Raw genomic sequence first — 46,867 nt, forward strand, 5'->3', positions numbered from 1 at the left:
TAACTGAGTATTTTACTAAAAAAGGGATACCTAAAAGTCTTCCTTCCGTGGACGACATACTTACAACCTCTCGGCAACAGAACATCTTAGAGCAAGCTGAGCACTACTTTTCTATAATTCCAGATCCAGCTTTAAGGAAAGAGAAACTATCGAACATGAAGAAATCTTGGGCGCAATACTGCCGAAGAAAAAAAAGAGCAAGAAAAGTGCATACTGTCTATGTTGATGACAAAACTCACACTTCTCTCAAGAAGGTTAAAAAGAAATATCGATTAGATAATTTAGGTCAAGCTGTAGAATCAATTATCGATGGAACGGCACTAAAAAGAGAGATTCGAAGGCTAGAAAGAGATAATGACTTACTGAATAAAAAGCTCGAAAGTTACGATTTGCTAAAGACGAAAAGCCGTCATAAAGAGGGACAATTAGAAGAAATGCGCAATAAAGTAAACTCACTTGAAGAGAGAAACTTAATATTGACGAAAGCGCTCGAACAGTTAACCAACTCTCTATAATCTAAGTTAATACGCACATAAAACTAGAATTCATGCAGTTCCTCGAACCATTAGGAAGGGTCTGCATCTTCGTTACACCTTGGACGAAAAATCAAGCCGATCTCGTCGCTGATAAAGGAACAATATTCTCAACTGTCAAAGCCTGAAGCTTATCGCCCCACGCCTGTAAAACGACTAGCTGCTCATCAAGGTAGTCATGGTGGTTATAAACTCTAAGCATACCCGGTAGCTGGTGGCCGACTGTCTTTTCTATTGCCACAATATCTAGCCCCATTTCACTACAACGGCTGATAAAGGTACGACGCAAATCATGGGGTGAAAAACGCTCTAGATCAGCTGGTAAATTACGTTTGATCAATGCCCGTACTGCCGCAGGCTCTTGGGTTTTATCTACAGTAAGTTGAGGCCAAACAAGCTTCCATTTACTTGGGACACTTTCACGCTGCTCTTGCAATAACTCAACAAGATAATCACTGAGCGGTACTTTGCGACTATCCGGACTTTTAGTATGTCGCTCTGCTGAACTGGCTGGTAGAGTCCAAACCTTGTTTTCCAGATCTAGCTCACCCCAACGCATTTCTAGAACAGCACTGATACGTTGACCACACCCCAGCAAAAAACGTATTAAACGGACGTTAGAAGGGGCTGTGCGCCACTCCCCTAAGCTAGTTAACAATATCTTCAACTCAGAAAAGCTAAGGTTTCGCTTTGTTACTTTAGAGCCCCCTCCAACATCCTTTGCTTTTAGTTGTGGTGCCGGATGAGAATCAATCATATTAAGAGCTAAGGCATGGTTAATCACTTGATTGATGACTTTATGGCAAGCACCGATAGCACCAGCCATACGCTTACCTTCTTTATCAACCTTCGCATCAAAAACCTTATTGAGATCATATATGCTTAAATCCACCAGTTTAGTATTACCGATAATTGGCTTTATATCTCTATTGTAAATGGTTCTCGACTGATCGCCTCGTAATTGCTTAGAAAGACGCTTCTCATCAAAACTCTCAAATGCATCGTTAAAGGTCTTTGCCTCATCTTGTGCGCGTTTTTCTTTATCAAGTTCAACCTTTGGGTTCTTGTTGTTCTCCAACCAACTCCGATAGCGGCCAGCTTCCACTCTTGCCTGCTCTAATGTCATCCCCTGCTCAGGTTTTGACTTCACATATCGCCCCATAGAAATTTTTTCGTGTTTCTTTCCAATCTGAAAACGAAATGTCCATGTCATTGTACCGGTAGGACGAACACGTATATTCAGCCCTTCAATTTTTTTATCTGGGATTAAGTACTCTTTATCTTGTGGCTTCAGAGCTTGTAGGGTGGCATTGCTGTTTATTCGTTTTGTCATTATAAGCAACTCTCTAAAATTCTGGGTACGGCATGGGGTACGGCGATGATGTGGTTTCTATTGTACTCATAAAGACGTCAATGGAAAATAAATAGAGAAAAATAACCATAAGACATTGATTTTTATAACATCAAAAAACATTAGCGGACCCCTATGGAATTATGTCACCATTTACCCACCACATGGAAGCGGGTGTGTTGCTAGAGCGAAAATAGTCGCACATAAAAAAACGAGCCATTTCGGCTCGTTTTTTGGTTTGGATGAGGAGGCGCTTAATCTTTGCGGCCAATAAAGCCCATTTTGTTGCCGATCCACAACATCAACAACAGCACCACGACAATCGAGAAGAAGTTGGAACCGGCATCTGGATACTGTGCTTTGACAAACGCCGAGTGACCAAAGGCGCCAACAAAGAAACACGCCAGCCCGACCAACGGAATATCTTCAGATACCGGGTTACGCAGGTACTCCTGATACAGAGCCTGAACCGACAGCACCAAGGCAATCACCGGAAAAATAGAAAAAGCAACATCGCTCATTGTCAGCCAGGACAACAACGCATCGCCACACATACCCGCGACCAGAGCCAGAACCAGCGTCTTGCGCTCTGAACCACGATTTACTGGGTTATTTTCATTCGACATTAATCTATCCCGCCTTTTAATCGGTTACGTTCACGTTCTTTGCGATACCAGAATGCCCCTTTGGCAATCATTCGCAATTGCATGATCAGACGTTCAGCCAGTTCTTCGCGTGAACGTCTGTCCAAATCCAATGCTTCAGCTCCGGAACTGAACACCATAGTGACGGACGCTTCAGCTTGTGTGAACGCTTCGTCCCTGCTCATACCGGTGCTGATAAGGTACTCCGTGAGCTCAGCAACGAAATGCTGAATCTCTCGGGCCACCGCCGCGCGGAATTCAAACGAGGTGCCGGACCGCTCACGCAACAATAAGCGAAACACGTTCGGGCTGCTCTCGATAAACTCCATAAAGGTTTCCACCGAAGTCCGTATCACACTGCCTTCTTTGACAATCCGTTGACGTGCTTGTCGCATCAACTGACGCAAAAGCAACCCGCCTTCGTCGACCATAGTCAGACCAAGCTCATCCATATCCTTGAAATGGCGATAAAAAGAGGTTGGGGCGATACCCGCCTCCCGGGCCACTTCCCGCAGACTCAGATTGGAAAAGCTGCGCTCGGCACTGAGCTGGCTGAATGCCGCATCGATCAGTGAACGACGCGTTTTTTCTTTCTGCTGAGCTCGGATTCCCATGGACTTCATATTTTCGTACTTCTCGGTTTCTCGGTGAGAGGGTTAATATAACGCGAAACACCGAGATGCATAACCCCATGATAGCCGCCATCGCGCGAGCAAGGTACACTCTGTTAACGCTCTGTTTCAATTGACTGACGGCGATTTGGAGAGCTGTCGCATGCGATACATGTATTTTCATTGCCACGGCGTGATCCCTTCGACTCTATGATGTGGCTCTCATTTACCAGACCACGGAATCAGTTAAAATCTCGCTACAGCAATGTTACGACACTATAACAAGGATTAAACTATGGCACAGACCAACCACTTTGATGTAATCGTAATTGGCAGTGGCCCCGGCGGTGAAGGGGCAGCAATGGGATTAACCAAAGCGGGGCTCAACGTTGCCATTATTGAAAAAGAGAGCAGTGTTGGTGGCGGTTGTACCCACTGGGGGACCATCCCGTCCAAAGCGCTTCGCCACGCGGTCAGCCGCATCATCGAGTTCAACAACAACCCTCTGTTTTGCAATAACAACACCAGCCTTCATTCGACCTTCTCCAGTATCTTAGGCCATGCGAAAACCGTCATCGACAAACAAACGCGTTTGCGCCAGGGCTTTTACGATCGTAACCAGTGCACACTGTTGTTCGGTACCGCGCAGTTCATCGATGCCCACACTGTGGCCGTAACCAAGTCCGACGCTACGATTGAACACTACACGGCAGATAAATTTGTGATTGCCACTGGCTCACGCCCGTACCAGCCAGACAATGTCGACTTCAATCATGAACGGGTTTACGACAGTGACTCTATCCTGAGCCTCAAACACGATCCGCGCCATATCATCATTTACGGTGCCGGGGTGATCGGCTGTGAATACGCTTCGATCTTCCGTGGCCTGGGGGTCAAAACCGACCTGATCAACACCCGTGACCGTTTGCTGTCGTTTCTGGACAATGAAGTGTCCGACGCTCTGTCGTACCACTTCTGGAATAACGGCGTAGTGATCCGCAACGATGAAACGTACTCACGCATCGAAGGCACCGAAGACGGCGTCATCGTCCATCTTCAGTCGGGCAAAAAGATGAAAGCCGACTGCCTGCTGTACGCCAACGGGCGCACGGGTAACACCGACAAACTGAATCTGGACGCAGTCGGTCTGGAAGCTGACTCACGCGGCCAGCTCAAGGTCAACAGCAACTATCAGACGCCAGTTGAGCATGTTTACGCGGTCGGTGATGTGATTGGTTACCCAAGCCTGGCCAGTGCCGCTTACGATCAGGGCCGCTTCGTGGCTCAGGCAATCACACAGGGTCAGGCTCAAGGGCACCTGATTGAGGACATTCCGACCGGGATCTACACCATCCCGGAAATCAGCTCCGTGGGTAAAACCGAGCAAGAGCTGACGGCAGCAAAAATCCCCTACGAAGTTGGCCGGTCCTCCTTCAAACACCTGGCGCGGGCGCAAATTTCCGGCAAGGATGTGGGCAGCCTGAAAATCCTCTTCCACCGCGAGACCAAAGAGATCCTCGGCATTCACTGCTTTGGTGAACGTGCAGCGGAAATCATCCACATCGGTCAGGCGATTATGGAGCAGAAAGGCGAAGCGAATACCATCGAATATTTCGTCAACACGACGTTCAACTACCCAACCATGGCTGAAGCCTACCGAGTGGCAGCTCTCAACGGCCTGAACCGATTGTTCTAATCAAAAAAACCGCAGCCCTGGCTGCGGTTTTTGGCTTTACAGAAACACGTCTCGGCGCCATTGCTGCCCCAGCAGCAGCGCCAACGTAATGCCCCGCACCGCCATGAAACTCAACATGGCGAACCACAACGCGTGGTTGCCCCACCCCGACCAGGCGTAGAACACCACGAAAAAGACACAAGTCGCGACAAACATACTGTTGCGCATCTCACGCCCTTTGGTCGCACCGATAAAGACCCCATCCAGCAAAAAGCACCACATGGCCACCAGTGGCATGGCGACCAGCCAGGGCAAATAGATCAGCGCCTGCTGATGAACCGAAGCGATGTCGGTGATCAAACCGATCATTTGTGATCCCGCCAAACCAAACAACAGCGTCAGAAGCAAGCAAATGATCAGGCTCCAGAAGCTGGTGCCGACCAGCGATTCATTCAGCTCACCGCGATCGCGTGCGCCGACCGCTTTCCCCACCAGAGCTTCCATCGCATAAGCAAAGCCATCCATGCCATACGAGATCATCATCAGGAAACTCATGAGTACGGCATTGGCGGCCACCACTTCATCACCAAAGCTGGCGCCCTGAAAGGTCATAAAACTGAAAGTCGCCTGCAAACACAAAGAACGTAAAAAGATGTCGCGGTTCAAGCGCACAAACCGGCCGATCCCCTGCATAGACTGCCCCACTAGCCCTCGTGGGGAAGGTAGCTGACGCGTGTGCCAGGTACGCCAAACACACCATAGGCCAAACAGCATGCCTGAGTAATCTGCCAGCACCGACGCCAGCGCCGCGCCTTCCACTTTCCAGCCCAGACCAATCACAAATAGCACGTCCAATGCAATGTTGGTGGCGTTGGTGATGATCACCATCCACATCGGCGCGCGAGCATTTTGCGTGCCGAGCAACCAACCCAGCAGCACAAAGTTGGCCAGTGCCGCCGGCGCACTCCAGGCCCGAATAGCGAAATACTGCTGACCGTAATGTTTGACCTCTCGACTGGCGTCACTAAAGGCAAACACCCACTCAGACAGCTGAGTGTGCAGCAGCAAAAACAGCAGCGCGAACGCCAGCGCCATCAGGAGTCCCTGGATCAGCACCAGGGCCAGTTTGTGTTTATCATCAGCCCCATAGGACTGGGCTGTGAGGCCGGTGGTGGACATGCGCAAAAAGCCCAGCAGCCAGAAGGTGACACTGATCATGGTACTGCCAAGCGCCACACCGCCTAAATACCAGGCGTGTTCGAGGTGGCCAATCACCGCCGCATCGACCAGACCCAGCAGCGGGACGGTAATATTGGACAACACCATCGGAATGGCGAGCAACAGCACTTGTTTGTGCATTGCCCGGTTGGATAACATCTGAAAAATCTGCACGCTTACACTCGTCTCACAAGAGGAGCACAAAGTGTAACCGGATCACCAACGAAGCTGAACCACCACAGGCGTTAATCGTTGTTTCAATGACGGAAAACGACGCAACCAGCGCTGCCACAGCTTCCAGCGACCACACTGCCCATCCAGCGGTGAGAAAGTTTTGACCCATTTCGCCCACGGCAGACAATTCATCACCGCCGCCGCCGCGTCCTGATAACCGTGTGCGTACTGACCCGATCCCATTTTCTGCCCCAGTGATTTCGATGCCAGATCACCAGCCAGAACCAGGCAGGCGGTGGCGGTGTCAAAATGGCAACCGAGCGCCTGGATGAATTTTGCCACTACAGGTTCATTGCCATCCAACAGCGCATGTTCGCACACGATCAGTACCGGCGCCTGCTCTGGGACTGGCAAAGTTTCCAACCAGCTAAGATCCAGCACGCTGCCATTGCGATGCAGATAACGTTCACTGGCGTGAAACAGCTTCTGCCGCCACAACAGGTGTTCGGTCACATCAAGTTCTATCCAGTGACAACGACCATTGTCGACGCGATAAAACCGGGTATCCAAACCGGCACCCACATTCACGATCCAGCCATCAGGATGACGTTCCAAAAAACGCTGAACCTGCAGATCACACAAGTGCGTCAGGGTTACGTGCAAGAGTTGTTTCTGATTGATATCACCCGACAGACATTCCGGGGCGAGCTGACACCGCTGACACGCCGTGGCAGCGATCGGATCGTAGACCAAACCGTTATCGACCAGACTCTCGCGGCTACGAAGCCACAACGGCTGGACCAGATTAACGGGGATCTGATAACGATGTTGCGATGCTTTACTTGAAGGGGGCATTATCATCTTCCTCATCATGCACTAAGGAAGATGATAATGAATATCATTTAATCTGACAAGTTATTGAGAACGAATCTCAACAATGTAGATCACATCCAGTCAGTATTGCGGATGATACCGACCGCGAGGCCTTCGATCGACAGGTGTTGGGCGGTCAGATCAACTTTAATCGGCTCAAATTCCTGGTTCTCGGCATGCAGCAGTACGGTCGACCCTTTACGTTCAAGGCGCTTAACCGTCACGTCATCATCCACACGCGCCACGACCACCTGACCATCTCGCACGTCCTGCGTTTTGTGTACCGCGAGCAGGTCGCCGTCCATAATCCCGATGTCTTTCATACTTTCGCCGTGAACGCGCAGCAGAAAGTCTGCCTGAGGCTTAAACATGGCCGGGTCAACCTGGTAGTGAGCTTCCACGTGCTCCTGCGCCAGGATCGGAGAGCCCGCGGCCACCTGGCCAATTAACGGCAGACCTTGGTCGTCGTTCGCCGTTTCAAGCAGGATGCGGATACCACGCGAGGCTCCAGGAATAATTTCTATCGCATTTTTACGCGCCAACGCTTTAAGGTGCTCTTCAGCAGCGTTCGCGGAACGGAACCCCAATTCACGTGCAATTTCAGCACGGGTCGGCGGCATTCCGGTTTCATCGATCTTGCTCTTAATCAGATCGAATACTTGTTGTTGGCGGGGCGTTAACGGCTTCATAAGTCACCTGTCTGTTTATACAGTTAACTGTGAGTATATCCAGTAATTGGTGAAATGAAAAGCCAATTGGTTGTTTTTTCGCTCTTTTCAATAACGGCAGCGTATTATGCTGCCGTCGAATGATCCTACCTGTAGCTCTCGCTGCATCAAGGCTTAAAAAAAGATTATCTGCAACCAGGTGTAACCGGTGATCAACATCGTTATCAGCACAGCTGCGGAACCCATGTCTTTGGCGCGACCGGCCAGTTCATGGTGCTCCGACCCAATGCGATCCACCACCGCCTCCACCGCGCTGTTCAACAGTTCCACCACCATCACCAGCAATACGGTTCCGATCAGCAGAACGCGCTCCACCCCGGTCACATCCAGCAGCAGCGCCGTAGGTATCATGATCACACTGAGCAGCACTTCTTCTCGAAATGCCGCTTCATTTTTAAACGCGGCTTTAATACCTTGATAGGAATACTTGGTTGCATTAACCAGACGTTTGAAACCTTGCGGGGCTTTCTGGGTCACTGTTTGTTCTCTCAAAAATAATTCGGCTGAATGATTTGGCGCAATTTTGACGTTTTCGTAGTCAATATCCATTAAAAGGTTCGACCAGTTCTGGTATCCTTGCGGCTCAAAAAATGAATGCTTGGGCGTCTTTCCAATCGTGATTCATACTCATGATGTACTGGATATGCGCTTATGCACAGTTGATCTATTGAGGCTAAGGACCTTTATGTCTTCCGGACACGCTATTTCTCGTTCTCTGCTGAAACTGCCGATGTCAGTTTTAGTCAAGGGAACGGCGATCCCTTCGAATCCTATCGAAGATCACGGCATTGATATTACCAAGCCTATTGTTTATGCACTACCTTTTCGCTCGGCGGTTGACCTGCTGACACTGCAAAAACACGCGATTGATCTCGGCCTGCCGGATCCACTGCAACCGCTGACCATCAACGGTAAGAGCTTCACCCGCTACGTATTCACCTCATCCCGTCCGACGCTGATGAAAAACGACTACGATGCCCCCAGTGAGTCGATCGCGCTATTTTCCGATCTGCTTGAACAGCATCAGCTGGACTCAGAACTGGATGTGCAAATCATTCCCGCTACCGTGTTGTGGGGACGCAAACCGGGTAAAGAAGAGAGCAGTCGCCCTTATCTGCAGGCCCTGAACGGCCCACAGAAAGCCAAAGCGGTGTTGCTCTCTGGCCGCGACTGTATGGTGCGTTTCAGCCCGGTGGTGTCGATTCGCTACATGGCCGACGCGCACGGCACCGATGCTTCCATCGCCCACAAACTGGCTCGCGTGGCACGCATCCATTTCTCGCGTCAAAAGCTGGCGGCATCCGGACCGGATCTGCCCAACCGTCAGGCGCTGTTCCGCCGCCTGATGAAATCCGCGGCGATAGAAAAAGCCATCGCAGACGAAGCCAAAGCGAAAAACATCTCGATAGACAAAGCCCGTAAAGAAGCGCAGGACATCATGGACGAGATCGCCGCCGATTTCTCCTATTCGCTGATCAAAAATGGCGATCGCATCCTGAGCTGGTTGTGGAATCGCATCTATCAAGGGCTGAACATCAACAACGCGTCGACGGTGCGCCGTCTGGCTCAGGACGGACATGAGATCGTTTATGTGCCTTGCCACCGCAGCCATATGGACTATCTGTTGCTGTCGTACGTGTTGTATCACGAAGGCATGGTTCCTCCCCATATCGCCGCAGGCATTAACCTTAATTTCTTCCCAGCCGGACCGATTTTCCGCCGTGGCGGGGCGTTTTTTATCCGCCGTAGCTTCAAAGGCAACAAGCTTTACTCCACCATTTTCCGTGAATACCTGGCCGAACTGTTTGCCAAAGGGTATTCGGTTGAGTACTTCAGTGAAGGCGGCCGCTCGCGGACAGGTCGTCTGCTGCCAGCCAAAACCGGTATGCTGGCGATGACCATTCAGGCCATGCTGCGTGGGCTCAACCGTCCAGTGACTCTGGTCCCGGTGTACATTGGTTACGAGCACGTAATGGAAGTCAGCACCTACGCCAAAGAGCTGCGCGGGAAACGCAAAGAGAAAGAGAACGCCGGCCTGGTGCTGAAAACCTTGCGTAAACTGCGCAATTTCGGCCAGGGATACGTCAACTTCGGTGAACCGATCCCGCTCAATCAGTACCTGAATGAGCACGCGCCGGAATGGACACAGGACATCGATCCGATGGGAGGCAGCAAGCCACAATGGTTGACCCCGGTGGTGAATCAATTGGCCAGCAAGATGATGACGCACATTAACGACGCAGCGGCCACCAATGCGCTGACTCTGTGTGCCACCGCGCTGCTCGCTTCACGTCAGCGGGCACTGTCGCGCGACAGCCTGGAAACCCAGATCGAAAGTTATCTGGCGCTGCTGCGCCACGTGCCTTACTCCGAGACGTACACCGTGCCAGAGCAGGATGCCAAGGCCCTGGTTGCACACGCCGAATCACTGGATAAATTTGTGACCGAGTCCGATGCGATGGGTGACATCATCTCACTCGACCGCAGTCAGTCAATTCTGATGACTTACTACCGCAACAACATTATCCATCTGCTGGCGCTGCCGTCGTTGATCGCTCAGATGATGATCCGCCACCAGAAACTGAGCCGTCGCCAGATCCACGCCAACGTGGCCGCGCTATACCCCTTCCTGAAGCAGGAGCTGTTCCTGAGCATTGGACAAGACCGACTGGCCGACATGGTGGATGCCTACATCAACGAACTGTCCCGCCAGAACCTGCTGAGTGTCGAAGAAGATCTGGTGTCGATAGATCAGGCCAACATTCAGATCCTGATGATGCTGGGACGCACTATCCTGGAGACGCTGCAACGTTATGCGATCACCCTCAATCTACTGGTTGCCAATCCAGAACTGGGCAAAGCCGATCTGGAGCAGAAAAGCCAGGACATCGCCCAGCGGCTGGGTCGTCTGCATGGCATCAATGCGCCGGAGTTTTTCGATAAAGGGGTCTTCTCGACTCTGTTCAGTACCCTCAAACAGCAGGCTTACCTGAACAATGACTGTGAATGCGACACCCAAAAAACCAAAGCCCTGTCGCAACTGCTTTACTCAATGCTCTATCCGGAAGTGAAGCTGACCATCAAAGAGAGCATTTATCAGCTCGGATAAACAGAAAAGGCACCGTCAGGTGCCTTTTTTATTCTTGCTAGAGATTTACCAGAAGGCCACCAACAGGCCCACCGTCACCGCCATTCCGACGTAGTTGTTGTTGAGAAACGCCTGAAAACACGGGTCACGCTCGCGGCGGCGAATCAAGTGTTGCTGAAATACAAACAGAGCACCGGCCACCAATAGGCTCCAGTAATAGCTGGCGCCCAGCTGATACCAGCCCCCCAGTACGATCAACATCGCCAGTGTGGCCAGCTGCAACAGACCAATGATCATTTTGTCCAGACGGCCAAACAGAATCGCGGTCGATTTAATGCCAATTTTCAGGTCATCATCACGATCCACCATGGCGTACTGGGTGTCGTACGCGACAGTCCATAATGCGTTGATCGCAAAAACAAACCACACCATCCACGGCAGGTCGTTAGCCTGCGCCGCCCAGGCCATCGGAATCGACCAACTGAACGCCAGACCAAGAAACAGCTGCGGCAGGTGGGTGTAGCGTTTCATGAACGGGTAAATGAACGCCAGAAAAAGACCGACAAACGACAGCTGAATGGTCAGCGTGTTCATGCTCAGTACCAGCGCAAACGACGCCACGGCCAGCAACACAAATAGACCAATTGCTTCTTTCGAGCTGACCAGGCCAGCCGGCAACGGCCGTTGACGAGTACGCTTCACATGACCATCAACCTTCCGGTCAGCAAAATCATTGATCACACAACCGGCCGAACGCATCAAAAAAACCCCCAGTACAAACACCACTAAGATGCGCGCATCGGGCATCCCCTGCGCCGCCAGGATCAGCGCCCACATGGTTGGCCACATCAACAGCAGCGAACCTATTGGCCGGTCCATACGCATCAGTCGCCAGTACGCGTGGGCTTTCGCTAAGGTCATTCAGATGCTCTCCTTAGAGTAAATCGGGCAAGTGGGCAGAAACAGCTCTGCCACCAACATTGGTTTGTGGTTCATCCACAGTCGTGAACGACGAGCCAGAAACTCGCCGTGCGCGGTACGGGCCCAGCCCATTTGCAGCGCATCGCGTTGCGCACTCCCGGTACTGAACACTGTCAGGCCAAGTGGGATCTCCCCCTGACGACTCAGATCATGTTGCTGGTTGAGGAGCGAAGATTGTGGGATCAAGGTTCGCCCCAACACCCAAGGCGTCTGATCGCCGTTTAAGATCACTTTGCGCAGCAGACAATCTTCATCCGCGAGCAGATCGATCTCCTGCGAATCGAGGCGCTGTGCTTTCACCACCCGGTTGTGCAGCAGCTCAACGCTGAGCTGCTGACAGTATGTTTCCAACAGGCGAGACAGCGAGCCCTGCTCCGACAACCAGCGCCGGGCCAGCTCAGAGGGGAAAACAAATTCATCAGGTGATTGCCACTGTACCTGACGTAAGGCCGTCAGATAGGACGAAATTAATTGATTCATACCGCTATTCAATAAGTCGCTTTATCGTCGTACAATAAAGCTCCGATGCCTGGTCATATTCCCACCAGGTTCGATTTTTCATTACAAAAAGATGCTCTATTGTAACAAGACTCAGACGATTCGAGTATCGTGATTAGAAGAAACACAAGTGAGAAATATGTTCAAACGTTATCTGGGCCAAATTATCATCGCACTGAGCATCCTGCTGACCGCACCAGTCGTGGCGCAGGAAGAGGCCGAACCTAAGCTGGCCTACTTTACTCTGGAGCCGGATCTGACCACCAACTTTTATACGCAGGGTAAACAGCTCGGTTACATTCAGGTGCGTATCGACATCATGGTCGCCAGTGCGAAGGATCTGCCGATCGTCGAACTGCATCAACCGCTGATCCGCGACGCGGTGATTGAGCTGCTCGGCAAGCAGAGCGAAGACACCATCAAGTCACTGGCCGGGCGAGAAGACTTGCGTAAAACGCTGGTTCAAGAACTCAATAGCATTCTGCTGCCGGAAACCGGCCGGACCATCATTGCCGATTTGCTGTTCACCAAATACCTTTACCAGTAAGCCTCCACACATAAAACAGCGGCTCAACGCCGCTGTTTTATTGCTGTCGGTAGCGTCCCGCATCCATCAGGCCCAGACCGATTCCTGACAATAAGCCGACCAGATGCGCGGTGTTGGCGATCGCCATAAACGGCTGAACAAACCCCAGCACCAGCCACACCAGCAAGAAACCGATCAGAGGACGAGGCATCTGTAATCCGGCGGCTGGCGCTCGCTCACTCAGCACCCAGATATAGCCAGCCAGCGCATACACCACCCCAGACAGACCGCCGAAGTTGGCGCCTTCGACCCAGAACTGTCCGGCCCCCGACAGCGCTGCCGACACCAGGAACACTTTCAACAACCGAGCCGAGCCGAGGCGCTGCTCAATATCGCCACCGAACTGCCACCACCACAATAAGTTGAAAATGATGTGCAGCGCAGAAAAGTGCAACACCGCGTGCGTGATCCAGCGCCATAACTGCCACTGCTGATCCGCCGTTGCCGGAAAGTGCAGTGCCGCAAACACCGCGTTGCCCATTCCGAGTACACTGAGTACAAAGATAACCCCACACAAAGCCATCACGCTCAGCGTCAGCGGCCCCGCTTTGGCTTTAAGCATCGCCATCATCCCAGGCGACTGATAATGAAACTGAGACTGGCGGCTTTCAGCCATGGTCCAAGACGCTTCCTGGTATTTGCGATCGGCCGGATTGGTCAGAAACTGTTTTAGCTCCGCTTCCGCCTCAATCTGATGGCTGACATCACTCAGCCACAACGCAAACTGATCACGCCCTTCCGGCATCATCCGAATATCGATCTGACGCGAGGCCATGTAATCGATAAAAGCTTGTGCCATTCGGGGATTATTCAAGGTGATCAGTTTAATCATGAGGTGTCCTACTTACTGTCTATGGGAAGGTTAGCGCGCTGCCAGGCTTCAAAGCCACCGTCTACACTATATACCTGTTCAAAGCCCTGATTCACTAAATATTGCGCCGCTCCCTGACTGCTGATGCCGTGATAGCACATCACCATCACCGGCTGATCAAACTCTACCGAGTTCATGAAGTCAACAATGGTATCGTTGGTCAGGTGAAAGGCGGATGTGGCGTGCGCCAGCGCAAAAGATTGCGGATCGCGGATATCGACCATATGCGCTTCGCCTTGCTCGAGCAGAGCCTGGGCGGCGGTGACATCAATGTGTTGAAACTGGTCCATGACTTTCTCTTTTCTTCTCGTAGATTGAACTGGCGCCATTGTAACCTATTCAGTGGAGGACAAGTACCGAGTCGGAATAAGGTTATCCACCTCTGAGCACTTTACCACCAGATGTGGATAACACTGTGAATTACGTTGATAAAGTATCTGGAAAGAAATTGATCCACAACATGTAGTGATGATCCTGATTTAGATGTGGGTAAAAGAGAAACTATCCCCATCATAATTTACCCTATCAGGCCTTTATTCACCCTGCTTGCTGACAACTGGCAAATAAATTCCTCACAGAGTTATGCACAGGCATCGATGTCACTTTTGGATCCTGTTATGGATTTAGATACAAAAAAACCGGGATCTTTCGATCCCGGTTTTTGCTAACTGGTAGTGCTCACATCGTGCGGGGTTAAAACTCACCCACCGCCAGTTTGAGCTTTTTCATTGCGTTCTTTTCCAACTGGCGGATGCGCTCCGCCGATACGCCGTACTCTTCGGCCAGTTCCTGCAAAGTGGATTTCTGATCATCCAGCCAGCGAGAGCGCACAATGTGCTGACTGCGGTCGTCCAGGCTGGCCAGCGCCAGGCTAAGACGATTATTGGTGTGTGCTTCCCAGTTCGCCGCTTCCAGATTTTCCGCCACGTCGGACGACTTGTCTTCCAGATACAACATTGGCGCCGTGTAAGAGGAATGACCGTCGTCATCATCGTTCGACATTTCGAAGGTCGCATCCTGTGCCGCAAGTCGTGATTCCATCTCACGCACTTCGGACGGCTCGACACCCAGTTCGCGAGCGACCGTTTCGATTTCACCGTTGTTGAACCAACCGAGACGTTTCTTGGATTTACGCAGGTTGAAAAACAGTTTGCGCTGCGCCTTGGTTGTGGCGATTTTCACAATACGCCAGTTGCGCAGTACATATTCGTGGATCTCCGCTTTGATCCAGTGTACAGCAAAGGACACCAGACGCACCCCGACTTCCGGGTTAAAGCGTTTGACGGCTTTCATCAGGCCAATATTGCCTTCCTGCACCAGATCCGCCATTGGCAGACCGTAGCCAGAATAGCCACGAGCAACATGAACAACAAATCTCAGGTGTGACAAGATCAGGCTTTTTGCTGCGTCAATCTCACCTTTGTAATGCAATCTCTCAGCCAGTTCACGTTCCTCGTCGGCTGTCAGCATCGGGTAACTGTTCACCGAGCGAATATAGCTGTCGAGGCTGTCTTGTGTCACTAAAGCCATTGGATACGCTTGTTCTGCCATTCAATTCCTCATCAATCTCTGATCTGGAGTAAGTTATAACCCATCAATCCTGAACCAAAAGTGAACAGGATTCAAGCAGGGCACAGTAATTATGCACAAAGCTCTCATGGATACAAGACCAAAAGTATACGCCACCGTATACTTTTTTCAATATTATGACCAGCGCAATCTACACAGGTTCAATTTCTTTCAAATGACGTTTCGCCGACACACGCGCCGCCAGACAGCCAAGGAAAGTGCCTAACATCAATAGCAGCAGCGATTCGTCCCAACTCAGTCCGATCAGACGAAACTGGCTGTCATACAACTTGGCCAGCGCCTCGACATGACTGTTGAGGATAATGGTCAGCAACGCCGTCAGAATCCACGCCGAGAGCGCCCCAAGCAGACCAAACCACATCCCGGAGTAAAGGTATGGACGCAAGATGTAGCGATCGGTGGCGCCGATGAGTTTCATGGTCTGGATCTCATCTTTATTCGCCAGCACGTTAAAGCGTAGTGTATTTCCAACGATCAGAAACACCGATATCAGCATCAGTGTAGAAAGCACGATCACTATCACACCCACCAGATTGCGCATGGCGTCCAGGCGAGTCAGCCAGTCTTCGTCCAGTCGCACGTCGGAGATATCCTGCTCTGCACTCAAATTACGCGCAATGGCTTGAATCGCAGCCTTGTCTTCCACGCTCGGCGTGACAATCAATACCCCCGGTAAGGCGTAGTCATCCAGTAGGCTGATGGCTTTCTCAAACCCGGAGTACTGACTGAGATCCGCCAAACCTTGCTGAGAGGAGATGTATTCGACATGATCGATATCCGCGTCGCTTTCCAGCTCGTCTTTGAGCACCATGATGCGTGCTTCCGGCGTGCCTTCCTGTAAGTAGGCACTCACCTGCGCCGGACTCGCGACGGTACTGGCCACCTCAGCGACGTTTTTCCCCAGCAGATACAGACAAGCGGGCAGTGCCAATGCCATCGAGATCACAGCCAGAGTCAGAATGTTCCCCAGCGGCCGCTGCCACAAAGCGCTAAACGCTGCGCGCGCCTGTTTGACGTGAATCGCAAAAAAGCCATCCGTTTTTGGCTTGACCTGTACCCGGGTCGACTTGGTCTGTTGTCGCGCTTTACTGGCCATAGCCTTCTACCTCACTTAAGAAACCCTGATTTAACTCAAAATGACGGTACTGAGGACGCTGATTGACCAACCCGACATCGTGGGTGGCCAATAAAATGCTCACTCCTGCGCGGTTAAACTCTTCAAACAGGTGCAATACCCGGGTCGACAGTTCCGGATCCAGGTTGCCAGTCGGCTCATCCGCCAACAGTAAGGTCGGTCGGTTGACCACCGCCCGGGCGATCCCGACCCGCTGCTGTTCCCCGCCTGACAACTGGCTTGGCAGACAGCGGGCTTTATCGAGCAGACCGGTTTTGTCCAGCGCAGCGGAGACGCGGCGTTTGATCTCATTTTCTGAAATCGACTCAATCCGCATCGGCAACGCGACATTGTCAAAGACCGAGCGGTCCATCAACAGACGGTGATCCTGAAACACGATGCCGATATTCCGCCGTAGAAACGGAATGTCTTTGCTTGAAATCCGTGTAATGTCATGGTCGTTAAAACTGATTTTGCCATCGGTAGGACGCTCAATGGCGCAGATCAGTTTCAGCAGCGTACTTTTCCCCGCGCCAGAATGACCACCAAGAAACGCCATTTCGCCGCGGCGCAGATGAAAGTCGACTTTCTGAAGCGCCTGGCGTCCACCGCGATAAGCCTTACTGACTTGTTGAAATTTAATCACCCGTCAATCCTCATACTTATAAACGTCAGGCGCCCATCGAAATGAGCGCCTGCAAAGGGTTTCGTTATTCTTCCCGGCTGAACAGGGCGTCAATAAACTCTTGTGTCTCAAACGGACGCAAATCATCGATGCCTTCACCGACACCAATGTAACGAATTGGTATGCTGAACTGGTCGGCAATCGCGAAGATCACCCCGCCTTTGGCCGTGCCGTCCAGCTTGGTTAACGTGATCCCGGTCAGCGGAGCCACGTCACTGAACAGTTTCGCCTGACTGATCGCGTTCTGGCCGGTTCCCGCATCCAGCGTCAGCATGATTTCATGCGGCGCCGAGTCATCAATCTTCTTCATCACCCGCACGATTTTACGCAGCTCTTCCATCAAGTTGGCTTTGTTCTGCAGGCGACCGGCCGTATCCGCGATCACCACATCGACGCCGCGTGCTTTGGCCGCTTCGATCGCGTCATAGATCACCGACGCACTGTCGGCTCCGGTGTGCTGGGCTATCACAGGCACATTGTTGCGCTCACCCCAGACCTGCAACTGCTCCACCGCCGCCGCACGGAAGGTATCACCAGCTGCCAGCATGACTTTTTTGCCCTGCGCCTGAAATTGCTTCGCCAGCTTACCTATGGTGGTGGTTTTCCCCACCCCGTTAACACCAACCATCAAAATCACGTACGGCGTCTTACTGCTGTCTACCTCTAGTGGCTGCTCAACCTGGCTGAGGATGGCGGCCATCTCTTCTTTCAGCAGGCCATACAAGGCTTCGCCACTTTTGAGTTCCTGACGCGACGCTTTCTCAGTCAGATTCTCGATAATTTTCAGCGTGGTATCCATGCCAACATCCGCCATCAGCAGTTGTTCTTCCAGCTCTTCGAACAGATCGTCATCGATTTGTTTGCCTTTAAACAGGCCAAAGAAACCGGCACCGATATTGGCTTTGGTGCGAGCCAGACTGCGTTTCAGGCGGGCAAAAAAGCTTTCGGTCGGCTTTTCCTGCTCCGCAACCCGGGCCGGTTCTGGTTCTGGTTCTGGTTCTGGTTCTGGTTCTGGTTCTGGTTCTGCAGCATGCTCTTGTGACGCTGGCGCGTCTGCAAGCGTTGACGACTCCTGCTCCGCGTCCGACTCCTCAGCCGCAGGTTGAGTTTCTTTTGCAGCTTCGTCGTTGGGCTTGGCCTGGTCCTCATCACCAAAACCCAGCCAGGAGAGTAATCCGCGCTTCTTTTTTTCCGTCATCAGGGGCTATCCTAGATTCTTCTAATTCACTGTGACTCTTTTTCTGCCGAAGATCTCCGCGACAGAAAAAAGAAAACCGACAAAGTCATGAAAACGATCCAATTCATTCGATTTGATTGGTAAACTTTGTCATCTTCAACATTCAAAACTGTATCCAAGCCAGTTTTTACTTGGGCGACTGGATATAGTATCACTTAATTAGCGGTCAAAAAATCTATGGTAAGACGTCGCCAGCAAAACCCATCACAAAAACAGCCTTCTGCGGGCGTTGTGCGCATCATCAGCGGCGTATGGCGCGGACGTAAATTACCGGTGCACGATGCCGAAGGGCTGCGCCCGACCACAGACCGGGTCAAGGAAACAGTGTTTAACTGGCTGGCTCAGGAAGTGCCGCGAGCGCGTTGTCTGGATCTGTTTGCCGGCTCTGGCGGACTGGGCTTTGAAGCCGCGTCCCGACAAGCCGAACAGGTTACGCTGATTGAGCTCAACCCGACCGCATTTCGTCAGTTGCAGACCAATATCGCCGCGCTCAAGGCCGACAATCTAGAAGCCATCAACAGCGATGCACTGGCCTACCTGAGCCAGCCGGGCACCCCATACCACGTGGTGTTTCTTGATCCACCCTTTCGTCAGGGGCTGCTGACGCAAGCGATTGAGCTGCTGGAACAAAATGGCTGGCTTGCAGACGACGCGGTGATTTATATTGAAACCGAAAAAGAGTTGCAGCTGGAAGGCATTCCGGCTCACTGGCACCTGCACCGGGAAAAAACCGCCGGTCAGGTCAGTTACCGATTATTCGAAAGGACATCTCAATGAAAGCGCTGATTTATCTCGCCAAAGGGGCGATTCTGTTTGTGTGGCTGGTTCTGCTGTTGAACATTGTCACCCCGTTTCCGGGCAAAGCGGCGATTGCTTTGTACATCATGACCGCCTTTCTGTTCCTGATGCATGGCCTGCAAATGCTTATCTTTGTCGGCGCTTTCGGTGACAAGATCTCCATGTCGCGCTGGGAAAAATGGTCGATTCTGGTGTTTGGCATTTTTGCTCTGCTGGACATTCGCCGCAAGCACATGTCATGAGTCGCCAACAATCAAAAAACGCCGCTCCCTGAGCGGCGTTTTGGTTTTCTCTGTCACGATAGGCGCTACGCAAGATACCCTTTGACGCCATCGAGGAACATCTGGGTTGAAATCATGACCAACAACAGTCCCATCAAACGCTCAACCGCCTTCAGCCCTCGTTCACCGAGCACCCGGTGGAAGAAGCTGTAGAACATCAAAATAAAGAAGGTAGCCCCCCAGGCCAGGAGCACCGCACCAGACAACTGCAACAGCTTATCCGGATGCTGCGTCGACAGCAGCAACAGCGCGGCAATCACTGACGGCCCGGCAATCATCGGGATGGCCATCGGCACGATGAAGGGTTCTTCTCCCGCCGCGAGGCCGGTAATACTGCCGGCACTGGGGAAAATCATTTTAATGGCAATAATGAACAGAATAATCCCGCCGGAGATGCTCAGCGTTTCGGGTTGCACGTGCAGGAAACTGAGAATACTTTTGCCGGCGAAAAGGAACAACAGCAGAATGATAAGGGCAAAGCATAACTCACGGATCAGGACCTTACGTCGCCGTTTCGGGTCCAGGTGCTTGAGTATCGACAGCACAACGGGCAGATTGCCGAGCGGATCCATAATGAGAAACAACATGGTCGCGGCGGAAAGAATATCCATATCAACAAATCTCACAAAACAACAGGTTGCGCAGTATATCAGCACTCCTTGTTGATTTCGATGTCAGTTCGTTGAACACTTGAACGCTTCCCCGCCCGCCATAATCCTGTGGCACGTTATTATCACACCACCAGACTCATCGAAGCGAAGGCTCGTTGGCGCTCAGAGAACCACCGATGCGGTGATCAGCGAATGCGCCAGCAGGTAACTGCCAGAGATCAGATAACGGCCATAACGAAACGGTTTACGGTAGTCGTGGATCGCAAGCATCCCGGCCGATGCGATCAATACAATCGCCCCGATAAAGCCCAGGCTGCTGGCAAGCGATTGCTGGATCAACCAGTTTTCGCCCGCCGCCCACGCCAGCTGAACCAGCACCACGCCCATCATGGTGACCGGAAAAATCAGCCGGTCCAACTGAGGTAAGAGAAGGAAAAACAACACGATGCCGCTGGCCACCAGCAAGGCGGGCAACCACCAGACGATGTCACCCGAAATCTGCAGCCAGAATGCTTTGCTGTAACACAATTGCGCCAGCAAAAATGCGATAAAACTCAGCCGAGAATGGTTTTTGAGTATGTAGAAGGTATCCGCCAGTACGGACACAATCAGCCCGGAGGCAATCCAGCTCATGGCTGCGCTCATTTCCCCGGGGACGTTCCAAATCATCGCCAGCAGGAACACCATGCTCAGCGTTTTAAACACAACGGCCTGAGCCTTGTTATTACTTTCATTGGCCGAAACACTGATAAAACCAGACAGTGCTACGGATAGCCAACTCCACATGTCACTACCTCGCTCTGTTTCGCCGGCCAGTGTAGGCACGTTGGGCAAGATGTCCAGAAGCGCAGGTAAAAAGTTGGATCTGAGTAGAGCTTCCAACGCTGCGCATCGCCGCGTTTAAAATCAGCTTCTCTTGCGCACTGACGCCAAATCATCCAGCAAGCGGTCTTTTAGTGCAAAAGCACCACTTTTACACTCCCCAGACCAACACCTGATCACTTTACTCACTAGAAAACCGCCTGCCACGCCATGAATAAAAAAGAAGAAACATCATTTTAACTATTAAAATTCATATAGATAAAACAAAAAACAACAATAAAAACCGATAATACAGTCTCAGTTTAAAATCTGGATAAAAACCGGATTTAGACGATCATTTTACTTTCAACCCCCTCCCATAAATGACAATAACTCTCAAAAGCCATGACAAGACAATGACATTGTAAGACTTTAGTTAGCCAATCGATGCTTAACCAAGCTAAGCCATAAAAACACAAAAACAATAATCACAGAGTGATAAATGACGCTAAACCACCAATTAAAAACAAACACTTAAAAAACTTTCGTTGTTTTTAAATACAAATCGAACATTAAGAAAACACCACAAAATAACAACTTTAAATGCGTAAAAACCGCCATTAGACGGCAATGAAACAATGATTTTTATCGACTTGAAAAAATCATTTGTTGAAAAGCCGCAAAACATGATCTATTCTAAATACATAGTTTGAACATCAATCAAAGGAGCAGTGTTATGTTAACGTCTTCACAGAAGCAGGGACTGGTAATGATCGCAGTTGTCGTGGGTCTAATGACACTGCCGATGATGTACTAAGCACCGAATAAAAAAGACAAAAAGGGACGCATCATGCGTCCCTTTTTGGTTGATAGATTCGATTTATTTGAGATGCTGAGACAGGATGTCCCAATGCATATAATAGAAGCCCAGAGCCGCTAGCGTGATTAGCGTCATCAGCATGATCGCCACACGCCAGATAAACCGGCCGCTGCGCGGGGTCAGCTCTTTTTCACAGTCATCACACGCTGCCAAGAAACCACGTGGGTCTTCCAGATGGTAGTCGTGTTCATGAGCCGCTTTGTTGCGTATGGTGGCAATGTAACGCAACTTACCCACCACATCATGCGGTAAGCGCTCTTCACAGCTGGTGATCAACTGATGCAACCCTTTCCCCTCCGCGTGATAACGGGTTCGCAGTAGCGTTTCTAGCTTTCGGGTTCGCATGACCACTTTTTCAATATCAGACATGGCATCCCTCCACTGTTAGTTTAGTCTTATTCTTCCATATTGATGAGTTTTGCCGGCGAAGAAAAACCATTCTCGCTCGTTGTTGCATAGTTTAACCCATTGAAACCCAACCACACCCAACCTCCGGATGCACACTGGGATCCACGCCACACACCCGGCTGTGAAGTCACTCGAAACTTTCTGCCGACATTCCGTCAGCATCACGAATTGCTCCGACAGAACATCACACTTTTGCGCCGACACGATTACAATAGCCGGGCACCTGATATTTGGAGGTCATGTATGCCCGTCTCTCTTTTCGCTCTTATCGGCCTGTTGGTGGTTCTGGCCGCCTGGGTTTTTCTGAGTTTTTACCGCAAGCACATCCAAGGTCAGGGAGCTTCCGAGCACACCGTCGAGGTGACCATCCTCGATAAGCAAGCCGTCGATGTCGCCGATGCCCAGCCAGGCGAGGATGCTCAGGAGTTCTGGATATACGTTCAAAAAGGCCGCTTAGGGCCGAAGCGGGAGTTTCAGGTCGGGGTGCATTACTTTCATGCCCTCAACCCGGGGGACAAAGGCATTCTCACTTATCAGGGCGATACGTTTTTGCACTTTGCCCTGAAACGCTAAGGCAGTAACCAGGCTGTTTTCGCCGAACGAGAGAACAGCCAGCTCAATCCCAAAGCGCCCGCTCCACTGATCACAATCCACAACGGAATAACCCAAGCGGGGTGCCCTTGATACCAGCCATACGCTTTCATCGGCCACAAAAAAATAGGGTGCAACAGATAAATACCCAAGCTGTGTTTACTGACAAAACTCACGATCGTACGCCCATTGCCCGATAGCCGTTCACCAAAATAACGACACAGCATAAACACCATGCTGGCGGCCAACACCACATTCAGAGTCTTGTAAGACAGCCAACGTCCCACTGTGTATTCCCCATTGGCAACACTGATCGTGATCACCGCTTCAGCGGTCAGCCACAGTGCGCCAACGCCAAGTACCGTCACCACGCTGACCATCACGGGGGTAAGCGGCAGTTTTTTATACAACAGATAACCAAGTGGCAGATAACCACTGAACAGCCACATCTGCCAGCTCCAAGGGCCATCAATTCGCAACAAAAACAGCAGCGTGGTCAACAGCCACACCCCAGTTAAGGCATAGATACCACTGTCACCACTTTTTCGCACCACCACCTGCAGCAACGGAATGACAAAGTAGAGCGGAATAAAATAATAGAAGAAACCAAGATGGTAGTAGGTTTCATGGCTGAGGCTGCCGGCCAGCACGGATTGAGCTGTCTCGGCATCGAACCCGGACGCGCTCCAGCCGGACAGATAGGCGTAAAACAGCGACCACACCACAAACGGGAGCAGCACTTTACCGAGCCGACGCCGGACATAATATTTGAGTTCAAACGGACGCTGATCACTGAGCATCAAAGCGCCGGTGATAAGGATAAAGACGGGCACAGCCCAGCGACTGACGCTGTTGACACTGACCGCCGTCGCCCATTCAGAAAAAGGAATGCTGCCCAATTCATTGCGGTACGGCGCCAGAACATGAATAGCAATCACCGCCACCGCCGCCACACAGCGGGCCAAATCAAAAAACTGTACTCTTTCTCTCATCCCGCATCCTGACTATGCATAACGCGATGACTATAGCACAGTACAAAATTTGCACTGTCAGATAATTAACAAATTGTTTTCACAGCGCTTTGATTGCGCTCACTCCCCTAGCCCATGCTGTGCTATAACATGTGGAGACAAACTCATCATTCCCTGCCGGCAGTCTTAATAGTGACACAGCGGATCAGGCCGGATTGCACTACAATGCCCGCAGAACCTACAGAGGCTGCTATGAACAAAGCACTAACAACGTCATTGATTTGTCTGGCCGCATTGGCCGGCTGCGATAACCAACAACAGACAGAGAGCGCGGATACCCTGCCGGATGCCAACCCGATGTGCAGCTCTGAGCAACTGGCCGGAGGCTGGTCTGCGGCCCAAGTGGACGACGATACCCGTCAGGCGCTTGAGACGGTCCTGACACAGATGAACACGTCAGCGAAACTCGACACGATTCTCACGGTGCGCACTCAGGTGGTAGCCGGCACCAACTATGCGATTGATTTCCGTATGGATGATGGCCAGATCTGGCACACCATCGTTTTTCGTTCACTGAAAGGCGAATACTCCATGACTCAGGCTGCGCAGCCAGGTCCGCTCTGCCCGTAACCCTATATCGACGAATTGTTGCTCTTTTCCTTACTTTTGGAGCAACAACAAAGGCTGACCCCATGGGGCCAGCCTTTTTCTTGTTCGCGCTCTCTACGCCGAAGACACCTGAGGTGCTTTGGGTAGGCGGATGGAGATCAAGGTCGTCATGATTAAAAACGCGCACGATACCCATAAGCACGCGGCCAGACCCGCCACCTGAAACACCCAACCGGACAGCACCGTGCCGATCAAGCGGCCCATCGCATTGGCCATATAATAAAAGCCGACGTCGAGTGACACTCCATCGCCCTTGGCGTAGCTGACGATAAGATAAGAGTGCAGTGACGAATTGATCGCAAATATCGCACCGAACAACATCAGACCAACCACAATCACCAGCTCTGGCTGCCAGCCAATCTGTACAGCGTAAGCAATCAGTGCAGTCACGCCCGCCAGCAGCCCAGCCCAGCCCAGCGCTGCACTGCCATCCGGCACCCGGCCAGATGATTTGCCCGTCAAGCGCGGCGCCAGCCCTTGCACGACCCCATACGCCATTACCCAACAGGCGAGAAACCCACCTACGGCAAGGTGATCCCAGCCGAACACACTGCCGAGATAAACAGGTAACGCAACCACAAACCAGACATCACGGGCACCGAACAGAAACATCCGCGCCGCCGAGAGGATATTCACACTCTCCGATTTAGAAAAAATATGGCGAAACTTCGGCTTACTATTGGCTTTCCCCATATCGCCTTCCAACCAAATCAGGCTGCCACACAGCACCACCAGCAGAACTGAGGCCATGCTCAGCACCGCCACTTTAAAACCGAACAGCGACAGCAGCAGACCGCCAATAAAAAAGCCCGCGCCTTTGAGCGCATTTTTCGAGCCGGTTAGCAGTGCAACCCATTGATACAAAGCTCCTTGCTGCGCATCCGGCACCAGAGTTTTGATCGCGCTTTTGGCACTCATCTTATTCAGATCTTTGGCGATACCAGACAGTGCCTGCGCGGCCATCACCCAAGGGATCGTGAGCCAGACGGCCGGTACGGCCAGCATCAACAAAGCGACAATTTGCATCGCCAGACCAACGTTCATGGTTTTATTCAATCCCAACCGCGCGCCCAACCAGCCGCCAATCAGGTTGGTCACAACACCAAAAAATTCGTAGAACAAGAACAAGGAGGCGATCGCCAGTGTGCCGTAACCCAGCTCGTGAAAATACAGCACCACCAACATACGCAGCGCGCCATCGGTCAGTGTGAAGTTCCAGTAGTTGAACGTCACCAGCATGTATTGACGGACGCTTTTACTCAGGCTTGAAATCATCGCAGTCTCTTTTGATTGAGGGCATCCGGTTGCACCAGCAGCATTTGGATCATGGCAACCCAAATACTCCCGACGCCCCTAGACATGCACCAAAGAACGGACATAGTCTAGTTGTACCGACTTGGTGAAGGCGCTAGGGCGCAGTGCCTGAACGCGGGCGATGATCTCTTCCAGCGACCAGTCCTTTTCCAGCAGAAGATGCGCCGCTAGCAGACCAGTGCGACCTGAACCACCCATACAGTGCAACGCAATTTTCTCGCCCTGCTCAATACGCTGGTGCAGTGCCGGACTGACTTCTGACCAGCCAAGAGCAAACGCCTCATCCGGCGCGCAATCGTCTTCAATCACCAGATGATACCACTCCATGCCCAGTGAGCGGGTCAGGGTACCCAGCGCCGTGACGCCGTGCTGAGCCATCTCATCGTCACTGATGGCCGTCACCACAGCCCGTACACCTTGGGCATACAGCTGTTGCAGTGAGTCCGCCAACTCAACACCTTTGGTCCCCGGACACGGCGTCAGCACCAATGCACTGCCGGCCAGCGGCAGCGCCCAACTTGGATGCGTCATGCCGTTACCTCCGGAGCCTGGCCCACTTTACGCACCAATTCAGCGGTGCGGGTCGCATAGCCCATTTCATTGTCATACCAGGCGTAGATTTTCACCATGCGCGTCCCCACCACCATGGTCGACAACGCATCCACAATCGTGGAACGTGGGTCGCCTTTGTAATCGATCGACACCAGCGGACGTTCCTCAAAGCCCAGAATACCGCTCAGCGCCCCTTCACTGGCCTGTTTCAGCAAGGTGTTCACCTCATCGACCGTGGTGTCGCGTTTGACGTCAAAGATGATGTCGGTCAGTGACGCATTCGCCAGTGGCACGCGGACCGCATGGCCGTTGATTTTGCCCGCCAGTTCCGGGAAAATTTCCACAATCGCCGTGGCGCTGCCTGTGGTGGTTGGGATCAGGCTCATCCCACATGCGCGGGCACGCCGCAAGTCTTTATGCGGCGCATCCAGAATGGTCTGGGTGTTGGTCAGATCATGGATAGTGGTAAACGAGGACTGCTCAATACCCAGCGCTTCGTGAATGACTTTCACTACTGGCGCTATGCAGTTGGTGGTGCAAGACGCTGCGGTCACGATACGGTGTTTCTGCGGATCGAAGATGTGCTCGTTGACGCCGACGACAATGTTGGCAACCCCTGGCTCTTTCACCGGTGCCGACACCACAACACGTTTCACGCCCTGCTCAAGATACTGAGTGAGGAATGCCGTTTTGCGATGCACGCCCGTGGCTTCAATCACCACATCACACTCAGACCAGTCTACCGCAGCGATCTCGCGCTCCTGAGAGGTCGTGATGCGCTGATCATCGATCAACAACTGGCCACCTTGTGCTTCAACCGTGTGATGCCAGCGTCCCTGCACAGAGTCAAACTCCAGCAGATGCGCCAGGGTAGCCGTATCGCCGGCGACGTCATTGATGTGGACAAATTCCAGTTCCGGCCAGTCAAACGCGGCACGCAAAGCCAGGCGGCCAATGCGGCCAAATCCGTTAATTCCGACTTTAATTGTCATGTTGATTCTCTCTTTCACCTAAATTCAGACGCAGCAAACCGGGCGGTTTTCTGCGGCCAGTAACCGATCCAGATCCTGTTGATATTCACTGCGCAGACAGTTAGACGCCACCAGATCATCAATCAGTTTGCGCATCCAACCCGGCAGATCATTAGCCAGCCGGTAAAACACCCATTGCCCCTGGCGGATATCCACCAGTAGCCCACTGGCACGCAGCTGAGCAAGATGGCGGGAAATCTTGGGCTGACTTTCCTGCAATGCTTCGGTCAGCTCACCAACCGACAGACATTGTGCACGCATGATCAACAGCAGGCAGCGCACCCGGGTTTCGTCAGACAGCAACTTAAAAAATTGATGTGGCAGCATTAACACATACTCATATATGGATATGCGTATATATTAACTTACCAAACCATCAGGTCAATCCGGCCACGTCGATTGTCACAAAAGGTTCATTGAGAGGCTCAGATCAGCTTGTTGAGGTCCTGGCTCCAGCGCTGCGCTTCAGACAATTTGCTCACCACAGCTTCGACATTCAGCCCTTCACGCACGCACGCCTCACGCAATCCGGACCAGTCTGCACGTTCGAAACACTCTTCCACTGACAGCAAAGTACCGTAAGGACCGCTGCGTTGCAGCAGGGCAGCTTTGATCTCGTCAGACAAAGGCAGTTGTTCCACCAGCGCCTCCAAAGACGTATCCAGCAGCGCGTCCAGTACCGAGAACAGACCAATTAAAAAGGCCTGATCACGGTGCCCAACGAATTGTGGCTGAGAAGACATCAGCAGACAGAACTGCGCACGTTGCAGCGACAGGTTATACACTTCTTTGGGTTTGTGGGTGGCAACGAACGACGCTACCGCCAGCGACACGAAAATTTTCAGTCGGTCCTGTCCCAGATACACCAGCGCCTGACGAAATGAGGTGATCGCCACTTCCAGGCGATCCGATAATGTATTGACGAAACGCAGCAACTTGTACGACAGTGCCACATCCTGAGAGACAATCCGTTCCACCGCTTCGAAGTCCACGTCCGGGCGGCACACCTCGCGAAACAGCTCCATTGCCAGCAGATGCTCAGGGCTGACATAGCGCTGGCGAATCATTTCCGGTTTGGCAAAGAAATAGCCCTGGAAAAAACAGAACCCGGCGGCACGCGCGGCCACAAACTCGGCCTCCGTTTCGATGCGCTCAGCAAGAAAACGGCGTTTTGAACCGCGCGCCAGACGCTGGCGAACAAACTCACACGCAAGCTCCAGCCCCATGGCCATGATATCGAGCTTAATGATCTGAACATACGGCAGGAAGCGCTCCCAGTCCGGGCTGTAGACAAAGTCGTCCAGCGCCAGCAGATAGCCTTTATGGTACAGCTCGCGTACAGCATCAAACAGCGCGTCGTCCGGCGGACAGGTTTCCAGAATTTCGATCACCACCTGTTCTTTAGGCAGCACCAGAGGCAGGCGGCGGATCAACGCCTGATAGGGAAAATTGATAAAGCAACGTGAGCGGGTAATCCCCGGATTGGTGCCGAGTGACAGGAAATTTTCGACGATCAGTCGGTACGTCGCGCGATTCGATTCCACGTGAGCGGGGAAGGCATTGTTTTCCCCGTCACGGAACAGCAGCTCATACCCTAAGGTGTGCCGCTTGGCATTAAAAATCGGTTGTCGGGCAACAAACGTTTCGCGCATTACACCGGGCTCTTATCACGCTTTAGCGGCCGCCAATAATGCCCCACATCCCATGAACATTGAACCGAAAACTTTGTTAATTTTGCTCATCACCCGCTCAGAGCGGATAAAACGCCCCATCTGTGACGCCAGGCTGGTGTAACCGAGCATCACAAACGAATCGATCACAACGGTAGTGACACCGAGGATCATCAACTGCGTCAACTGGTTGCCAGCCGGATCAATGAACTGCGGGAACAGCGCCACCAGAAACACTATCGATTTCGGGTTGGTCAGATTAATCAGCACTGCTTTTCTCAACAAGGTGCGCGCCGGCAGCGCTGCGCCATCCGTGACTGTCGCCAGACTGCTGTGATCGCGCCACTTCTGGATACCAAGCCAGATAAGATACACCGCTCCCACCCATTTGATCACCGTGAACGCCAGTGCTGACTTGGCCACCAGAGCCCCAATCCCCGCCCCTACCAACACTATGTGGCATGCCAGGCCAACCTGCAGGCCGGCAATCGCCGCCAGGGATTTGCGTGTCCCATAACTCAATCCGTTACTGATCGAATTCACCGTACCGGATCCCGGCGCCAGACTGAAGACGATTGCTGTTGCGACATACGCTAACCAAACATGCAGATCCATGGTATTTTCCCTCGACTAAACGACTACAGGCACACATAATTGGGACTCAGTTCATCGCGGTTCCAACAGGATACAATGAATTCTTCGAGTCCAATTGATAGTCATTCTTATACTCAAGAGTGCACCTTTGAGCAAGCCATGAATGGCAATATTGCTGACCTCTGGCAGCGGAGAGAAGAAGGATTTATAAAATCTTTCGATAAAACAAAACTCTACTGGTGTCGTCTGACCTGTGACTCGCACAACAAAGCGATTGTGGTGGTCAACGGTCGCATCGAAGCCGCGTGGAAATATCAGGAGCTGTTTTACGACCTGTTTCAGCAAGGCTACGACATCTACTCCTTTGACCACCGTGGTCAAGGGCTGTCAGACCGGATGCTTGGCGACCCGCAAATGGGACACGTCAACGACTTTGAAGATTACATTCTCGATATGGAGCGCCTGCTCACCCACTTCGACCTGACCCATTACGAACAACGGTTTCTGTTGGCACATTCGATGGGCGGCGCCATTGCTACCCGCTACCTGCAGACCCATCCGCAACATTCGTTTGATGCGATCGCCGTCAGCGCACCAATGTACGGCGTCAGTGTTCCATGGTATTTGTCTCCGATAGCGGTTCCACTCAGCATGGCAATGACCACCATCTACGCCCAACCGACTTACGCACCCGGTCATCAGGCTTATTATCCGAAACCGTTTGAGATCAACCCTCTGACGCAAAGTGAAGTGCGTTATCGCTGGTTCCGCGAGCTGTATGACCGCATGCCACAGCTGCAAATTGGCGGACCGTCCACGCGTTGGGTCTGGCAGGGACTACTGGCCGCGAAACAGTGCATTCTGCTGACCCGCCAGTTAACTTTACCGTTTCTGCTGCTTCAGGCTGAGCGGGATACGATCGTCAGTAACAAAGCTCAGGATGTATTTATCCGTAAACTGCGTAAAACCAATCCGGACTGCGAGCTGCAGGTGATCCAGGGCAGCCGCCATGAACTGTTGTTTGAAATCGATCGCTGCCGCAATCAGGCACTCGACAGTCTGCTCGCGTTTTTCGACCGCCACGGATCCACGCGAGCAAAATAAGGAAATCTTCTGTGAGGATTTTACCCTCTTTTTCTTCCTCAATTTGACGTAGACTGGTTTCTCTATCGCAGTGGCATGCGGCCACTGCGGCTTAGCGTTTTGATGAGGGTGATATGACCACGGCTAGCACAAAGACTCCATTCCACATTGTGGCCTCGGACCTGGACGGAACCTTACTGGCGCCAAACCATCAATTGAGTGACTACACCAAACACACACTCAAACAGCTGCATCAGCAGGGCTACACCTTTGTCTTCGCGACTGGCCGTCACCATGTCGACGTCGCCGGGATCCGAGAACAAGCGGGTATCCCGGCCTACATGATCACCTCCAACGGTGCCCGGGTGCACGATCAGAATGACCAGTTGATGTTCAGCGACAACGTGCCGCCTGAACTGGTGCAGGCCATCATTAACATGGTGAAACAGGATCCGGACATTCAGGTGCACATCTACCGCAATGAAGAGTGGCTGATGAGCCAGGAAGATGAACTGCTGCGCAACTTCCATAAAGATTCCGGTTTTAGCTACTCTCTGTTCGATATCGACCACGCACCAACCGAGGGCGTGGCAAAAGTCTTCTTTACCCACCCGGCACAGGATCATGAGCATCTGGTGCAATACGAAGATCAGCTAAACGTCGAGTTCGGCGAGCGCCTCAACGTCGCGTTTTCCACCCCCTGGTGTCTGGAAGTGATGGCTGCCAACGTGTCCAAAGGCCATGCGCTGCAGGTAGTGGCGAAATCTCTCGGCCACACACTGGACAATTGCATTGCGTTTGGCGACGGTATGAACGACGTGGAAATGCTGTCGATGGCGGGCAAAGGGCTGGTGATGGGCACTTCTCATATTAAGGTCAAGCAGGCGCTGCCGGACAACCAGGTGATTGGCGCCAATACCGATGATGCGGTCGCCCACTATCTGGCGGATCACTTACTCGACTGAACCATTCCTACGCATCAAAAAAGCAGCCACTCTGGCTGCTTTATCTATCCATTCACCGTTTCCTTGCGCAGAATCGCCGGCCACTCCTCCTCACTGACCGGCATCACCGATAAGCGATTGCCGCGTTTTACCAGCGGCATGTTGCTCAGCTCCGGCATCGCTTTTAACACCGACAGCGGGATTATGCGCTGCGTTTTTCGCACGAATTCCACATCCACCATCACCCAACGGGGATTGTCCGGTGTGGATTTCGGATCGTAATAATCACTTTCAGGATCGAAGGCAAAGTGGTCCGGATACGCCGCTTTGGTCACCCGGGCAATGCCCGCCACCCCCACCTGTTTGCAAGAAGAGTGGTAGATCAGCACCAGATCGCCAACCTTGACCTGATCGCGCAACATATTTCTTGCCTGATAATTACGCACGCCTTCCCAGCATGAGGTATGTTGTATCCGCAGAGTATCGATAGAAAAGGTGTCTGGTTCGGTTTTAAACAGCCAGTATGCCATAATCAAGTCCAGTCAGTTTGTGTCACGAGGAAGATATACCATGAAGGCGTTGAGAAACCCAGCCACGATTGCCGCCCTGTTAGCGTTGCAGGCCTGTTCCACCACCAGCACGCAGGTCGGTGAACCGATGACCAAAGCCAGTCTGGATCAACCAGACACCATCGTTCCTCAGACGTTCATATTGCGCGGTCAGGCTGTGATAGGGAGTGAAGCACGCACACTGATGCCGTGCGGCAGCAACCAACAATACTGGTTGGAATTATCTCCGGAGCAACTCAAGCAGGCCAAGGCGCTGTCCCACTCCCCTTATCAGCCCCTGTACGTCGAAGTGGTCGGCCAATTGCTGCTTCCAACCCGCACCGGCCCCGACGCCGATTTCACTGCCCGGTTTCAAGTCGATCACCTCAACCTAGTCAGCGCAGAAAATCCACAACGCTGCGATCAGTCACCGCGCCCGACCCGTGCGTTTGGCACCGAGCCGTTTTGGAGCGCCAGTTTTGAGGGGCAACAACTGGTAGTGCGCACGCCTGGTGGCGCGGCTCAACCAGTCGCGATTGAATCGCGCCGTATTGAGAGCGATACCCGCCAGTACCGCCTGCAAGGCGGGGAACTGACTCTCGAGCGAGCAGCATGCAGCGATGGCATGAGCGACAGTATCTACGCCTGGCGCTCGACACTGGAACTGAATGACAAAACCTATCAAGGCTGTGCGACACTCGCCAATGCCGATGGCAGCCAGCACTGGATTGGTCAGTATCAAGCTCAATCCACGCAGACCAGTAACTTCAGCATCACACTGGAACTCAACACCGATCACTCCGCCACGACCCGTTACGATTACAACAACGGCGATCCGAGTATCGTGGAAACCGGTTACTGGCAGCCGCTCAATCCGGAACAGGTTCAGGTAATGATGACCCGACACCAGCGCCAGTATCTGCTGTCAGAGCGAATTTTCACCCGCACCGGTGACACCCTCAGTGCCGACAAAGAAAAAGTCGGTACCCTGGTGTATCCGATCGCCAACGGCGGGCTGCAACTGTATCGTGCCGGCAGTCAGGCAGGCACTGACCCAAAGTCCATACCGTCGAGCAATACGTTTGACCCTCAGGTCGATCAGGCCGTGCGTCAATACCTCAAACAAACCAACAACCCTGCCGCAGGCACGCACTACCGCTGGCTGACCTATGACCTCAATGGCGACGGTCAGTCGGAGCTGTTAACTCAGCTCGACTGGTGCGGTTCGGGGGGCTGTACCTTACTGATCTTTGAAAAACGCACCCAGCAGTGGCACATCAACAGCCGGGTCACTCTGGTGCGCACGCCGCTCACACTCGGCACACAGCAACATCAGGGCTGGCAGGATCTGATCCTGAACGTCGGTGGTGGCGGTGCACAAGCGGCCGATCATGTGCTGCGCTACAATGGTAAGCGCTACCCGCTCAACCCCAGCACCGCGCCGCAAGCCGATGCCGCCAACATCAGCGAGACAACCCTGTTCTCCGATGGCTTGTCGCCTGCTCTGCACGGGCTGGCGCTGTAATGGCCCCCTGTCCTGACTGCGGCCTGCACCATCAGTGCATTTGTCCAGCCCTGCCCCATATTGACAGTGCGGTCAGACTGGCCTTATTGACCCACGACAATGAGTTTGAACGGGCCACCAATACCGGTCACTGGCTGGCCAAAAGCTTACCCCATTGCCACCGTTATCGCTGGAGCCGGGTTACCCCGCCAGCCGATCTGCTGCGGCTCATGAGCTGTGGTGACGTAACGCCTTATTTGGTGTTCCCGGCTACGCACAGTGTCAGCGCCGGACAGGCCTGGCATAACGGCCAGCGTCTAGGAAAAGCAGCGCTGTTCATCGTGCTTGATGGAACCTGGCAAGAAGCGCGCAAAATGTTGCGTAAAAGCCCGTGGCTACAAGCTTTGCCACAAGTGCACCTCAGCCCGGCGGAAGATTCCGCTTATCGTCTGCGGCGCAATCAGGAGACGGGCCATCTGTGTACGCTGGAAGTGGGGTGTGAACTATTGACCGCCGCAGAAGAGTACGCCAGTGCCACCGCTCTGCGGGCTTTTTTGCGGGTCTCAATGGACGCTTATCAGGCCGACAAAAGCGGCCATGCTCTACAGCGCGAGTAACTGCTCCAGGCGGCTGATCGTCAAGTGTGGCAACAAACGCGCTTTGCGGTTCTCGCGCAGATTCGCCGGCTGGTCATTGAACCAGCAAGCCATAAAACCATTATCCAGTGCCCCAGCCACATCGGTCACCGGATGATCGCCGACATGCAGGATCTCAGCGGCGTCCAGACCGAGCTGTTCACGAGCCTGGTCAAACATATCCGGGTACGGTTTAGCACGACCATCCGGACCGGCTTTCAGTACCCGCTGAAAATAGCCCGCTAACCCAATTCGCTCGGCATCCACATTGCCGTTGGTGATCGCCACCAGCGGCATACGCTGGGCCAGTTGCCCCAATACCCGGTGCGTTTCCTGCGGCACGGTGAAATCACTGCGCAAACGCAAGACTTCCTCAATGGCTGCCTGTGCCGCAAGTTCAGCCTGCGCCGGAGTGTAGCCGAGTTCGATCAGCCCCTGCTCAATTTGCCGGAAACGCCATAACGTAACATCATGCCGCAATGCCGGTTCAAGCTGAGCCAGACGAATTTTGAGTGCCGTCCACCAGTTATGTGACTCACTGGCGGTGAGCGGATGATGCGTGTGCAGCCAGACCACCATCTGCTCTTCGACCCGACGGATCACCGGCCGGTTGTCATACAGAGTGTCATCAAGATCAAACGTCATCGCTTTGACCGGATTCAGTTGGCGGTAACACTGCATTAGTCGCTCCCTTTCTTTTTGGCGCGTGGGTGCGCCTGATCGTAAGCCTGAGCCAGGTGTTGAAAATCGAGATGGGTATAGATCTGCGTGGTGGAAATGTTTTCGTGTCCGAGCAACTCTTGCACCGCTCGCAGGTTATTGCTCGATTCCAGCATGTGCGTGGCGAACGAATGGCGCAGTTTATGCGGGCTGATGTGACTGTTGACTGACTGTTTCTGTCCCCATTCCGCCATGCGTTTTTGCACATTTCGATGCGAAATGCGTACCCCAAGTTTAGAAACAAACAGCGCCGGCTCTTCCGCTTTCGCCAGCGTGGCACGTACTTTGAGCCACTTAGCCACCCATTCCTGCGCCATACCGGAAAACGGGACTTTGCGCTCCTTGTCGCCTTTACCAACCACACGCAGCTCACCGGAATTGAGACTGACGTCGCGCACATTAACACTGACCATTTCGGCCAATCGCAGCCCCGCCCCGTACATCAGCTCCATCATCGCCCGATCGCGAATCGATAACGGATCATCGTCGTTCACTTCCAGTAGCTGACCCACTTCATCCACATCGAGGTTCTTGGGCAACGGACGCTGCTTGCGCGGGGCAGACACCCCTTTGGCTGGATTGGCGCTGATCTCACCACGTCGGATAAGAAAATCAAAAAAACTGCGTAAAGAAGAAAGCCGCGTCGCCAGACTGCTGGCTTTCATTCCTTCGCGCATGCCTTTGCTCGCCAGTTGCCGTACCCAGGCCGCGTCCACCTGTTGCCAGTCGCACAGCCCCATCTGAACCAGGTGGTGCGCCATGGTTTCCAGTTGCTGCTTGTAATTACGCTGGGTATGCAGGCTGAGGCCTTTTTCGCTGCGCAGGTATTCGTAAAACCTCGTCAGCGGTGCCTGCAGCCGCTCAGGCAGAAGAGCCGGTTGCTCGTTCATGAGTCTCTGTCCAGGGTAAGGTCTCGATCAGGTGCGCCAGCACCAGCGCTAAATGACGCAAAAACAGCGTATCCATGTGCGGCTGAAAATGCCCGCCCTCTTCGCTGGAGAATGCCAACACTCCCTGAGGCTGGCCTTTTTGCAGTGGTAACACCACGTAGGATCCCATCTCCGGAGCCGCGGCATGCTCACCAAACAGCGCCAGACGATCCGCTTTGCGCATCCGGCCCAGATACGCCGGCTTGCCGTTCAGGTGATTGGTGGCGAAACGCTGGTATTGCTCTTTACTCAGTGCGTATTTCCCGTCTTCACGACGGAGCAGGCGCACGTACGCTCGCAGATTCAGCTCACGCGCTTTGTTCTCGATCGCCTTGAGTGCCTCACTGAGCGTAGCGCAACGCAAAATCTGCTCCTGCAGCTGCATAAATTCATGAAACGTGCGGTCATTGCTGGCGGCAAGCGACATCAGGGTGGTGATCTCCTCTTCCAGCTCTTCAATTCGCTGACGTTGACGGCTCAGCTGAACATGAACCAGAGACACGGCGCCCTGCTCCTGGCTGGGCAGTGCCAGACTCTCAACTAAGGTCTGGCGATGAAGAAAAAAATCGGGGTTATCACGAAGATACTCCGCCACGACCTCAGCGGTCAGAGCATCTGCTTCAATGTGAGCCAAAATCTCTCCTTAACACGTCAGTTGACCATCGAACACATGGGTCGCCGGACCGGTCATGAACAAGGGTTGACCTGGTCCCTGCCAGCGAATACGCAGCTCACCACCCGGTAAACTCACGGTAACATTGTCATCCAGTAACCCCTGAATGATACCCACGGCCACCGCGCCGCAGGCACCACTGCCGCATGCTTGCGTTTCACCAGCGCCACGCTCATACACGCGCAGGCGCACTGCATTGCGGTTGACCACTTGCATAAAACCAGCATTGACCCGTTCAGGGAAGCGATCATGCGATTCCAGTAACGGTCCGAGTGTTTCCACATCGGCATGGTCTACGTCATCGACCACGGTCACCACATGCGGATTCCCCATACTGACCGTGCCACAGAACAAGGTTTTGTCCTCAACACGCAGGATATAGGTTTTCTCTGTCTGCTTGGCTCGAAACGGAATCTTGCCCGGTTCAAATTCAGGAACCCCCATGTTGACGGTGATCTGGTCATCGTCTTCCACACTGAGGATCATCTTACCTTTCTTGGTGCTGACACTGATACTGAACTTATTGGTTAAACCTTTCATCCGGACGAAACGGGCAAAGCAGCGTGCCCCGTTGCCGCACTGTTCAACTTCACTGCCATCGGCATTAAAAATCCGGTAGTGAAAGTCGGTTTCCGGATCGTACGGCGCTTCAACCACCAGCAATTGGTCGAAGCCGACACCGGTATGACGATCCGCCAGACGACGGATCAAGTCAGGAGAAAAAAAGATGTTCTGGGTAATGCAGTCAACGACCATAAAATCGTTGCCCAGACCATGCATTTTGGAAAAATGGAAGTGCATATTGGTGTTATTACTCCGGAAGCAAGTGTTCAAGTTCCCACAAGCTGGACAGTGTCTCACGCTGACGAACCAGATGACTCTGATCGCCATCGACCATCACTTCCGCCGCACGGGTGCGGGTATTGTAGTTGGATGACATCACAAAGCCGTAAGCCCCGGCAGATCGCACCGCCAGCAGATCGCCGGCTTCCAGCACCAGCGAGCGGTCTTTGCCGAGGAAATCACCGGTTTCGCAGATCGGGCCAACCAAGTCGTAGGTCACCGCTTCCCCCTGTCGCGGGGAGACCGGCACAATATCCTGCCACGCCTGATACAGGGCAGGACGCATTAAATCGTTCATCGCCGCATCAATAATGGCAAAATTCTTGTGTTCGGTGTGTTTGAGAAACTCGACTCGGGTCAGCAACACGCCGGCATTGGCAGCGATCGCCCGGCCAGGCTCAAAAATCAGCTCCAAATCCTGATGGTTACTCAAACGGGCCAGCAACGCTTTGGCGTATTCCGACGGTTGTGGCGGCAGTTCATCACGATACACCACCCCCAGACCACCGCCCACATCAAGATGCTTGATATTCACACCCTGAGCTTTGAGTTGATCGATCAGCGCCAGCAGACGATCCGTCGCATCAATAAACGGCGCAATATTGGTCAGTTGTGAGCCGATATGGCAGTCGATGCCCTGGATATTAAGGTTATCCAGGCTTTGAGCAAACCGGTACACATCCGCCGCTCGATCAAAAGCGATGCCGAATTTGTTGTCGCGCAGACCAGTCGAAATATAAGGGTGAGTATTGGCGTCCACGTCTGGATTGATACGCAGTGAGATCGGCGCTTTGACACCCAGCTCTCCCGCGACCTTATTCAGACGCTCCAGCTCCGGTTCCGACTCCACATTAAAGCACTTGATGTTGAGCTCGAGTGCCCGCTTCATCTCCGCTTCGGTTTTGCCCACACCGGAGAAAACCACTTTGGCCGGATCACCGCCTGCGGCAACCACGCGTTCTAGCTCTCCACCGGAAACAATATCAAACCCAGAGCCAAGGCGCGCCAGGGCATTGAGTACCCCGAGATTGGAGTTGGCCTTAACGGCATAACAGACCAGATGTGGATGTTCACCAACGGATTTATCAAACGCGTTCCAGTGACGCTCCAGCGTCGCGCGTGAGTAGACATAAAGTGGCGTGCCGTACTGCTCAGCCAGAGTGGCGAGCGCAACTTCTTCGGCCCAAAGCTGGCCATCTTCCTGATAGTTGAAATAATCCAAAGTGTTATCCCTTATAAATTCGACTGAAATGACGTTATTGAGCCTGGTCTTGCTCTGGTTGATTCTGCTGAGCGTCTTCCGGGAAGTACAACGGGCCAGTCTGACCACAGCCTGCCAGTCCCATTACCGATAACAGAAACAACGCCATAATAGATTTTTTCATTTTGCATATCGTGATTATTGATTCAATGCCCCCTATAATCGCACCACACTCAGGAAAAGCAATAGGATAGAAAGGATGAACGATACTGAATTTCATCAACTGGTCGATTCCCAGCTGCAAATCATTGAAGAAGCAATTGATGAGTCAGGCGCGGACATCGATTACGAGACCAGCGGCAATGTCATGACTCTGGAATTTGACGATCGCAGCCAGATCATCATCAACCGTCAGGAGCCGATGCACGAGATTTGGCTGGCGTCCAAATCGGGCGGTTTTCACTTTCAACTCAAAGACGCAGAGTGGATCTGCTCCAAGACCGGCGTGGAATTCATCACCATGGTGAAACAAGAGTGCGAGAAACACGCCGGCGAATCCATCGACTGGTAAGCTGTCCACCACAACGAAAAAAGAGCCCAAAAGGCTCTTTTTTATCAGGCGTTCACTGCGCGCGATGGCTTGGTGTAGGCGCAACCATCGTTGCGATATGGCACGATGTAGCTCTCTCCGTCCTCAGGGTGCACAATCTGATAATACTGCGGCAGGTTGAAGTTAATAAACTGCGACGACAAACAATCGTCATCACGCACCGAAGTATAAAAGCTGTTCACGCTGGCGATCATCTCATCTTTCTCACCACTGTACTGGTGGTAGACCTCAATCCGGTTGGCTTCGTCCAACACAAAAATATTGAACCCCTGCTCGGTGTCTTCAAAGAAGAACTGGATCAGACCTTCACTGGCAAAACCATCCACCACTTCCGGCAACTGGTAATCCTGTTCACGGTCGAGCACCAGCAAGGGAGAACCATTGAGCTTATTGGTGGAGATACAGCGATAGAAATCGACCGAGTTCTCCAGCTTCTGTACCGACACACCGCGCCGTTCGAAGAACAACCCGTACATCTTGTCACCAAGACGCAAGGCTTTAAAACGGCGACGTTTCTCCGGTTCCACGGGCTTGAGGCGCAAGTCGATACATTCAGCCAGCAACTGATAGACCATGTTGCGCATCACGCCACGCAAGTTCTTGCTGTAGCAGAACACATCGACCGACTCCGGCGGTAGCGCATCCTGATGCATCTTACCCAATACCGTTTTCAACGCGTCCAGAATGGCCGTCTCACCTTTAAAATGCAATGTGCGCACTTCATGCCAGGAATTTCGATACACCAAGTCAACACTGCCAACCAGATTTTTCTGCTGTGGGCCAAAGCTGAAGATATCGATGTTTTTCATGTCCACCTTAAGCGCTTTACCCTGCAGGGATTGCGTCGGATCGTTCTCAAAGTTGATGAACATGGTCAACTGACTGATTTCACACGGACTGGCCAGTGCCTGCATGCTCGGGCGACGTTTGCGCAGTGAAAACGTATTCCGCAAATCGCTGACCATCTGATAAAACTTATCGATGTCCAGGTGCGAGTCACGCACCACAGAATGCAGCCGGGTTGATTCGGTAATCATGCCGTTAAAAAACGCCCAGGCGACCAGTTTGCTCAGGTATTCATTGTGCTCCAGACTCGGCTGACCAAGAATGCGATGCGGCACCAGGGGTTGCTTGTACAGATACCAGCCAGATTTATTGGTGCGTCCTTCCGGTACCTGAATGAACGTCAGATCCGGTTCATGTAAATCCGGAGAGATCTGGGGATTGAGCAGCGTCACTTTGCCCGGCAGCACCTCAAACGCCGCGTACAGCTTACGCGCCAGAATACTGATGTCCTGAGGACTGATAGCCGAGGTAATGTCATTGCGACGGGCAAACTGGATCAGGTTACGATAGCTGAGCATCAGTGCATCCAGCAACTGATGATGCATTATTTTGACCTGTTCTACTTTCCAGTTGCGGCGATTATCCAGCTCCACCAGTGTGTTGGCATCCCAATTCCAACGACTGATCATGTCACTCAGTGCCGCACGGCGCCAGGGCACAGAACCGGCACCCGGCTCACGCGACAATTTTTCGTGGGTTTTGAGATAAAAACAGCGCCGCACCAGATCCAGCCGGGTTTCATCCTGAATACGTTCCAGATAGCGGGTCACTTTTTCCAGCATCAGATAGTACGCATCCATACCATAGAGATCCGGCTCATGCGCAAAGAAACGGCGCTTGGTATCAATACACAATAACTGAGTGTGCGGGTACTCCCACGAATACGCTTCAAGCAGAATCGCTTTCAACACCGACTTGTAGGGCGAGTCGATACTTTTGTACAACTGCCACAAGTTCGCGCCGAAATACTCTTCAGCCGGAATGCAGTTGAGTTTACCGAAGTCGATCCATTCACTGCAGTCGATGTGATCTTCGCGACACAGGTTGGCAACGTATTCGTCGTAGCACTCTTCCATTTCCGGCGGCACAATTTGCCACAGCAGACGCTGGCCCGCCAGGCGTACCGCGCTGCGGTAGAATTCGTCCAGCAACAGCAAATGTTGTGACGAGCCGCAGTTATCCCCCGTCATCTCTTCCGACTGATTGGTGCGAAAACGCGTCTCATCCATCAGGAAAAAGTTGGCTTCCACCCCCTGACTTTTAGCCCACTCCGTGATCAGAAGGCATTTACGGATCAGCACCTCACGCGCGTCTTTGCCCATCGTCGGTGAAATGCACACCCAGATGTCCAGATCACTCGATGTGCTCTGTCCGATCGAAGACGTACTGCCCATGGTATAAAGACCGAGAATGTCATGTTGCGCTGGGGAGTTGAGAGACTGACCGATCGTCAGTTCGGTTTCTTCAATGAATTGCTGCTGCACGTCATTGAACGCCATGCCGAACACCCCGCGTGGGACGTCATCGTGATGGTAACCGGGAAGAATGGGATGATTGAAATGAAACAGGACCGGGATCAGGTGGAAGACACGCTGACTTTGCACGTCCATAAGAGCCAGCGCACGCTCACTGCGTTGCTGGTTCAGTTTGTCTAAACGCTGGATCAGGGTCTGGGTGTACGCCTTCAAGGTCAAGTCCTTGGTTTCAATTCTTTAAGGTGCTCTGTTTAACTTTTATTCTATCGCACCGACAAAACGTGATCAATCTAACACTTTTATTTCGATTGGTAAAGAAATGAACGAACTCTTGCGCTCGTCTGACGTTGAAACGTCTCTGTCATATTGGATTTCGACATAGTGTGGTACGCAACTGATCGATCTGATAATCACACATCGCCGAGTTGAGACTTTAATCACATTCTTTTGCCGATGCAGCCTGGCTTACATGCCAATTTGTCCGCCTCGCGATCTAGAGATGAGACTTTCCCACAGGGAATGGTAGGATTAGAGCATTATACACCGAACAACAGGATACCCATGACACAGTCCACTCCTATCCGAATCGCCACGCGAAAAAGTCCCCTCGCTTTATGGCAGGCTCACTTTGTTAAAGACGCCCTGCAAGCCGCTCACCCGGGCCTGGAGGTGGAGTTGGTCACCATGGTGACCAAAGGTGACGTGATTCTGGATACACCACTGGCCAAAGTCGGTGGTAAAGGCCTGTTCGTTAAAGAGCTTGAGGTCGCGATGCTGGAAGGGCGTGCCGATCTGGCCGTGCATTCGATGAAAGACGTTCCGGTCGACTTTCCACCCGGCTTGGGACTGGTCACCATCTGTGAGCGTGAAGACCCACGTGATGCCTTTGTCTCCAATACTTACCACAATGTCGATGATCTGCCGCAAGGCGCCGTTGTCGGCACCTGCAGTCTGCGCCGTCAATGTCAGTTAAAAGAGTATCGCCCCGATCTGGTGATCAAAGAGCTGCGTGGTAACGTGGGCACACGGCTGGGTAAACTCGATGCAGGCGAATACGACGCCATCATCTTGGCCGCGGCTGGTTTAAAGCGTCTCGAACTGGAGTCACGCATTCGGAGCTTTATTGAACCAGAACAATCTTTGCCAGCCGTCGGCCAGGGCGCTGTTGGTATCGAATGCCGTCTGGATGACGAGCGTCTGCTGACCCTTCTGGCACCCCTCAACCACCCAGACACCGCTGACCGGGTCAAGTGCGAACGGGCCATGAACCTGACACTGGAAGGCGGATGTCAGGTACCGATCGGCAGCTATGCGCTGCTCGATGGCGATGAGCTCTGGCTCCGCGCTCTGGTGGGTGAGCCAGACGGCTCCCAAATTATACGCGGTGAAATACGCGGGCATCGCCAGCAGGCGGAACAACTCGGCGTCACACTGGCGCAGCAGTTGCTTGATCAGGGAGCGAAAGCCATTCTGACCCGCTTGTATGAGGATCACGAGTAAACCATGACGGTGTTGGTCACCCGCCCCGCGCCGGCGGGGCAACAGCTCTGCCAACAACTGGCTCAGGTCGGCCAGCCAGCGATTTATCATCCTTTAATCAGCATTGATCCCGGACGCGAACTAAGTGAGTTGCTGACGCGTCTTCCTCACAGCGACATCCTCATTGCGGTGAGCCAACACGCCGCGCATTTTGCCGACCTGACACTGTCTCAAAACCAACACCCCTGGCCGACCAACACCCTATACCTTGCCGTTGGTCAAAAAACTGCGCACGTTTTAAGCAAAGCCACGCAACAAAAAGTACACTACCCGGACATCAGTGACAGCGAGCACTTATTGCAACTGCCGCAGTTGCAACAAGTGCAGGATAAGAAAATACTGATTTTGCGCGGCAACGGGGGACGTGAGTTGATTTACGATACCCTCACCGCCAGAGGGGCGCATGTTCACTACCTGGAAGCATACCAGCGACACAACCTGGTCTTCGACGCCAAACGCAGCGTCGCCGACTGGCAAGCGCAACAGGTAGATACGCTGGTCGTGACCAGTGCCGAACAACTCCGTTTTCTATTTGCGCAACTTCCCGCGGCGATACAGCCGTGGGTGCAGAAACAACGCTTGCTGGTGCCGAGTGCAAGGATCTGCACACAAGCACATCAGCTTGGCTTTCGCCACGTCGTCAATGTCGGTGGCGCATCAAACAATGAAATAATGAAAGCTCTCCAGCTCACATAACAGGACATACGCAATGACAAGCAAAAATAACAATGAGCACATTGACCCTGAAGAGAAAACATCCCCGACTTCAGGCGCTGACACCACATCGCCTGAAAGCAAGGCCGAGAATAAGGACAATGCTCAGCCAGCCAAACCCGCTCAAGCATCACAATCCTCCCGCTCTGACGCCGCGTCAGAAGCGGGCAAATCAACGTCTAATGCGGAAAAACAAGCCAAACGCGGCGTGAAACTTGGCATTGTTGCGATTGTGATTTCCATTGCCCTCAGCGGTGGTCTGGCGTACCACGCCAGCCAGAAAGACGCAGCATATCAGGCACAGATTTCAGCCCTGAAGACCCAGTTAGCTCAAGCCCAAACAGCAATGCAATCCGATCTGGACAGCATGAAGCAACAAACAGTTAAAAAGGCAACCGAAATCACCCATCGTGCGGAAACCGTATTGACCCAGCAACAAAAAAGCATTGAAAGCCTGCAACTGGCGATTGCCGATGTGAAAGGTCGCCGCCCGAATGACTGGCTGCTGGCGGAAGCCAATTACTTGGTCAAACTGGCCGGTCGTAAACTGTTTCTTGAGCACGATGCGGAGACCGCAACTCGCTTGATGGAAAGTGCCGATCAACGTATTGCGGCGCTCAACGATCCAAGCCTGGTACCGCTACGCAAAGCCATGGCCAACGACATCACGGATCTTAAATCGATTCCGCTGGTCGATCGTGACGGACTGGTGTTGCGCATCACGGCACTGCAACAAAAAGTTGACCGCCTGCCCCTAGCGAACGCGCTTTTGCCGAAAGAAGCCCACGCAGACGAACAGCCAGTTTCGGATGACATCAATGATTGGCAGACCAATCTGATGACCTCGCTGAAAGACTTCAGTGAAAACTTCATCACTTTCCGTACCCGCGATGGTAATGTCGTTCCGTTGCTGACGCCTGAGCAAGATTTTTACCTCAAAGAAAACATCAAAGCCAAACTGGAAACCGCGATCCGCGCGGTGTATCAGGAACAACAGCCAGTGTACACCTCCGCTTTGTCCACTGCCCTGGAGTGGTCCGGCAACTACCTGAACCAAAAAGATAAAGGCGTCCGGGATTTTAACGCTGTGCTGGAACAGCTGGGTAAACAAGAGATCCAGGTCGAGTATCCAGTCGAGCTGGAAACTCAAGATATTCTGAACCGTGTAATCACAGAGCGACTGCGTCGTGAAGTAACCACATTGATCACGGAGGAGAAATAATGTTCCGGATAATATTTCTCTTTGTTGTTTTGGGAGCGGGCCTGTTCGTCGGCACTCAATACTCCGGTCAGCAGGGATACGTCCTCATCTCCATCGCCGACAAAACCATAGAAATGAGCGTGACCACACTGGTGATCTTTATCATCGCGGCACTGGCCGCACTTTTTGCACTTGAGTACACGATCAAGAAAGCCTTGTACGCCAGCTCCGTCACCTGGAACTGGTTTAATGTACGTAAGCAGCGTCGCTCCCGCCGTTACACCAATGAGGGCATCATCAAACTTCTGGAAGGGGACTTTAAAGCCGCCGAGAAAAAAGTGACGCGCTGGGCCAATCATCACGACATGCCGCTGCTGTGCTACCTGGTCGCCTCGGAAGCCGCTCTGGGCCAAGGCGATACCCAAAAGCGGGATGAGTATCTGGCACTGGCCGGGCAACAAGAAGACGCAAAACTGGCTGTTGAACTGACTAAAGCGAAACAGCAAATCCGCACCAAGCAATATGCAGAAGCATTCGACACGCTGTCGACGCTCAAAGGTCAGTACCCAACCAACAGCGTGATTATCGACCTGTTAAAGGGAGTCTATTTAGAACTCAAGTTATGGCAGCCGTTGATTGAGCTTCTGCCTAGTCTGGTCAAAGCCAAACTGATCACACAATCAGAGCATGATGAATTGAGTCAGAAAGCCCAATGCGGCCTGTTGCGTGATATCGCCGAGCAAAAAGGCAGTGAGGGACTCATTCAGCACTGGAACAGTTTGTCCCGTAAACTGAAAAACGATACCCACTTAGTGCATTGTTTTGCCCGTCAGTTAATCGCACGCAAAGCCGATTACGAAGCATTCACTGTGGTCAAAGAAGCATTGAAGAAACAATCGATACCTGAACTGTATGCCCTGATCCCAGAAATGAACCTGACCGATCGCCACCCAGTCGAAGTATTCTTGCAAGATGCTTTACGTAGGGAGGCCACCAACGCGGAAGCGCACAGTGCGCTCGGACAGTTGTATCTGCGAGATCAAAAATGGAAAGAGGCCCAGACTCATTTGGAAGCCGCGTTATCACATCGCTCTAATGTCTCGGATTATGCGTATCTGGCTGATGCTCTTGAAAAGCAAAGCCTGAACAAAGCCGCTCATGAAGTCACCCGCAAAGCACTGACGCTAGCGAAACACACTTAACCGGTACTCTGACGCAAAAAGCCGCTGACCCTGTCGCGGCTTTTTCTTTACTCATTCTCCTGTACAGCTGCTTCCTCACACGGCCTAGTATACAGCGAGCGTTCTTTCCTATTAGAGAAGGTGCTTTGCTAGCTCACCAGTCTCCACACACTTGGTCCGCCAAACATAAGTCTTATCGAACCCGAACACCTTCCGTATGTAAATTCTGGTTATGTCTGACTCGTCTTGGAGTGAGTCACGGACACTCGAGCCAAGCCCTCCAGTATGACAGTGGCTAGGGTTTCGGAGCCGACAGAAACAACACAGAGATTAGGCTAATAGAACTCTTTCAAGAATGGGGCCTAACAAAGAAAAAATAATTATCGATACACAACCAACCTCAACCTTCACCACTGGGGGTTTCGAAGGATTCCAGCTCGAAACGCGTGAGAGCGACTCGGGCGTCACATTCATCACAGGGAGCGGGCTTACCCACCAACAAAAAGACCCCAGCATTTCTGCTAGGGTCTGAAAGAGGTGGCAAAGCCGTAGGGATTTCAAGCAACCGGGCTTCGTTTGCTCGAAGACCAGAA

The 46,867-nt window shown here is 52.5% G+C and carries 51 protein-coding genes; 17 read left to right on the top strand and 34 right to left on the bottom strand.

Going from position 1 to position 46,867, the window contains the following annotated elements; all coding sequences use genetic code 11:
* Positions 1-515, top strand: a 515-nt coding sequence (locus CAG65_RS16935; RefSeq protein ID WP_237668844.1) for a hypothetical protein, incomplete at its 5' end; no start/stop codon positions are given.
* A 91-nt stretch (positions 516-606) separates the two neighbouring features.
* On the opposite strand, the gene CAG65_RS16940 is transcribed toward CAG65_RS16935, so the two are convergent.
* The 3 genes from CAG65_RS16940 to fabR all read right to left on the bottom strand — a co-directional run bounded on the left by CAG65_RS16940 (position 607) and on the right by fabR (position 3,151).
* The gene (locus CAG65_RS16940) at positions 607-1,866 is read right to left on the bottom strand and encodes a tyrosine-type recombinase/integrase (RefSeq protein WP_161454373.1); all 1,260 of its coding nucleotides are present in this window, start codon (positions 1,864-1,866) and stop codon (positions 607-609) included.
* Positions 1,867-2,138: 272 nt separating this feature from the next.
* Complete coding sequence (locus CAG65_RS16945) at positions 2,139-2,510, bottom strand: YijD family membrane protein (RefSeq protein WP_161454374.1); 372 nt, start codon at positions 2,508-2,510, stop codon at positions 2,139-2,141.
* Positions 2,510-3,151, bottom strand: a complete 642-nt coding sequence (fabR, locus tag CAG65_RS16950; RefSeq protein WP_021707172.1) for an HTH-type transcriptional repressor FabR — start codon at positions 3,149-3,151, stop codon at positions 2,510-2,512. Before fabR ends, CAG65_RS16945 begins: the two co-directional genes overlap by 1 nt.
* 283 nt (positions 3,152-3,434) lie before the next feature.
* Here fabR and sthA point away from each other — a divergent pair, with 283 nt between their 5' ends.
* Positions 3,435-4,835 (top strand): Si-specific NAD(P)(+) transhydrogenase, encoded by a 1,401-nt coding sequence (gene sthA, locus CAG65_RS16955; protein WP_161454375.1) that lies wholly within the window; start codon positions 3,435-3,437, stop codon positions 4,833-4,835.
* A 36-nt stretch (positions 4,836-4,871) separates the two neighbouring features.
* Here the strand turns inward: sthA and dinF are convergent, their stop codons facing one another.
* From dinF to CAG65_RS16975, 4 genes are all read right to left on the bottom strand, one after another.
* The gene (gene dinF, locus CAG65_RS16960; protein ID WP_202599439.1) at positions 4,872-6,191 is read right to left on the bottom strand and encodes an MATE family efflux transporter DinF; all 1,320 of its coding nucleotides are present in this window, start codon (positions 6,189-6,191) and stop codon (positions 4,872-4,874) included.
* Positions 6,192-6,248: 57 nt separating this feature from the next.
* The gene (locus CAG65_RS16965; RefSeq protein WP_021707169.1) at positions 6,249-7,061 is read right to left on the bottom strand and encodes a class I SAM-dependent methyltransferase; all 813 of its coding nucleotides are present in this window, start codon (positions 7,059-7,061) and stop codon (positions 6,249-6,251) included.
* An 89-nt stretch (positions 7,062-7,150) separates the two neighbouring features.
* The gene (lexA, locus tag CAG65_RS16970) at positions 7,151-7,768 is read right to left on the bottom strand and encodes a transcriptional repressor LexA (protein WP_161454377.1); all 618 of its coding nucleotides are present in this window, start codon (positions 7,766-7,768) and stop codon (positions 7,151-7,153) included.
* A 153-nt stretch (positions 7,769-7,921) separates the two neighbouring features.
* Entirely contained in the window at positions 7,922-8,284 is a 363-nt protein-coding gene (locus CAG65_RS16975) for a diacylglycerol kinase (protein WP_161454378.1), read from the bottom strand.
* Positions 8,285-8,492: 208 nt separating this feature from the next.
* Between CAG65_RS16975 and plsB the strand changes: the two genes are divergently transcribed.
* Complete coding sequence (gene plsB / locus CAG65_RS16980) at positions 8,493-10,916, top strand: glycerol-3-phosphate 1-O-acyltransferase PlsB (protein ID WP_161454379.1); 2,424 nt, start codon at positions 8,493-8,495, stop codon at positions 10,914-10,916.
* 45 nt (positions 10,917-10,961) lie between these two features.
* Here the strand turns inward: plsB and ubiA are convergent, their stop codons facing one another.
* Together ubiA and CAG65_RS16990 are read right to left on the bottom strand one after the other, a co-directional pair.
* Complete coding sequence (gene ubiA, locus CAG65_RS16985) at positions 10,962-11,816, bottom strand: 4-hydroxybenzoate octaprenyltransferase (RefSeq protein WP_021707165.1); 855 nt, start codon at positions 11,814-11,816, stop codon at positions 10,962-10,964.
* Entirely contained in the window at positions 11,817-12,356 is a 540-nt protein-coding gene (locus CAG65_RS16990) for a chorismate lyase (RefSeq protein ID WP_161454380.1), read from the bottom strand.
* A 157-nt stretch (positions 12,357-12,513) separates the two neighbouring features.
* Here CAG65_RS16990 and CAG65_RS16995 point away from each other — a divergent pair, with 157 nt between their 5' ends.
* Complete coding sequence (locus CAG65_RS16995; RefSeq protein WP_021707163.1) at positions 12,514-12,921, top strand: flagellar basal body-associated protein FliL; 408 nt, start codon at positions 12,514-12,516, stop codon at positions 12,919-12,921.
* A gap of 37 nt (positions 12,922-12,958) precedes the next feature.
* On the opposite strand, the gene glpG is transcribed toward CAG65_RS16995, so the two are convergent.
* The 6 genes from glpG to ftsY all read right to left on the bottom strand — a co-directional run bounded on the left by glpG (position 12,959) and on the right by ftsY (position 18,418).
* A complete protein-coding gene (gene glpG, locus CAG65_RS17000; protein ID WP_161454381.1) occupies positions 12,959-13,792 on the bottom strand; it encodes a rhomboid family intramembrane serine protease GlpG in 834 nt (277 codons plus the stop codon).
* Between the two features lie 8 nt (positions 13,793-13,800).
* Positions 13,801-14,121, bottom strand: coding sequence for a thiosulfate sulfurtransferase GlpE (gene glpE, locus CAG65_RS17005; RefSeq protein WP_021707161.1), 321 nt, complete (start codon positions 14,119-14,121; stop codon positions 13,801-13,803).
* Between the two features lie 403 nt (positions 14,122-14,524).
* Positions 14,525-15,382 carry an RNA polymerase sigma factor RpoH gene (rpoH, locus tag CAG65_RS17010; protein ID WP_161454382.1) on the bottom strand — a complete coding sequence of 286 codons (858 nt, stop codon included), beginning with the start codon at positions 15,380-15,382 and terminating at the stop codon, positions 14,525-14,527.
* A gap of 169 nt (positions 15,383-15,551) precedes the next feature.
* On the bottom strand, positions 15,552-16,517 hold the full coding sequence (gene ftsX, locus CAG65_RS17015) for a permease-like cell division protein FtsX (protein WP_021707159.1): 966 nt from the start codon (positions 16,515-16,517) through the stop codon (positions 15,552-15,554).
* Positions 16,507-17,181: a cell division ATP-binding protein FtsE gene (ftsE, locus tag CAG65_RS17020; protein ID WP_161454383.1), complete on the bottom strand. Its 675-nt coding sequence runs from the start codon at positions 17,179-17,181 to the stop codon at positions 16,507-16,509. The genes ftsX and ftsE overlap by 11 nt, the downstream gene beginning before the upstream one ends.
* 64 nt (positions 17,182-17,245) lie before the next feature.
* Positions 17,246-18,418: a signal recognition particle-docking protein FtsY gene (ftsY, locus tag CAG65_RS17025; RefSeq protein ID WP_161454384.1), complete on the bottom strand. Its 1,173-nt coding sequence runs from the start codon at positions 18,416-18,418 to the stop codon at positions 17,246-17,248.
* Positions 18,419-18,634: 216 nt separating this feature from the next.
* Between ftsY and rsmD the strand changes: the two genes are divergently transcribed.
* A complete protein-coding gene (rsmD, locus tag CAG65_RS17030) occupies positions 18,635-19,234 on the top strand; it encodes a 16S rRNA (guanine(966)-N(2))-methyltransferase RsmD (RefSeq protein ID WP_021707156.1) in 600 nt (199 codons plus the stop codon).
* A complete protein-coding gene (locus tag CAG65_RS17035) occupies positions 19,231-19,497 on the top strand; it encodes a DUF1145 domain-containing protein (RefSeq protein ID WP_021707155.1) in 267 nt (88 codons plus the stop codon). Before rsmD ends, CAG65_RS17035 begins: the two co-directional genes overlap by 4 nt.
* Positions 19,498-19,562: 65 nt before the next feature.
* On the opposite strand, the gene CAG65_RS17040 is transcribed toward CAG65_RS17035, so the two are convergent.
* The 3 genes from CAG65_RS17040 to CAG65_RS17050 all read right to left on the bottom strand — a co-directional run bounded on the left by CAG65_RS17040 (position 19,563) and on the right by CAG65_RS17050 (position 22,197).
* Complete coding sequence (locus CAG65_RS17040; RefSeq protein ID WP_021707154.1) at positions 19,563-20,147, bottom strand: YhgN family NAAT transporter; 585 nt, start codon at positions 20,145-20,147, stop codon at positions 19,563-19,565.
* 162 nt (positions 20,148-20,309) lie between these two features.
* Positions 20,310-20,933: a lysoplasmalogenase gene (locus CAG65_RS17045; protein ID WP_021707153.1), complete on the bottom strand. Its 624-nt coding sequence runs from the start codon at positions 20,931-20,933 to the stop codon at positions 20,310-20,312.
* Between the two features lie 895 nt (positions 20,934-21,828).
* Entirely contained in the window at positions 21,829-22,197 is a 369-nt protein-coding gene (locus tag CAG65_RS17050; protein WP_021707152.1) for a hypothetical protein, read from the bottom strand.
* A 282-nt stretch (positions 22,198-22,479) separates the two neighbouring features.
* Here CAG65_RS17050 and CAG65_RS17055 point away from each other — a divergent pair, with 282 nt between their 5' ends.
* On the top strand, positions 22,480-22,809 hold the full coding sequence (locus tag CAG65_RS17055; protein ID WP_021707151.1) for a DUF2500 domain-containing protein: 330 nt from the start codon (positions 22,480-22,482) through the stop codon (positions 22,807-22,809).
* Here the strand turns inward: CAG65_RS17055 and CAG65_RS17060 are convergent.
* On the bottom strand, positions 22,806-23,819 hold the full coding sequence (locus CAG65_RS17060) for an acyltransferase (protein ID WP_161454385.1): 1,014 nt from the start codon (positions 23,817-23,819) through the stop codon (positions 22,806-22,808). The two genes, CAG65_RS17055 and CAG65_RS17060, sit on opposite strands and share 4 nt — an antisense overlap.
* Before the next feature lie 231 nt (positions 23,820-24,050).
* Here CAG65_RS17060 and CAG65_RS17065 point away from each other — a divergent pair, with 231 nt between their 5' ends.
* Positions 24,051-24,428: a cystatin domain-containing protein gene (locus CAG65_RS17065; RefSeq protein ID WP_021707149.1), complete on the top strand. Its 378-nt coding sequence runs from the start codon at positions 24,051-24,053 to the stop codon at positions 24,426-24,428.
* A gap of 93 nt (positions 24,429-24,521) precedes the next feature.
* On the opposite strand, the gene arsJ is transcribed toward CAG65_RS17065, so the two are convergent.
* The 6 genes from arsJ to rhtB all read right to left on the bottom strand — a co-directional run bounded on the left by arsJ (position 24,522) and on the right by rhtB (position 29,649).
* Positions 24,522-25,742 carry an organoarsenical effux MFS transporter ArsJ gene (gene arsJ / locus CAG65_RS17070; protein ID WP_161454386.1) on the bottom strand — a complete coding sequence of 407 codons (1,221 nt, stop codon included), beginning with the start codon at positions 25,740-25,742 and terminating at the stop codon, positions 24,522-24,524.
* A 78-nt stretch (positions 25,743-25,820) separates the two neighbouring features.
* Positions 25,821-26,312 (bottom strand): cyclin-dependent kinase inhibitor 3 family protein, encoded by a 492-nt coding sequence (locus CAG65_RS17075; protein ID WP_161454387.1) that lies wholly within the window; start codon positions 26,310-26,312, stop codon positions 25,821-25,823.
* On the bottom strand, positions 26,309-27,325 hold the full coding sequence (locus tag CAG65_RS17080) for an ArsJ-associated glyceraldehyde-3-phosphate dehydrogenase (RefSeq protein ID WP_161454388.1): 1,017 nt from the start codon (positions 27,323-27,325) through the stop codon (positions 26,309-26,311). Before CAG65_RS17080 ends, CAG65_RS17075 begins: the two co-directional genes overlap by 4 nt.
* A gap of 24 nt (positions 27,326-27,349) precedes the next feature.
* Positions 27,350-27,691, bottom strand: coding sequence for a metalloregulator ArsR/SmtB family transcription factor (locus tag CAG65_RS17085; RefSeq protein ID WP_161454389.1), 342 nt, complete (start codon positions 27,689-27,691; stop codon positions 27,350-27,352).
* Positions 27,692-27,789: 98 nt separating this feature from the next.
* The gene (locus CAG65_RS17090) at positions 27,790-29,016 is read right to left on the bottom strand and encodes an EAL and HDOD domain-containing protein (RefSeq protein ID WP_161454390.1); all 1,227 of its coding nucleotides are present in this window, start codon (positions 29,014-29,016) and stop codon (positions 27,790-27,792) included.
* A 15-nt stretch (positions 29,017-29,031) separates the two neighbouring features.
* Positions 29,032-29,649 carry a homoserine/homoserine lactone efflux protein gene (gene rhtB, locus CAG65_RS17095; protein ID WP_021707143.1) on the bottom strand — a complete coding sequence of 206 codons (618 nt, stop codon included), beginning with the start codon at positions 29,647-29,649 and terminating at the stop codon, positions 29,032-29,034.
* A gap of 75 nt (positions 29,650-29,724) precedes the next feature.
* On the opposite strand from rhtB, the gene CAG65_RS17100 reads away from it, so the two are divergent.
* On the top strand, positions 29,725-30,732 hold the full coding sequence (locus tag CAG65_RS17100; protein ID WP_021707142.1) for an alpha/beta fold hydrolase: 1,008 nt from the start codon (positions 29,725-29,727) through the stop codon (positions 30,730-30,732).
* A 113-nt stretch (positions 30,733-30,845) separates the two neighbouring features.
* Positions 30,846-31,676 (top strand): Cof-type HAD-IIB family hydrolase, encoded by an 831-nt coding sequence (locus CAG65_RS17105; RefSeq protein ID WP_161454391.1) that lies wholly within the window; start codon positions 30,846-30,848, stop codon positions 31,674-31,676.
* Positions 31,677-31,720: 44 nt separating this feature from the next.
* Here the strand turns inward: CAG65_RS17105 and CAG65_RS17110 are convergent, their stop codons facing one another.
* Positions 31,721-32,185: an EVE domain-containing protein gene (locus tag CAG65_RS17110; RefSeq protein WP_161454392.1), complete on the bottom strand. Its 465-nt coding sequence runs from the start codon at positions 32,183-32,185 to the stop codon at positions 31,721-31,723.
* A 40-nt stretch (positions 32,186-32,225) separates the two neighbouring features.
* Between CAG65_RS17110 and CAG65_RS17115 the strand changes: the two genes are divergently transcribed.
* Entirely contained in the window at positions 32,226-33,728 is a 1,503-nt protein-coding gene (locus tag CAG65_RS17115; RefSeq protein WP_161454393.1) for a COG3650 family protein, read from the top strand.
* Positions 33,728-34,324, top strand: a complete 597-nt coding sequence (locus CAG65_RS17120; protein WP_161454394.1) for a tRNA-uridine aminocarboxypropyltransferase — start codon at positions 33,728-33,730, stop codon at positions 34,322-34,324. Before CAG65_RS17115 ends, CAG65_RS17120 begins: the two co-directional genes overlap by 1 nt.
* On the opposite strand, the gene yigB is transcribed toward CAG65_RS17120, so the two are convergent.
* The 6 genes from yigB to lptM are packed head-to-tail and all read right to left on the bottom strand — an operon-like array spanning position 34,310 to position 38,892.
* Positions 34,310-35,023: a 5-amino-6-(5-phospho-D-ribitylamino)uracil phosphatase YigB gene (gene yigB / locus CAG65_RS17125; protein ID WP_161454395.1), complete on the bottom strand. Its 714-nt coding sequence runs from the start codon at positions 35,021-35,023 to the stop codon at positions 34,310-34,312. The genes CAG65_RS17120 and yigB overlap by 15 nt on opposite strands.
* Positions 35,023-35,952, bottom strand: a complete 930-nt coding sequence (xerC, locus tag CAG65_RS17130) for a tyrosine recombinase XerC (RefSeq protein WP_161454396.1) — start codon at positions 35,950-35,952, stop codon at positions 35,023-35,025. Before xerC ends, yigB begins: the two co-directional genes overlap by 1 nt.
* Complete coding sequence (locus CAG65_RS17135; protein ID WP_161454397.1) at positions 35,924-36,625, bottom strand: DUF484 family protein; 702 nt, start codon at positions 36,623-36,625, stop codon at positions 35,924-35,926. Before CAG65_RS17135 ends, xerC begins: the two co-directional genes overlap by 29 nt.
* A gap of 9 nt (positions 36,626-36,634) precedes the next feature.
* The gene (dapF, locus tag CAG65_RS17140) at positions 36,635-37,465 is read right to left on the bottom strand and encodes a diaminopimelate epimerase (RefSeq protein ID WP_161454398.1); all 831 of its coding nucleotides are present in this window, start codon (positions 37,463-37,465) and stop codon (positions 36,635-36,637) included.
* Positions 37,466-37,475: 10 nt separating this feature from the next.
* Positions 37,476-38,729: a diaminopimelate decarboxylase gene (gene lysA / locus CAG65_RS17145; RefSeq protein ID WP_161454399.1), complete on the bottom strand. Its 1,254-nt coding sequence runs from the start codon at positions 38,727-38,729 to the stop codon at positions 37,476-37,478.
* 34 nt (positions 38,730-38,763) lie between these two features.
* Positions 38,764-38,892, bottom strand: coding sequence for an LPS translocon maturation chaperone LptM (gene lptM / locus CAG65_RS22480; protein ID WP_040903185.1), 129 nt, complete (start codon positions 38,890-38,892; stop codon positions 38,764-38,766).
* 75 nt (positions 38,893-38,967) lie between these two features.
* Between lptM and cyaY the strand changes: the two genes are divergently transcribed.
* Complete coding sequence (gene cyaY, locus CAG65_RS17155) at positions 38,968-39,279, top strand: iron donor protein CyaY (protein WP_021707131.1); 312 nt, start codon at positions 38,968-38,970, stop codon at positions 39,277-39,279.
* A 44-nt stretch (positions 39,280-39,323) separates the two neighbouring features.
* On the opposite strand, the gene CAG65_RS17160 is transcribed toward cyaY, so the two are convergent.
* Complete coding sequence (locus tag CAG65_RS17160; RefSeq protein ID WP_040903184.1) at positions 39,324-41,852, bottom strand: class I adenylate cyclase; 2,529 nt, start codon at positions 41,850-41,852, stop codon at positions 39,324-39,326.
* A 348-nt stretch (positions 41,853-42,200) separates the two neighbouring features.
* Here CAG65_RS17160 and hemC point away from each other — a divergent pair, with 348 nt between their 5' ends.
* The 4 genes from hemC to CAG65_RS17180 are packed head-to-tail and all read left to right on the top strand — an operon-like array spanning position 42,201 to position 46,295.
* Entirely contained in the window at positions 42,201-43,139 is a 939-nt protein-coding gene (gene hemC / locus CAG65_RS17165; protein ID WP_161454400.1) for a hydroxymethylbilane synthase, read from the top strand.
* 3 nt (positions 43,140-43,142) lie between these two features.
* A complete protein-coding gene (locus CAG65_RS17170; protein WP_161454401.1) occupies positions 43,143-43,874 on the top strand; it encodes a uroporphyrinogen-III synthase in 732 nt (243 codons plus the stop codon).
* Between the two features lie 13 nt (positions 43,875-43,887).
* On the top strand, positions 43,888-45,114 hold the full coding sequence (locus tag CAG65_RS17175; RefSeq protein WP_161454402.1) for a uroporphyrinogen-III C-methyltransferase: 1,227 nt from the start codon (positions 43,888-43,890) through the stop codon (positions 45,112-45,114).
* Positions 45,114-46,295, top strand: coding sequence for a heme biosynthesis protein HemY (locus CAG65_RS17180; RefSeq protein WP_161454403.1), 1,182 nt, complete (start codon positions 45,114-45,116; stop codon positions 46,293-46,295). The genes CAG65_RS17175 and CAG65_RS17180 overlap by 1 nt, the downstream gene beginning before the upstream one ends.
* A 379-nt stretch (positions 46,296-46,674) precedes the next feature.
* On the opposite strand, the gene CAG65_RS22290 is transcribed toward CAG65_RS17180, so the two are convergent.
* On the bottom strand, positions 46,675-46,867 hold a 193-nt coding region (locus CAG65_RS22290), incomplete at its 5' end, for a hypothetical protein (protein ID WP_237668845.1).

This window comes from Vibrio sp. V39_P1S14PM300 (assembly GCF_009904765.1).
Taxonomy (GTDB): Bacteria; Pseudomonadota; Gammaproteobacteria; order Enterobacterales; family Vibrionaceae; genus Vibrio; species Vibrio proteolyticus.

Bases quoted from the DNA above. Each gene is read 5' to 3' on its own strand.
- CAG65_RS17045 (WP_021707153.1), bottom strand. From the start codon at position 20,933: ATGTGGAGTTGGCTATCCGTAGCACTGTCTGGTTTTATCAGTGTTTCG.
- CAG65_RS17180 (WP_161454403.1), top strand. From the start codon at position 45,114: ATGTTCCGGATAATATTTCTCTTTGTTGTTTTGGGAGCGGGCCTGTTC.
- hemC (WP_161454400.1), top strand. From the start codon at position 42,201: ATGACACAGTCCACTCCTATCCGAATCGCCACGCGAAAAAGTCCCCTC.
- CAG65_RS17115 (WP_161454393.1), top strand. From the start codon at position 32,226: ATGAAGGCGTTGAGAAACCCAGCCACGATTGCCGCCCTGTTAGCGTTG.
- CAG65_RS17060 (WP_161454385.1), bottom strand. From the start codon at position 23,819: ATGAGAGAAAGAGTACAGTTTTTTGATTTGGCCCGCTGTGTGGCGGCG.
- CAG65_RS16995 (WP_021707163.1), top strand. From the start codon at position 12,514: ATGTTCAAACGTTATCTGGGCCAAATTATCATCGCACTGAGCATCCTG.
- CAG65_RS17075 (WP_161454387.1), bottom strand. From the start codon at position 26,312: ATGACGCATCCAAGTTGGGCGCTGCCGCTGGCCGGCAGTGCATTGGTG.
- CAG65_RS16990 (WP_161454380.1), bottom strand. From the start codon at position 12,356: ATGAATCAATTAATTTCGTCCTATCTGACGGCCTTACGTCAGGTACAG.
- glpG (WP_161454381.1), bottom strand. From the start codon at position 13,792: ATGATTAAACTGATCACCTTGAATAATCCCCGAATGGCACAAGCTTTT.
- CAG65_RS17085 (WP_161454389.1), bottom strand. From the start codon at position 27,691: ATGCTGCCACATCAATTTTTTAAGTTGCTGTCTGACGAAACCCGGGTG.
- sthA (WP_161454375.1), top strand. From the start codon at position 3,435: ATGGCACAGACCAACCACTTTGATGTAATCGTAATTGGCAGTGGCCCC.
- yigB (WP_161454395.1), bottom strand. From the start codon at position 35,023: ATGCAGTGTTACCGCCAACTGAATCCGGTCAAAGCGATGACGTTTGAT.
- CAG65_RS17040 (WP_021707154.1), bottom strand. From the start codon at position 20,147: ATGGATATTCTTTCCGCCGCGACCATGTTGTTTCTCATTATGGATCCG.
- CAG65_RS16940 (WP_161454373.1), bottom strand. From the start codon at position 1,866: ATGACAAAACGAATAAACAGCAATGCCACCCTACAAGCTCTGAAGCCA.
- ftsX (WP_021707159.1), bottom strand. From the start codon at position 16,517: ATGGCCAGTAAAGCGCGACAACAGACCAAGTCGACCCGGGTACAGGTC.
- xerC (WP_161454396.1), bottom strand. From the start codon at position 35,952: ATGAACGAGCAACCGGCTCTTCTGCCTGAGCGGCTGCAGGCACCGCTG.
- CAG65_RS17055 (WP_021707151.1), top strand. From the start codon at position 22,480: ATGCCCGTCTCTCTTTTCGCTCTTATCGGCCTGTTGGTGGTTCTGGCC.
- CAG65_RS17080 (WP_161454388.1), bottom strand. From the start codon at position 27,325: ATGACAATTAAAGTCGGAATTAACGGATTTGGCCGCATTGGCCGCCTG.
- dinF (WP_202599439.1), bottom strand. From the start codon at position 6,191: ATGTTATCCAACCGGGCAATGCACAAACAAGTGCTGTTGCTCGCCATT.
- CAG65_RS17100 (WP_021707142.1), top strand. From the start codon at position 29,725: ATGAATTCTTCGAGTCCAATTGATAGTCATTCTTATACTCAAGAGTGC.
- dapF (WP_161454398.1), bottom strand. From the start codon at position 37,465: ATGCACTTCCATTTTTCCAAAATGCATGGTCTGGGCAACGATTTTATG.
- CAG65_RS17120 (WP_161454394.1), top strand. From the start codon at position 33,728: ATGGCCCCCTGTCCTGACTGCGGCCTGCACCATCAGTGCATTTGTCCA.
- plsB (WP_161454379.1), top strand. From the start codon at position 8,493: ATGTCTTCCGGACACGCTATTTCTCGTTCTCTGCTGAAACTGCCGATG.
- CAG65_RS17175 (WP_161454402.1), top strand. From the start codon at position 43,888: ATGACAAGCAAAAATAACAATGAGCACATTGACCCTGAAGAGAAAACA.
- rhtB (WP_021707143.1), bottom strand. From the start codon at position 29,649: ATGGATCTGCATGTTTGGTTAGCGTATGTCGCAACAGCAATCGTCTTC.
- CAG65_RS17110 (WP_161454392.1), bottom strand. From the start codon at position 32,185: ATGGCATACTGGCTGTTTAAAACCGAACCAGACACCTTTTCTATCGAT.
- CAG65_RS17105 (WP_161454391.1), top strand. From the start codon at position 30,846: ATGACCACGGCTAGCACAAAGACTCCATTCCACATTGTGGCCTCGGAC.
- CAG65_RS16965 (WP_021707169.1), bottom strand. From the start codon at position 7,061: ATGCCCCCTTCAAGTAAAGCATCGCAACATCGTTATCAGATCCCCGTT.
- CAG65_RS17090 (WP_161454390.1), bottom strand. From the start codon at position 29,016: ATGCGCGAAACGTTTGTTGCCCGACAACCGATTTTTAATGCCAAGCGG.
- cyaY (WP_021707131.1), top strand. From the start codon at position 38,968: ATGAACGATACTGAATTTCATCAACTGGTCGATTCCCAGCTGCAAATC.
- rpoH (WP_161454382.1), bottom strand. From the start codon at position 15,382: ATGGCAGAACAAGCGTATCCAATGGCTTTAGTGACACAAGACAGCCTC.
- rsmD (WP_021707156.1), top strand. From the start codon at position 18,635: ATGGTAAGACGTCGCCAGCAAAACCCATCACAAAAACAGCCTTCTGCG.
- glpE (WP_021707161.1), bottom strand. From the start codon at position 14,121: ATGGACCAGTTTCAACACATTGATGTCACCGCCGCCCAGGCTCTGCTC.
- CAG65_RS17050 (WP_021707152.1), bottom strand. From the start codon at position 22,197: ATGTCTGATATTGAAAAAGTGGTCATGCGAACCCGAAAGCTAGAAACG.
- ftsY (WP_161454384.1), bottom strand. From the start codon at position 18,418: ATGACGGAAAAAAAGAAGCGCGGATTACTCTCCTGGCTGGGTTTTGGT.
- CAG65_RS16945 (WP_161454374.1), bottom strand. From the start codon at position 2,510: ATGTCGAATGAAAATAACCCAGTAAATCGTGGTTCAGAGCGCAAGACG.
- CAG65_RS17035 (WP_021707155.1), top strand. From the start codon at position 19,231: ATGAAAGCGCTGATTTATCTCGCCAAAGGGGCGATTCTGTTTGTGTGG.
- lptM (WP_040903185.1), bottom strand. From the start codon at position 38,892: ATGAAAAAATCTATTATGGCGTTGTTTCTGTTATCGGTAATGGGACTG.
- ubiA (WP_021707165.1), bottom strand. From the start codon at position 11,816: ATGACCTTAGCGAAAGCCCACGCGTACTGGCGACTGATGCGTATGGAC.
- CAG65_RS17065 (WP_021707149.1), top strand. From the start codon at position 24,051: ATGAACAAAGCACTAACAACGTCATTGATTTGTCTGGCCGCATTGGCC.
- lexA (WP_161454377.1), bottom strand. From the start codon at position 7,768: ATGAAGCCGTTAACGCCCCGCCAACAACAAGTATTCGATCTGATTAAG.
- arsJ (WP_161454386.1), bottom strand. From the start codon at position 25,742: ATGATTTCAAGCCTGAGTAAAAGCGTCCGTCAATACATGCTGGTGACG.
- CAG65_RS17170 (WP_161454401.1), top strand. From the start codon at position 43,143: ATGACGGTGTTGGTCACCCGCCCCGCGCCGGCGGGGCAACAGCTCTGC.
- fabR (WP_021707172.1), bottom strand. From the start codon at position 3,151: ATGAAGTCCATGGGAATCCGAGCTCAGCAGAAAGAAAAAACGCGTCGT.